We start from the raw sequence: 57,185 nt of genomic DNA, 5'->3' as shown, positions 1-57,185 counted from the left end.
ATTTCCAGAATGGTAACACAATCGAAAAAAATTACCCTGATACAAGGATAACCCTTGTTATCTGAGGAGTTCCTGCGCGATTTCTGCTGCCCGTACACCGGAGAGGAGCATGCCCCCAAATGTCGGTCCCATCCTCGGAAGGCCAAATGTCGATGCAGTAGCCATACCGGCTACGATGAGACCCGGGTAGACTTCGGAGGTGTGGTTAACAACCGCTTCTTCTGAGGTCTCCACCCACATCGGTGAGAACCCTTTCATGGAGACAAGTCCCCGGCTTGCAAGCGAATTCACTACAACAGCGTCGTGACCGGTTGCATCGATGACGATCTTTGATTCGAGCGCAACCGGGTCCACGCAGGTGATCGCACGCGGCAACGCTGCCACGGGCGTCCAGTTGATCACGACTCCTGCAACACGGTCATGTTTAAGGACCACGTCATCAAACCGGTTCATGTTGAAAAGCGTTGCCCCGGCATCACACGCAGCGGCTATCAGCTTTGAGCATGCATGGGGGCCATCGGCGACATAGAGTCCACTTTTTACTTCGCGGCACGGAGCTCCAATCTCATCAAGGATTTTCTGGGCGGGTGCCCTGACGGTCAGTTTGTTCATGAGATATCCCCCAATCCAGAAACCACCCCCGAAATAGTTATTGCTCTCGATCACCAACGTCTTGATTTTCGCCTGTGCAAGGTCCCGGGCAGCCACAAGCCCGCTTGGACCCCCACCAACAATGATCACGTCGGTTTCCACATGGTTGAGAAATTCTCTGGTAAACTCTTCAACAATTGCCGTTGTCACATCTTTTTCTGATGCTGCTGAAAATAATGCCATTATTTATTCTCCTTTTTCTGATTCTGGAACAATATCTCTTCCCGATATGCTCGGGACGTGATAGTCTGGTCCGGTTCTCTTGATCGAGTGAAACCCAGGGAACACGTAACCTCATGTCCGGTTATTTTCACGGGATTTTCCCGTTGAGAGATCAACGAACGGATGCACATTTCTCGGGATTAAAAGCCCCTGTATCTGGAAAAGGCATCCAGCATTCGTGAGATCTCATAACAATTGTGATTGTTAACTATTAATCATGTTGGTTTATTTCCCCGTTTTTAACCAGGATTCACCAATTCATCATCGTGTAAAAATATTTGTGCCGGCACACCGCTATCCGCCTGCAGCCACATCCCCGGTTCATACTTATTAACCGGGCAGGAAAATACACTAAGGGGACGTGAACAAACATGGAACTCGATGAAATTACCATCAGCAGGGCGATTCTTTCAGCACAGATGAATACCCTGATCGATTATATGGAACTGGATGTGGCGGTCGTGGGAGCCGGGCCTGCCGGACTTACCTGTGCAGCACTGATCGCTGAAAAGGGCATCAAGGTCGGCGTCATTGAGAAGAAACTCTCTGTCGGCGGCGGGATGTGGGGCGGTGGGATGATGTTCCCCCGGATTGTCGTGCAGGAAGAGGCTCGCCGCCTGCTTGACCGGTTTCATATCCGCTCCACTGCCTACAAAGAGGGATATTATGTTGCCAAATCGGTTGAAGCGGTCTCCAAGCTTACCGCTGCCGCGTGTGATGCTGGGGCTGAATTTTTCAATCTTACGTCCGTCGAGGATGTCATGATCAAGGCAGACGGACGGATCAGCGGGCTCGTGATCAACTGGACTGCCGTTGAGATGGGAAAACTCCATGTCGATCCCCTTGTCATGCGCTGCCGGTACACGGTCGATGCTACCGGCCACGATGCGGTCGTTGCCCGCCTTGTGGAGAAGAAGGGCGGGAATCTTCACGTTAAAGGCGAGAGTTTCATGTGGGCTGACCGGGCTGAATCGCATATCCTCCAGCATACCAAAGAGGTGTTCCCCGGTCTTGTTGTTGCCGGTATGGCAGCCAATGCTGTCGGGGGCGAGAGCCGCATGGGCGCGGTATTTGGCGGGATGCTCCTCTCCGGTGAGCACGCGGCCAATCTGGTTCTCCAGAAAATGAAGGAATGATGGGGAATCGTAGTACAAGATGGGTTGCTCACCCGTGCTCTCATTTTTTGACATTTCATCCCTCTCCTGATAATAATAGATCTTGTACCTGCCTCCAGGGACCGTTCTTAAAGAGAGTGATTGACACGACAAGGGTGACCTTGCACGTACTCACCAGCATCCTCTGATGTGTGTGGGGATGATCACCCAAACACCTTCCTTTTCCCCCGACCGTGCTATCCATCGCAGGTTCCCGGATAGCCCTGCCAATTGCGGTTATGTGCTGATTTTTGCCGGGTGAGTTGGGTTGAACAGGAAAAATAATGGAAATCTCAATCCGGAAATACGGCCCTTGTTGTTCAGATTTTCGCAACCCGGACTAACGAAATCACGGTAAAAGCAAGCCGGCTTTCCTGTCCTGCGGGATATGAACGTCCTCAGGTACCTGTTCCCCAAAACCGTGTTAATGCTGTCTCTCTATCTTGTCCTGGATATACTGGGAAAAATAGCCTTTATACCGGACCTGCAATTCGGGAAGCATCCAGTCATGTTCGGTGATCGTTTTCCGGCACCGGGGAGAACCGCATGCACAGTCCATCTTAAAGACCATATCACTTCCTTCCGATGCTGAAACGGTCATGCAATAATCAAAGGTGATCTCCTCCCCGATTTTGATATCCCGCATGGCAACCAGGAAAACCTGGCCTTTGAACCCACCGTTGGGGTCACAGCTGTGGTTGAAAAAATCCGTATCTTCCGGGACAGAACTGGCAGGACCTAAGACAAACCGCTCTTCGATTTGCATGGTATAGCTCTGCATATTCACCGGAAGCTGATACATCTCATCGATCAGCATTATTTTTCCCCCTAATATGGCCAGCCGCTCATCTTTCCGGATATCTGCTCTGGCAAATATACCACACCCCTGAGTGGCCGAACAACGTTTCTCAAGATGGGGATGCAGCCAGCTGTGGGAAAGCATGGTGACGCTCTTATTGTATCTCAAGAGTGTACGTGGTCAATATTTTTGTCCGTTGCGGTGAACTGTTTATAAACCTCCGGGAACGAAGCGGGCTTGATGCGAGCGGGGGGGTCGGGCGGTGTACTTTTTAGTGGCAGGCCGGGGCCAGCGAGAAACGAATTGGAATGAACACTTTCACACCCGAATCGAAAGGCGGTTATATTCCGGTAAAGAATAAAACCTGATCAGAAATTTCGGTGCATGAAATGAAGGGAACCGGACGAAGGGAAGAGTTTGTGAATGATGAAGCAGTCCTTATCTCCCAGCATGCCCGCGTGCGCATGTTTGAACGCAATATTCCTACCGATGACCTGCTGGTGGTTGTCGCAACCGGTGAGATTATCGAGGAATACCCGGATGATGATCCCTGTCCTTCCGCTCTCATCCTTGGTTTTATTAACCATACCGCATATCATGTAGTAATAGGACTCTGCACGGATCATCTCCGTGTCATCACCGTATATATTCCGGAAGAAGAGAAATGGAAAGATTACCGCAAGAGGAGAGTTGAATGATTCCTGATCGTTGCACTTTCTGTAAAGGCCGGCTCGAAGAAGGTAAAACCGAGTTCATTGCCCGGGCCGGAGGAGAGGTCGTTGTAATCAAAGATGTGCCTGCCTATGTCTGCGAGCAATGCGGAGAAGCGTATTACACGCCGGAGATTTCCCGGAAGATTGACGGGGTCATGCGGGACGTGCACCGGAAGAAACTCTGCGTCCGGCCGGTTCCTGCCGGTGAAGTGTCGTTGAACGGCTGATTTTTTTTAAAAATGAACTGATAGATGGTTACTATCCGCCACACTACGGGACTTCCCGGTAAGACGGCAAAGAAGCAGGCACAGGTGCTTGATGAGGAAACCCAAAAAAGGAAAACCCCGGCCGTCTGCACAATCAGAAGAACAGATGCTGGACAACAGTCTCACCCTTGTCATTTCCCAATGGGGTGAGGGTTTCTGTACCAGTTCTTATTTCAAGAACCTGTCCGATGAAGAGAGAGAGGAATACGAAGGCATTGCCTTTTTCTTCACCGAGATGATGTTTAACTATCTCGGACTTACCCCGCACCAGTGGGATGAAGGCTCTATGGAGGAGTGTTGCGTTTACTTTTTCCCGGAGAAGATATCCGAAGGTCCTGAATTTTTCCGGTGCATCGTGCCGGTACTCTCTGCGTTTTTCTTGCACCTGGAAGAACAAAATCTTCAGCAGCATGCCGGTGCAATGGCGCGTGACATCAAAAATCTCCACGACAGTATTATGGAGCGGTCGTCCGATTTTGACAACTGGGGAATGGCGAAACGATTTGTGATGACTGCCCGTGCTGACGGTATTGACGTCACAGATGCAAAGGCTGTCCGTACGTATATTGAGGCATACAACCGGAAGGTTCTGAATAACGGGCCCGGTTCCAGCATGTTCAAGGATGCCCCCCATGATTTTGTCATGGGGCGACCTGGTAAAAAACCTGCACGGAAACGATGAACCTGTGTGTAATACCGGTGTTACACAAGTTTTCCCAAGTGCAGTGGGATCTTCCTTTTCCGTGTAGTGCTCCGGATATATCGTTAAAAAAAGAGGGTCTTGTCCCCGGTGGAGGGGGTCGCATGGGTACAAATCGATCCGGTGCGGAAGGGAGGGACCGGGAAGTTCACGTCGTTAATTTAGGCTCATGGCGCTTCATCCATGGCGTCAATTTACATTTTGTACCAACGCGACCCCCTCAAACCCTTTGCCATTTTCGGAAGATTTCTTGTTATATTTTGAGCAGTTTTACGAAGTGAATTTTGTACGTGGGCGGAGCATGAGCGGGCTGAGTGCGAGAGGGGGGGTCGTGTGGGTACAGTGTTGGTGGCAGGCCGGGAACACTCTGTAATTTTGGCGAGTTGGGCCGCTCGCTGATGGGGGTCGCTCGGCCGCGATAGTTCTCATAGGTATAACGGATTCGAATCTCTTATTTTTCATTAACGAAGATTTCTTCAAGGGCCTGACCATCGGTCTTGGGATGCGTGTCCTTGAATATGGATGCAATAGTTGGCGCAATATCCACGGTCCTGAATGTCTTCCATTTCCCGTCCTTGATATTGGGCTTTATCGTGGGCCCCCAGAACAGGAGCGGTACGAGAGAGTCGCTGGAATTGAGGCCGGCATGATCCCCGTGAAGAATTTTCTCTCCTTCATAAGAAGGCCTGAATTCAGAATTCATCGAGTATCCTTCCTTCATGGATATCACGATCTCTCCCCACTTGTCGCCCTTCATCAGTCCTTCCAGTCGTTCCACCGCGTTGGGGTACGACTCTTCTTTTCCCATGAAGAACGTCGTTATATCTTCCGGTCCGGAACAAGACCCGTTTTCGAGAACCTGAATTGCCTGGAACGTACTATTCTCCTTGTAAAAAATGAGATCGACATCGGTGCGTTTCTTCAGGAAATCCAGTATGTCGGTTCCCGCAGCATCTTTTTTCTCCGGTGTGCCGAACGTATAGAAAAAGGCGGCCCGGTCATTGTTGGCCATGATTATGTGAGCCTCTCTCATGAGTTCTGCATTTGCCCGGTCCTCCTGCCCTGCAACCGCATAGGTCTTCCCCAGCGTTCGCTTAAAGTCGTCGGACAGGTTCGAGAACCGGGTCACTTCGCTCTGGCTGTGATCAGCCGAAATTATCACATACACCGGCTGGTTTGAATGCATCTTGTAAAACCTGATGGTATCGGCGAGTTTAATGATCGCTTCATCGATCTGATCGCGTACCTGGAACGACTTCGGTCCATATTCGTGACTCAGTGTGTCCGTGCCCGATTTCCAGTAAACCATGAGGTCAGCAAGCTGCCGGGAACACTCGGACCCCCAGATTAAATCTCCGTATTCGTAACTTGCCTCTTTATAGAAGGCCGTGAGGAGACCGATCATGGTGTTCTTCTCTATGAGTTTCTTGTTTGCAAGATCATCGATCAGATCGGTTACCGATTCGCCGATGAAGCTGTCAGCTCCCCGGTGGATCCATTCCTTGATGGATGCGGTATAGAGTTTGTCACTCCGTACCTCAAAGATTGTGGAGACCATGGGGCTGAGGAATTTTTGGTTTAGGTCAATTGCATCTCCAAGACCCTGGAAAAATTCGTCCCGTGCTTTTTTGTCAGAAGGTAACTCCCGGTAGCGTTTGAAATCCGGCATAACCCGGATGTATTCCTTACTCACCGATCCATCATTACCGGGTTTTACTTCAACCCAGTCAAAAGCAGGGACACGGGTTTTTGCAGGATAACACCCGGTCATAAGAGTGGAGTGGGCAGCGGGAGTTATCGATGGAAAGATAGTTACGCACTCTGCGAAGTATCCTTCCTCGAACAGAGTTCTGAGATACGGATTCCTTTGGGCAACATCAAGAAAGGCAGGAATGTTACAGCCATCGAGGATCCAGAACAGGACCTTTGGCCCCTCATTTGAGGAGACAGATGTTCCGCTTTTCTTAAACAGGATCTTTTGCCGGAATTCTTTGACCCACGAATAAATATAATTCGGTACCGGCGCCAGAATCACAAGGACTGGCGTGACCCCGAAATAGATGATGAAAACCAGAATAACAATTATTGCGAGACCTAATACGAAAATCGCGTAGTTATCGGTAGCAATCTTTCCAAACACCGAGACTAGTTTTTGCCATTTATCTTTGAGCCATTCGCCAATTTTATTCATGGGGGATCAAATTGATGTATATTATTGTGAGTATTAAATATTCCTTTTTTAAATGGGGGATCCCATCCCCGTTATTATTTAAGATTGGGCTATGGGACGAGTGTCTGACTCTGCTCACTGGATAGAGGTGAGAAGACTGCAGTTATATGGTCCGCTTACCTCCGGATTGGAGGGTCGGGCGGTGTACTTTGCATGGCGGGCCGTGAGCATGACTATTATTGGCGAGTTGGCCCGCTCGCTGGTTGGGGGTCGCCCGGCCAACTCGTAATGGCCTCGCAGGGCGAGGGGAAATGTATTTCCTTGGTAAATATCCTTTATTGAAAAGAAAATCTTTAACGTTTGATGGGTGAAAAGTTGTTGGAATAATTCGATTATTCCACGTTGAAAAAAATATTTTTACCTCAAGATCGTGTAAATGAGTGTGTCCGGATCAACCTCACGGCCGATTAAATTTTCAAGAATTTCCGCGATTATTATGTTTATCCGGGGTTCTATACTAAAAAAAGTAAAGTCAGGACTTTGGTAATCTATAATATAATCATCTAATATTAGATAATTTTCTGATCCAATTTCAATCTCTTGTATATCGCCATCTTCAAACGAAATTTCAAATGAATTGATATCATAAAAGTATCCCTCTTCATGAAAATCTAAAAAAACTGTGATTTCAAAGATATTGGGTAATAAAGAATAGTTAAATGTAATTTTACTTGTATCAACTTTGAAATTTAAACTTTTCAATAAATCTATTGTTCTTTTCTCGATTTCTTTTTTCCAATTCTCCTTGTTTAACTGATATGGAATTATTATCGGTGACAGATCAGTGGGAAAAGGATTTGCAATTATTTTTTCAATTTTTACTTTGTCAATCTTTTCGATGTATTCGATAAAAATATTTAAAATCTCAATCCCTTTCGACTCTTGAAGTGTAAATTGCAAGAATTCTTGATTTTCTGATGCACATATTTGAAAGTTTTTCGATTCTCTAGAAATAATTTTTATATCTGTTCCAAATATCGCTTTAAACTCTTTAAGTGTATTATCTGATTTGAAGTCGCGTGAATTATTTGTGAAAAGGAAGATATGATCATTTTTAGAAATATTTTGGGTTTTTAAATAATTTATTAAAGAATACCAGATTAATGCATCTTTAAAACCATCAATTTCTTTATTATCGAATGGCTTTTCTTTTGTGTATGCTTTATTTTTAATTCGCTCAAAAAATTCTGCGGGGCAATCTGATGTAATTAATATTGAATTACTTTTGAGATAGTCATTACCAGCACGTTCAATTTTTTTTTCAAGATTTTTTTGGTTTTTTTCTAATTCTTTAATCGTTATATCCGTTTTAAAAAAATCTTTTTTCTGTAATAACTTTAACTTCTTTATAATTTCATCCATCTCTTTGTAGAGTAGATCATATTTTTGTTTGTATCTTTCACGAACAACCGTATATGGTAAAATGAGAAGAATCTCCGTTGATTCAATCCTTTCTGAGAAAAAATTACGTAAAATTATTATTTGATTGAGGAAGTTCGATCGAAAAATGTTATAATCCATCTCTTTAGAATATACTAAATTTGTGTCGATAAAAACGAATATTCTTTTTTTCGTTTTTTCGTCCATATGGGATATTGTATTTTAAGATATAATTCATTTTACATGCAACTTTGAAAAAAAATTATCTTTAGGATTCGTGTTCTTTTATGATTTTAGATACTCACTGATAACAAACGAAAATTAGACGGAACACTAACAGCAAAAACACAAGATTCTTATCTTTATCTAATTTAATTGGCAGCGTGGAAATCCCTGATGATCGGGCCAAGTTGATAATTGACTCAATAGAAGAGACGAACTCCGCAGGAGATATTTTTTTTTAAAACAGTTATCGATTTTTTAAAGTGGACTACGACTTTTACCTTTGCAGCTATAGTATGGGTCACTACCAACTTCAACAATGTTGGTGCAATGAAATTTTTTTTAGGATTGTCTCTAATTTCCCTAATATTTTCGATAATTGCTTCAATTATCACAATTTATTCTATTGTTTTCCGTTTTGGCAAAACTTGGGATCTCAACCAATTTTTACTCGATGCATTCGTGAATCAATATTCGGACGAAAAGGCCGAAGAGAAGAAAAAAGCAACAATACAAATTAAGCCATCTTGGTATTGGAAGATTCTTCCAATGGGTCCTCATCAATTCAATAATGCAATTTTAATCCATCTGTCGTTGTTACTACTCGGTTTGATTTTGTACGCTATTGCAATAATCTTTTAGATGCCCTCACTATCATAAAAAATTCCCCCTCCACCCAAGATCACCTTTATGTCATTTGCCATCAATATTTACAGACCCAAGCTTGGAGCCCTATATTAGGGACGGCATGGTGCAAAGACTATGGCAGATGTGGTCGAGGTTTTAGTACCCGGCGGAAAGGCAACCGCAGGTCCCCCATTAGGACCTTCGCTCGGACCACTCGGTATCAACGTGAAAGCTGTTGTCGATGAGATCAACGCAAAGACCGCCTCATTCAATGGAATGCAGGTCCCGGTCACCGTTACCGTTGACGACAAAAAGAAATTCACGATCACCGTGGGTATTCCCCCGGTGTCGGCACTCATCAAGAAAGAGGCCAATATCGAGAAAGGATCCGCAGAGCCCAACGTCAAAGTGGTAGGCAATCTACCATTCGAGGCCGCTGTCAGAATTGCCAACATGAAAATTGAAAACATGCTCGCCTACGAGCTGAAGACTGCCGTAAAGGAAGTCATCGGCACGTGTGTCAGCATGGGTGTCAACGTTGACGGCAAGCGCCCGAAAGACGTTCTCGCTGAAATTTCTCAAGGCAAGTATGACAGCGTTCTCGTGAAGTAACATGAGAAAACCATAGGAGATCGAATCAGGTTCGGTCGCAGAACTATGGAGGAATCTGATGGTTGATAGGGCCAAAATTTTGGAAGCCGTAAATGCGGCGATTGAAAAAGCGCCAGAGCGTAAGTTCTCTGAGAGCATCGATATTACCATCAATCTCAAGAATATCGATATGGCGCAGCCGAAAAATCGTATCGACGAGACGATTATGCTCCCCCACGGCACGGGTCAGCAGATAAAAATCTGTGTCATCGGGAAAGGAGACATCGTCACGCAGGCTAAGGAAGCCAAGGTTGATCTGATTATCGGCCCTGAGGAAGTTGAACGGCTCGGCGGTCAGCCCCGCGAAGCACGGAGAGTTGCCAGTACATACCGGTACTTCCTTGCAGAGATGGGTGTCATGGCCGGTGTCGGCCGGTACTTAGGTCCCCGGCTCGGTCCGCGGGGCAGAATGCCGCTGCCGATTCCTGCACAGCAGGATATCCGTCCGATCGTCGAACGTCTCCGGAACTCGGTAAAAATCCGAACCAAGGACAAGACGGTCTTCTCTTCAAAGGTCGGTACAACGGCAATGAAGCCGGAACAGGTCGCCGAGAATATTGAAACGATCGTAAAAAGGATCGAGTCTGTTCTTGAACAGGGTCCGTTAAACGTTCGTTCCATCTTTGTCAAGACCACGATGGGTCCCGCAGTGAGGCTGGAATAATGGCGTTGTATACCCACCACCTGCCCACCTGGAAAAAGGACGAAGTCGCAGAGATTAAGAAGAACGCAAAACAGTTCGCCTTAATCGGGCTCGTGGACATGTACGGTATCCCGGCACAGCAGGTGCAGCAGATCCGCAGGAACCTGCGGGGAAAAGCTGTCATCAAAGTGACGAGGAACACGCTGATCAAGCACGCGTTTGAGGAGATTGGCGGCGACGTCAAGAACCTCTCGAAGTACATCTCCGGTCACTCGGCGATCATCTTCACCAACGACAACCCGTTCAAGCTTTATAAAGCGCTGGAAAAGACCAAGACCAAGATGGCGGCAAAAGCCGGTGAGAAAGCACCGGAGGATATCGTCATCGAGAAGGGTCCGACCAGTTTCAAGCCGGGCCCGATTGTCGGGGAACTCCAGCAGGCAGGCATACCCGCAGCGATTGAAGGCGGCAAAGTCAAGATAAGAGAGACCAAGACCGTTGTCAAGAAAGGCGGAGTCATTTCGCCAAAACTTGCCGTGGTACTGGCCAAGCTTGACATCAAGCCGATGGACGTAGGACTTGCACTGCAGGTCGCGTACCATGAAGGCGGAATCTTTGAGCCGTCCGTCCTTGCAGTGGATGAGACCGTAATTCTCGGACAGATCCAGCTCGCAGCCGCACAGGCGTTCAACCTGTCGGTTAATGCAGCGATCCCAACCAAAGACTCGATGGAAGCCATCCTGACCAAGGCGGTCCGGGAAGCCCGCGGTCTTGCGGTTGAGGCAGCGATCTACGAGAAAGACGTTATCGATGCGATAATTGGTAAAGCGTACAGAGAAAGCCAGGCAGTCAACGGCCTGGTAAAATAATATTTGAGATATTTGAGGTAGTTTAAGATGGAGTATATCTATGCAGCACTTCTCCTGCACAAAGCAGGCAAGAAAGTCGATGAGAATGGCGTAAAGGCAGTCCTTACTGCCGCCGGTGTAGCAGCAAATGAATCACGGATCAAGGCACTCGTTGCAGCGCTCGATGGCGTGAACATTGAAGAGGCAATCTCCAAGGCAGCAGTCGCCCCGGTTGCCGCAGCAGCAGCACCCGCAGCAGCAGGCCACGCAGCACCAGCCAAGGAAGAGCACAAGGAAGAGGACAAGAAGCAGGAAGAAGAGAGCGGTATGGCAGGGCTCGGTGCCCTGTTCGGCTAATCTCTTTTTTTTCTTCTCCCGTTCGTTGATTAGTGTATTGCTGTTTTCATTCTGATTGCATTCAGAATTTCCGGATCAGTGTCTCATCCTATGACTCAGCCCCGCGCTCATTGATAGTATCGTTTAACCTGTTCTGGTGTCATCGCTATCGGGGGAGCCCACGCGGCGGGGGTGGAGCCCCCGGGAGCGACAAACTCACCCCCTCTCCGGGAGTAAGTCCGTAAAGACCCCGCCAAGTTCCGCAGGATTAGTCCCGTTCCGCTCCTCCCAAAGAATCCCCGGTCAGGTTTTTTTATGTAATTGGACGTTCAATCCCTGTATGCTATGCCTGAGCCGGACATCTACCATCTCGTTGCCCAGAAAAAGCAGGAGATCGCCGAGCTTGCGGCACGCTACGGGGCATCGCACATCCGTATTTTCGGATCGGTTGCCCGCCACACTGCGGATGAGAGCAGCGATATTGATTTTCTTGTCGAACTTGAACCGGGACGGACCTTGTTTGATCTGGGCGGCTTATCGTATGATCTTGAGCAGCTTCTTGGAAAACACGTGGATGTCTGCACGGTCAATCTGCTCCGGGATCAGGTACGGAACCGGATTCTTGCGGAGGCGATTCCTCTTTGAGGGACGATACATTGCGTTTTTCTGATATGGCAGAGGCCATCAGCCACATTGAGAAATATGCGGCTCAGGGAAAAGGAGCGTTTGAGAGCAGTGAACTGATTCAGGTGTGGATCGTGCACCCCCTCCAGATTCTTGGAGAAGCAGCCCGCGGGATTTCAGAAGAAACCCGGAAGAATAATCCCCTGATACCCTGAAGCAAGATTATCGGGTTCCGGAATATTCTTGTGCATCACTATTTTGCCATTGATCCCTCAGAAATCTGGCGGATTGTTGTTGTGGATATTCCTCCCCTGAAAAAAGATATCGGGCGGATTTTGGAAAAATAATTTCATTAAGGGTTTATGTGCCCGCTTCCGGGGTTCTTGCTATTCGGGGGCGCCCACCCTTTTGGGGCGGAGCCCCCGGGAGCATCAAATCCGGAGCTCGACGTTGTTAATGCTGTTATAACCGAATGGGATCTGCGAAGAGTGGGATACTGTATGGGATGAGCCATGTCCTTTGTCATCACTGATGTAAATCCCTGCTACATGCCATCAAAAATTATGTTCTCATTTTTTGAGACATAGGCAAATCTTTAAATGATGCTACTGGGTTTTTATGTTTATATATACTGTAACTGCTTTTAGGATGATTTGATGAATCGGCCATCACCTTTCACTACCGCTTTTTTACCTGAAAATGTAGCGGAAGAACATTTATTTAAAAAAATTACCTTCACCTTCGGACTTCTTGCAATCCTTTCCGGTGTAACCGGCATTATGGGGAATATTTCGGGAGTCATTCTTATAAGCAGTGTCTGCCCGGGCTGCAAGACAATGGCCCTGAGTGCAGCTCTCATATGGATTTTTTTTGGAGCTATTCTTGTATACATCTCTTCAGGAAAGGTGCTGGGCCGGACGGTATCTCTGTTTTTAAGAGCTGCACTGGTGGTCATTGCAGGTACAACATTTTTAGAAATTATTTCGGGACTCTACGGGGGACATTTTATTATAGAATCCTGGTTTATTGCGGCCGGGTCGGTAATTTTCGGACCCCTGTCATCACCTTTATCTCCTGTCGCAGCCGGGTTCATCGTTATTGCAGCGGTCGGATTGTTTTTTTATGGCGATCCATTCTTTTTGTCTTCACAAAACCGCAGGGCACGGGAAATTACGGTCGTAGCGGGGATTATTATCACCCTGGTCTCTCTCACCCTGATCCTGAGTTATTTCTATGGAAATCCGTTTTTCTATGGGACGCCGGTAATTCCGATCGCAGCTATTTCTGCGATTGCAGCATTTTGTATCGGGGCCGGGCTGATTGCTGCTGCCGGGCCGGCAACCGTTCCGGTCTGCTATTTCAGGGGAAATTCCACCCAGGCCATGCTGCTCCGGAACTTCGTTACGTTAACCGTCGCTGTCACTCTTTGTGAAAACATATTTTTTTATATCATATCGTCATGGTACCATTTTTCCGATGCGGTTACCCTCTCGGTAAGCATCGTCATTTTTATTATCGCAACTGCTCTCATTGTCGCAAGAATATCCGGACAGATCGGGCACCGGCTTGATACCGCAGAACAGGCACTTGTTCACCAAAATGAAGAGCTCAGCGAACTCAACGAGGAACTCCAGTCCGCAGAAGAAGAATTGCGGCAGAATGTAGATGATCTCACAAAAACAGAACTGGCGCTGCGGGAAAGCGAGGAGCGCCTGATCTGGCATATCGACAATTCACCCCTGGCGGTGATAACGTTCGATTCACAGTTCCGCATTACCGTCTGGTCCGATGAAGCAACCCGCATGTTTGGCTGGACAAAAGAAGAGATCGTGGGAAAAATCCTGGGTGAATTCCGCTGGGTTTACGATGATGACATAGACCGGGTCACGGCCATTTCCTCTGATATGATGAGCGGGAAGAGCCCGCGAAACATGCACAGCAACCGCAATTACCGTAAAGACGGTTCGGTTATTTACTGTGAATGGTACAATTCTGCACTCCGCGATAAAGACGGGAACCTCATCTCCATCCATTCCCAGGTGCTCGATGTAACGGCCCGCAAAAAAACTGAGGATGCGCTCAGGGAGAGAGATTGGTTCCTCAGGGAAACAGAGAAAAATGCGAAGCTTGGCGGGTGGATGGCAAACCCGCATACCGATTACCTCAAGTGGACTGATGGGATTTACGACATCGTAGAAGCTCCTCGCAATTCCTCGCCGGGTTTTTCAGAGGGATTAAAATATTTTGCAGAGGAAGACCGGCTACTCGTCAGGAATAAACTGGAGACGTGCCTTTCCACCGGTGATCCCTTTACCCTTGAGCTTCCCATTACAACCGGGACTGGATTGAAGGTCTGGACGGAATTACGGGGATTAATGCCCGTAACAGAGGGAACCCGTTCCTTTGTTACCGGTACGTTCCAGAATATCACTGAACGCAGGCAGATTGAAGAAAAACTGAAACAAGAGTCCGGCAAATTAAACATTCTTGCAGATGCTGCCCGCAGGCTCCTGGGGGCTGAGAAACCCGAACAGGTAGTCCTGACCGTGGGTGAGCGGGTGATGCAGCACCTCTCCTGCCAGACATTTTTCAATTATATTATCGAGGAGGGAAGACCCCAGCTGCACCTGAATGCATATGCCGGCATTACCCGGGAAGATGCACGCCGGCTTGAATACCTGGATCTCGGTGACGGTGTCTGTGGCCGGGTCGCCCGCGATGGCGAACGAATTGTTTCCTTTGACATCCCCTCTCATGAACCTGAAGGAACTTTTCCGATCCATTCATTTGGTACAACCGGATATGCGTGTTATCCGATCGTCTACCAGGGTCGCACTCTCGGGACACTCCTGTTTGGTACCAGCGAACGGCCGCATTTTACCTATGATGAACTTGAGCTGATGCAGGCAGTCACGGATCTTGTGGCAACCGCAATGGCGCGGAAAAAGATAGAAGAAACCCTGCGTGGCACGAGCCAGTATCTCGAAAACCTGATCGATTATGCCAATGCCCCGATCATTGTCTGGGACCCGGAATTCAGGATCCTGCGGTTCAACCACGCATTTGAATTCCTGACCGGAATGACTGCCGACACCGTGCAAAAAAAACCCCTCGATATCCTCTTTCCTGAAAAAACCCGGCATGAAACAATGGAGCTGATAAAGAAGACAAGCCGCGGTGAACAGTGGGACTCGGTAGAGATCCCCATCCGGCATGTTTCCGGCGCGATAAAAATCGTTCTCTGGAATTCAGCCAATATCTATGATGCGGCTGGTGTCACGATCACCTCTACCATTGCCCAGGGAAATGATATTACGGAGCGCAAACGTGCGGAAGAAACATCCATAAAAACCGCTTCACTCCTTAATGCGGCTCTCGATTCCACTGCTGATGGTATCCTGGTGGTCGATAACAGCGGAAACATTACCAGTTACAACAAGACCTTTTGTGAAATCTGGGGAATCCCGGTACACCGGCTCGATTCCGCCGGAGAGAAGACCGCTCTTGCCTACATGACCCCCCTGATTGCAGACTCACGGGAGTTTGTTGCCCGGTTAAAGGACTTCTATTCTCACCCGGAACGGGAGAGCTACGATATCGTCAGCCTCACCGATGGCCGGATCTTCGAGCGGTATTCCAAACCCCAGAAAATTAACGAAACTATTGTCGGCAGGGTCTGGAGTTACCGCGATATCACCGAGCGCCGGCAGGCAGAAGAAGCCTTACGGGAGAGTCTTGAAAAATTCCGGATTATTGCCACCAATACCCCGGATCATATCCTGGTGCAGGATATGAACCTCCGGTATATCCAGGTAATAAATCCCCAACTTGGCCTGACCGTGCAGGAAATGATCGGAAAAACCGATTACGAGGTATTATCCAAAGAAGATGCGGATGTCCTGACAAAGATCAAGAAACATGTAGTGGAAAGTGGTACAGCAGTGCACCAGGAAATCCCATTGGTCAATGCACGCGGCGAGAAAAACTACTTTGCCGGATCCTATGTGCCGAAACGGAACGCTGCCGGCGAGATTGACGGACTTATCGGTTATTTCAGGAATGTAACCGAGTCAAAACTGGCAAATGAAAAGATCACTGCCGCACTGGCGGAAAAAGAGATCCTGATCCGGGAAATCCACCACCGGGTCAAAAACAATCTCCAGATAATTTCAAGTCTCCTCTATATGACGAGGACGAGGACGCAGGATCCGGCCGTAAACAGCATATTGACTGACATGATGATGAAGATCAAGACCATGGCCCAGATCCATACGCGGTTGTATGAGAGTAAGCAATTCGATAAGATCAATATGAGCAGTCATATCCGGGACCAGGTGACCGATCTCTCAAATATCTACAGGAAGTCCGGCCCGGAGATCACCTGCACCGTGGAAGCAGAGGATCTTTTTCTTCCGGTTGACCAGGCAATTCCCTGCGCACTGGTGATAAACGAAGCCCTGTCGAACGCATTCAAACATGCGTTTAAAGGACGTGAGCGCGGGACTATTCTGATCACTTTATCGCTGGATGGAGAGAATGTCAATATATCCGTTGAGGATGATGGTGTCGGTATTCCCGTCGATGTGGATACCCGGCTGTCTACGAGCCTGGGACTGAAACTGATCAGGAGCCTGGTATTGCAACTGGAGGGGACGGTGAAAATCGAAAGTACCATGCATGGTTCTACCGTGAACGTGTGCTTTCCGATAAGATAGAGGAGAACAAATGTCGAAGATTCTTGTAGTAGACGATGAAGCGATCATTTCCATGCAGCTGGGGGAGCTGCTGGAAACAATGGGATATACGGTCGTGGGATTGGCAGCATCCGGTGAGGATGCGATCGAGAAGGCCCGGCAGCTTACACCTGACCTGATCCTGATGGATATCGTTATGCCTAAAAGACTCAACGGTATCGAAGCGGCACAGGTTATTATCAGCGAACTGGATATTCCGGTAGTTTTTGTCACGTCGTACGCGGATGATGCGATTATCGAGAAAGCCAAGCAGGTCCGGCCGTACGGGTATATTGTTAAACCCTTCAATGAACTGGAAATAAAAGCTGCCATCGAAGTTGCCCTCTTCCGTAAAGACGCAGAACGGGAGATGAACCGGATGGCAGAGGCAGCCAAGGCAAAAACATCTCCCGGTAGTGTGGAAAAGCCGGAAACTGATTTCATTGACCAGCCTGAAGTAAAAATGATTCTCCTGAAAGATATTTTTTCAGATATTGTCCTCTTCCTGTATGTAGATCCGTCTGTAAAAGATCCGATATTCAAATCCGCCCTTGAAGCCGGGATAAAAAAAGGAGGGCGGAATTTCTTTGCATATCACCAGTCCGTCCTGAATAAATTTTTTTTAAAGGAGGTTCAGAATGGTGAGCTGTTCACCCGGCGCATAAAAAAAGGGGAACTGTTTTTCCTCCCTCGTATTCTTGAGAAATGTACATCCACCTTAACCCCCGGGGATCCTTCTGCCAGTCTCCAGATCCTTTTTGATTTTTCTGACATGGAAGAATTTGCCGATATCATCGCCGTAAAAAAACTGATTTGTGTAAAAAAGGAAGCCGGAATTCCCATCACCGGGATTATCGCCCTGAACATTGCAGATCTCGATCACGACCACATCAGGCTTCTGTCAGAAGGCATAACAAAGATCATCATATCTACCGGCAAGGACACGAACCTTTCCTTTGACCACCCCACGTTCCCGGCAGAATCTTTAACCATTGTTCCCCAGGCAACGGTTGAAGATGTGGTGAAAAAACTCCTCGAACCGGTGATACTGTCTATGCTTGAAAAACCGATATCCGGATATGATATCGTTCATGAGATCCATAGCCGGTACAAGGTTCTCATTTCCCAGGCCCGGATATATACGTTCCTTTATGATCTCGAGAATAAGGGATACTTAGAAATTAAGATGTCGGGCAAGTCAAAATTATACAATCCTACTAAAACCGGTAAAAAATATATCCGGCAGCGGATGAACGAATTCAGGATTGTATTCCATCTCATCCTCGGGGATGAATCTGCTGGTCCGGAAAAGAAAGTATGATTTTTAAGGATTCCACCGGTGACGCCCAGCGGGTTTTGGCATTGTCAAAATCCAGCAGTTCACCGCGAATCGCGTATTTTCACGGGGATACCCCGGGTGATCCCCGCCCGCAAAGATAAATCCCTGCTCCTATCTGTCGTCACATCATTTTTTATTGCGGTTTTAAAACAGATCAGAAAAATGGGAATTTCCTTTTCGCATCAGTACCCGCTGCTATAGCCAGTACTCGCGGATTTTGTTGGAACGACTGTTACCGGGACAGTGGTAACCGGGACTGTTGTTACCACCGGTGTGATACCGGATACATTTGCCACATACCACACGTTGTTGAATCCCTGCCCGTTCACATCGCCCGGCTTTGTATCCCCGGCATAGTAATAGAGTGGCATGCCCATCCAGGCTGTCTGGTTCACTCCATCTGCCCGGGATATGGCACTGAAACCTGACGGTTTCAGGACGGACGGGGCAGTCACCGTACTAGTACTGAAGGCCGGCCATTTTGCAAGGCAGCTACCGGTGCAGGTACTGGTACCGGCGGAATCCTTTGTAAAGACGTAGAGCGTCTTTCCTGACGTGCCGGTAAGATACTGGCCGAGTGCAGGACTTTGGGTAATCAGAACACTCTCATCGGGATTCATCACAAACCAGACATTCAAGACATTCTCACCGTTCACATCTCCCGGTTTTGTATCGGCCTGGTAATAATAGAGCGGCCAGCCATAGTAGGTGGTCTGTTTTGTCCCGTCGGCACGCGTGATGGTTCCAAAATCCGCCGGGTCGAGTGGCGATGATACCCGGATGGTATCAGCCGAAAAGATCGGCCAGACGGTTGCACATTTACCCGAACAGGAGCTTGCGCCGCTTGCAGGAATGTCTTTGGCAAAGTAGTAGAGGGTCTGTCCCCTGGCATCCGTGAGGATGGTACCCAGCGGGCTGGTTGAAACCCTGATAGTATCAGTCTGCACCGGAGTCAGTACCGGGGATGACGGAGGAGTCTGTACTTGTTGTTGCGGTTGTGCACATCCGGCAATGAGCAGTGTCACGGTCATTGCAAGCATAAGGAAAAGTAACGTTATATTTTTCATAGTTTCACCTTGGTAAACTGCCTGCACTTCCCCGAGCGGGCATAATAATCCTTTGGACTATTCTCATTTTTGGACACTGGCTGGATGGTATACCCCCAGGACAAATCCGGTGCTCCGGACAAGAACACATAGTCTTTTTTGATTACGATCATGAAATCAGCGAGGGGCGGTTTCATTGCATGCACCGGTTACCGGCCGTGTATCGATCACGGATTGTATTCCAATCCATGAAACAATCCCTGTCAGACGAGAATAACTATATCAGCAGATTCCTGTAATGTAGAATCGGTAGGGGCGCTTGAGCACTTACTTAAGGGGGTGAAATATAAACGTTGGAAGAAATCTGTCAGAATTCCCGTTACTCCGGAGAAAATATCCGATATACGGGTTTTGACAAAAATTCATGTCCCCAAGAGAAAAGCAATGCCTCAACCAGCACAAAATATGATCGAGTCAGTAATGTATGGCCAGGTAAAATATCCTGTAACGGTGGAAGTGTTCACCAGCAAACTTCCAACCCGGGCCCGGGATATCTGGCAATTTTTAAAACTCCGGTGATAACCCGGGCATTTTTCACTCTGTCAGCATGGAGGGAATCATATGGGTGAAAGAACCAAAAAGAAAAACGGGGAAAAAACCATTATCAGCCCGCCAACCGGTATATCTCAAAGCGGAAGATCGATGATAATCATAATCCATCTTCACGGCATTCCCGAAGAGAATATCAGGATTGATCTGGAAAAAAAACAGCTGATAATATCCGCGTCAAAACCAGATGCGATGGTCATGCGGAAAATTTCAGTTCCTGAAGGTTCACGGATCAGTAAAAAAAGATTTCGTGACGGAATCCTGGAAGTTATCCTTGAAAGGCCCCTGTAAAACATCCTTGGATCTTAAAAAAGCGTGGAATTGTTCAATTCCGGTGCAATCCCCCGTATCATCCGGAAATCCTGACGGTCAGGATGACGGCAACTACAGACCTAAAACCCTCGTTCTGGATTTTCTTTATGAAAACAGATCCTTTGACAGATAAGGGAATAAAAAGAAGGAGAGGTCGTTGCCTCATATATTCCTTATAAGTTACGGTACGAACTTTATACCGGTGTAGACTGAGCCCAGGTAATCCTCGCTGACGATTCCTGCACCGAGATGTTCTTCAACAACGATACGGAACTCTTTTTCAAGGACAATCTTCGGAAATTCGTGGGTCTGGCGCAGGAATGCCCGGACCCATTCATTCCATAACAGCATACACTGGACGCTGCAGATCTTGTTCTGGAGCACATGGTGCGACAAAAATTCTTTAAAGATCCTAAGCTCTTGCATCTCTTCGGGACTGATTTCTATCCCGCTGAGCAGGAATTGCTCCCCGAAACCCGTGGTACTTGCTCTGTCCATTAAATCCGGTGAGAGCCCGTCATGTGCATTTACGTGTCTAATCGATGTCTTTGGGTAATTCCTGGTGGTGATACTGTTAACCATGGTTTGTGCAGTTGTAGACATAAAAATTCACCATAATCCCTGTGAAGCGGGGGTTTATAGCAGATGTCCTGAAATCCAGATTCAGAAACTTTTTTTGAAACAACAAGGGAAATTTCAGCGGAAGAAAAACGGCCCCTCATCAATGAGTGGCTGGAGAACACCCCGGAAAAAATTACCTTCCATCCCGGCAGGTAACCTGATCAATCCCGATAATCCTTGCAAGCAGGCTGCAGACCAGGCAGAATTTTTTACGGGCGGGAAATAATCCGGACCCCCTAAACAACACAGGTGCCCGGGTAGGGAAATCTGATAACCAATTGACCGACGAAAAAAGAGTATCGAACCTTACGCGGTCCGGAACAACAACCTGCTCTGGTTAATACAATTTTCCCATGGTGACGGCGGGATCGTGCCTGTTTTTTTATTACCTTTGACCATGTCTCAATTTTAGTCTTACAATTTGACATTGAGGAAAAACCCTATACCTTTCTGTAGTCGATGCCATCCAAAGTGGGGAACTGTCCGAGCCGGCAGCTCCCTCGTTTCCGGAGGATCAGAATCATGGACGAAAACAGGTTTTATTCTCTCCCAAAACTGCCGTACGAATACTCTGCCCTTGCCCCTCATATCTCTGAAGAGCAGCTCAAGCTGCATCACCAGAAACACCACCAGGCGTATGTCAACGGCGCCAACAGCATATTTGAAAAACTGGACAAAGCACGCAGGGAAAATACCGACCCCGACATGAAGGCGACCCTTAAGGAACTGTCGTTTTTCATCGGCGGTTTCAGGCTCCACAACAAGTTCTGGGAAAACCTGGCTCCCGCGGGAAAGGGAGGCGGCGGGATCCCAAAGGGGGATCTGGCAAAAGCTGTCAATAGCGAGTTTTCCACATATGAACGGTTCAAAAAAGAGTTTACCCAGGCAGCAACGAGTGCCGAGGGTTCCGGGTGGGCTGTCCTGACATTCTGCCGGAAAACCGGGCGGCTGCTTATTCTGCAGATAGAAAAACACAACACGAACGTGCCCCCCGGTTTCGATATGTTGATGGTTCTTGACGTCTGGGAGCATGCCTACTATCTTGATTACCGGAACGACCGGGCAAAATTTGTCGATACGTTCTGGAACATCGTGAACTGGGATGTAGTTGAACAACGCTTCAGCTCGCTGAAAAAATAAAGCATTGCCCACCCAGGATCTCCTGAACTAACTAAAAAGGAACGTGAAAAATATGCCGGAATTTGTCAACCCGTTCAGCGGAATGATACCGAAACGCACACTGACTGAGGGAGAACTGGTCCGGGCTCTGCGCCTTGACCTGGCAGCCGAACATGAGGCTGTCCATACGTACCTTGCCCACGCCGATGCTACGGATAACCCCCTTGCAAAAGCGGTACTGATCGATATCGCGAACGAAGAGCGTGTGCATGTCGGGGAATTTGCCCGCCTCATCTCCATCCTTACCGGAGATGAAGACGGGTATCTTAAAAAGGGAACCCTCGAAGTCGATGCCATGGCTGCATCACTGGCCCCCCCGGAACAAAGCCCCCCGCAAACCGTGGGTGAAACTACCATTGGATCCTTAAAAAAATCCTAGGAGATGAAAAAAATGGAAAAAACCTACCTGGGACGTGAAGACGCCCCTCTCAGCGCTGAGACCTGGAAACTGCTCGATACTACCATGGTAGAAGCTGCAAAAAGCCAGCTTTCAGGACGACGCCTGCTCAGTATCGATGGTCCGTTCGGTTTCGGGCTCAAGGTCATACCCCTCAGCGACTACGAGACCCCCGATGGGATCACAACCAGCACATTCATCCCGGTGAACCTGATAACCACCTCATTCTTCTTGAACAAGCGGGATCTTGCCGCGGGCGAACGGGACCGGCTGGCCCTGGATGCAGGCCCGGCTGCCGGTGCCGCGATAACATGTGCGGAAAAAGAAGATGATATTATCTTTAACGGGATCCTGAATACCCCGGGGCTCCTCAATGCTGAAGGTGCTGGTTCGCTTGCCCTGACAAAATGGGACAAGGTTGGTACAGCTGCTGACCAGATCATCAATGCAGTGACCCTGCTGGATGATGCCGGTTTCCACGGTCCCTACTCTATGGCCCTTGCTCCAGCCCAGTACAATCTCCTCCTGCGCCGGTACCCGCAGGGTAATGGCACCGAACTCGATCACATCCGGACAATACTTGCCGGGGATGTCATCAAGGCTGCGGTCCTTAAAAAAGGCGGAGTCCTGCTCGCTTCCGGCCGCCAGTATTGTTCCCTTGTACTCGGGCAGGATATGAGCATCGGTTACAACGGACCGTATGAAGACTCGCTTGAATTCAGTATTTCTGAGAGTCTTGCGCTCATGATTCGCACACCGGAGTCTATCTGCGTACTTACGTGATACAGTAAAAATCGTATTCATTGGTAGAAGGTGAGACCTTTGAGAGAACAAACACAGGAACTGGTAAAAAAATTCGAGCAGGATTATGAAATTTATCTCGATGCAACAGATGCCTTGACATACTGGATCATTCACGCAAGGATTCCAAAACACAAAGAGGAAGGGCTTCATCACTTACACATCGGGAAAAAATATGTGTCCGGGCCCAACCAGGATGGATATGTCCTGATCATGCCTGATGCCGAAAGATCCGATGCTTACCTTGTGGAATCCTGGGGAAAGATGGAATCGGTCGACGATTTTGTGAAAAAAGCGCTCTCCCGTATTCTTTCAGAAAAGGATGCGATTGATCCAGGACAGGAAAGCTGCTGCGGGACCAGCAGCGGCTAAGGTAATCGCGCCAGGAAAATAATTATGGTTTTATTACCCCCGTCTCAAAAAAACGTGCTCGAGATCCTTTGTACAGAAGGTGCAATGACCCATAAGGATCTCGTGAGTAAATCTGCCTCTTCCCCAAGAACCGTACGGTACGCCTTAAAAAAACTCAAGGAAAAACACCTCCTCATCGAGAAGATGAACATGCATGATATGCGCCAGATTATTTACCAGTACCGTTTGATCCCGGAAAAGCACAGCGGGTTGGCAGACTGTTGAACAATACACTTGTGAACTATTGTTTAACCCCGGAAGAATCGTGGCCAGCGGACAACCGGCATACACAACGGTTCAGTCCGCTGCCTTCACGATATTTCCCACCCATCGCCTGAGGAAACATGAAAGTTGTAATTGACAGGAATGGATGCGTAAGCTGTGGAACCTGCTGGGATACCTGCCCGGCATTCTTTGAACAGAACGCGGATGACTCATTCAGCCAGGTTATTGAAAAATTCCGGCTGGGAAATAATCCTGCAGAAGGATCCGCTTCAGCAGATCAGGCTGCATGCGTAACAGAGGCTGCGGATCTCTGTCCTGCGCAGGTTATCACTATTGGAGAATGATGGATGATTTTGCACGGCGGAATATGATCTTCTTGTAATCGGAAGCGGGGCTGCCGGAGCTACCGCTGCAACCACCGCCGTTCACCAGGGGGCATCACGCGTGGCGAATATGGAGCGTGGCCCCCTCTTTGGGCACCTGCGTGAATACCGGATGCATCTCATCATCTGCCTGTTCACAATATGGCGGATATGTACCACCTATTCCCGACCCCCGGAGAGGCAATCCCGGTATGTGCCCGCCAGTTCCGGATTCCCGATCGGTGCTGAGGTAAATTTAATTCATGGTATTTTCTTTTTCCGGAATTTGGCTATACTTTTATTATCTTAGATTCGGATGACTACATCATCGGAGTACCTATGACCAAAGTAACCCCGTACAGTGCGGTAAACCTCTATCCGGAAGTAATCACAGACCCGGATACCTGGAACCGGTTCCCTACGCCGGATATTGTCGAGTTGACTATCAAAGCTGTCGAAAAACGCGGCATAACGGTGATTCCGGCGGCTGACGGCGATGAGGCAATGTCGGTTATCAAACGGCTCATTCCCCGCAATGGCGAAGTGATGGCCGGTTCCTCAACGACCCTCATCGAGATAGGATTTGAGGAGTATATTGCCGGTGGAAAGAGCGGATGGAAACTCATGCATACCGTAATCAATGCGGAGAATGATGCGGCAAAGCGGGCAGATCTGCGCAGAAAATCTGTTACTGCCGATTATTTTATCTCGAGTGCAAATGCCATTGCCCAGACCGGGGAGATTGTCGGATGTGATGCGAGCGGGAGCCGTGTCGGTGCATGGCCGTTTGCGGCCGGGCATCTCATCCTTGTGGTGGGTATAAACAAGATCGTCCCCACGCTTGAAGATGCACTGAACAGGGTAAGAAAGTACGTCTACCCCTTAGAGAATGTCCGGGCACATAAGGTGTACGATACCCCAAGTACGATCGGAAAATGTGTGATTATTTCCCATGAGAAAAATGTTGGACGCATCACCCTGATCCTGGTAAAGGAGTCGCTCGGGTATTAGGGTGGTGTTTTTACCGGAATTCTCCTCCTTTTTTCTGGAGTGATCGGGTACTGAGTTTCAAATTTTGTCTTAAAATCTGTTTTTTAACAAAGTTGTTTTTATATATGCCATATATAGTCCGGACCCGGTGAAGATTATTTTCAGATTTGGGACCCCGGAGCACGTTACTGCAGAAGAAATGAGCATGGATTATGGCACCGGAGGTTATCCCCTGGGAAAATGGAACCGGGATGCCCGGTTCCAGCGGCGCGATGCCCGATTTGGAAAGATATGCCCTGCCCATGCGTGTGGCAGCTGTACGGCAGACGATTGTTTTTACGCGGATTTTATCCGGAATCACTGGAAACATCCCCACGGAGACTAATAAGTGAACGGGAAGATGAAAAACCGGCTTTGGAACAGGAACACGCGAAGATAAAAGATCCGGTCACGGTTGTCGATGAGAGGAAGGAAGAGTTATGGAATCACGTAAGGTAGCATTTTTCTGCTGGGAGTCTATGTATGCTGAACGAGTGGGTGGGCTTGCGGTTGCAGCAACCAATCTTGCAGAGAACCTGGCAAAATCCCATGAAGTTCACTATTTTACCCGGGGTTTTATCCCGGACCAGATCGTGAACCATGTGCAGTATCATTACTGCCAGCCCTCCGGAAATAATCCTGTACAATACTGCGATGATATGAGCACTAAGATGGTTAAGCAATTCCGCACCTGTGATCGCCATGGACGTTTCGATATCCTGCATTTCCATGACTGGCATGCCATACAGGCCCTGCATTCTCTTCAGGAGAGGGACACGATCCTCACCTTCCATTCAACGGAATACGGGAGGAACGGCAACAATGTCGGGGACTGGTGGGAGTACCGGGAAATTTCCGGCAAAGAGTGGTACGGAGGCCTGATCGCAAAGAGAGTGACAACGGTTTCAGATACCTTAAAAAAAGAGGTGATGCAGCTCTACAACATTCCGGACGGTAAGTGCGATGTTGTTCCCAATGGCGTAGTCCCCCAGCAGTACCGGTCCGCTATTGATCCCGGGGAAGTGAAACGATCCTATGGCATCCATCCTTACGCCCCTCTTATCCTGTTCATCGGCCGGCTCGTGTACCAGAAAGGCCCGGATATTCTCATCGAGGCGTTAAAAAAAGTATGCCGGGAGCGATGGGATGCCCGGGTAATTGTGGCCGGGGATGGCGGAATGCGCCAGTCCCTCCAGGAACGGGCTTGGGATCTCCCGGTAAATTTTGTGGGGTACATTCCCGATTCAGAATATATCCGTCTCCTGAATGCCTGCAACCTTGTAGTTATTCCCAGCCGGAACGAACCGTTCGGTCTTGTCCTGTTGGAAGCCTGGAGTGCGGAGAAGCCGGTCGTTGCGTCAAATGTGGGTGGCCTGTCAGAGAATATCGATGCGTTCGTGAACGGAATAAAGGCAGAACCCACGCCGGACTCTCTTGCATGGGGTATAAGCAATGTGATCAACGACCCGTCAAAGGCTGAGATGCTTGGCATGCGGGGAAGAGCCAAAGTCGACCGGATGTTTCAATGGAGCCCCGTTGCTTCACAGATGGAAAAAACCTATGCACGGGCGGTTTATTAGCCGGATGGGATCATGAACCGGCATGCAACGAGTCCCTTACGAAGTAACTGGTATCTAAAAAAAATCGCTCATTCTTTAGCGGCACGAAGCCGGTAGCCAATCCAGTTCCCCTGATCACATGCGGGTTTTGGATTCTCCATATGCTCAAAGACGAACTCGAACGCTTCCTGCTCCATCACGCGCCTCCCGTTCCGGGTGCAGAACTGCACGAACGCCTCATACATCTTTGTGCAGGGAACATGAGCCATAGTATCTGCCATCAGCACTTCTTCGTGGAAACTCCAGATGCTCTCGAACTCGAGTTCATCTTCCATCAGGGGCTTGACGATCGTTTCATCGATCTCTAAAGATGCGACCTGCTGTTTCGAGGTGGATTCGAGCTCTTTATAGAAATCCGAGACTACGGTAAGTCCCTGGCGGAGATCGTTTAAGTCCCGCTCCAGGTTTTTTATCTTCTGCTCTTTATCGGGGACTGGTTCAGGTGGTTCCATTGCACGTACTTCCCTGTTTATGTCTCCCCACGGATAAAATGCTCGAACCTGCAGGCAGAATGGCCCATGGTGACTTACCTTCTCTGCCCTAAAAGTTTTCCGGCGTACACGCACTGCCCAAAGGAAACACCGCCGTCGCCGAGCGGGTAGTCGGCATTGATGATGCAGGTGTAGCCCGCTGCCAGGATCTCGTTCCTGATGGTCTCCCTGATCGCGTGGTTGATCGCAACCCCGCCGCTGATCGCGATGTTCTGCATGCCGTCACGTTCGGCAGCCCGTATCGCAAGCGCTGCAATTCCCCGCGAGAGGTTGTACTGGAACGATGCCGCGATGTCCCGCACGGCCCGGAGATCTCCTTTGGGTGCTGCCTGCATCCGGTCCAGTGCGGTCTCCACCAGGGAACGGGTGGAGAGTATGGCGCAACCGGTATCGGAGCCATACACCAGCTCCCATGGCTCCGCCCGCCCGCCATACGCGGCAGCTTCGAGTTTCATGGCCGGTTCGCCGTCATAGGTTTTTTCCCGGCAGATGCCAAGCAGTGCGGCGGCGGCATCGAGCACCCGGCCGGTACTGCTCGTCTGCGTGACATTGAAGCCCGAGGCCACCTGTTTCCGGATCACACCGGTTTCGATATCCGACCATCCCCGCTCCGCAAGGATGTCAAGGACCCGTTCATCCGGCAGGATGCCGTAGAGCATCCGCTCGGGGAACCGGGTGGCGAGATCCCCGCCGGGCATCGGCACCGGTTCGAGATGGGCCACGCGCCGGAAGTCCGGCACCTGCCCGGAGAAGATCTCCCCGCCCCAGATCGTCGCGTCATCGCCGTACCCGACCCCGTCGATCGCGATCCCGATACAGGGCTCCGTTGTCGTGGCGGCGATATGGGCCCGGTGGTGCTGGACCGGGATCAGTTCCAGCTCGTGTTCCGCTGCCAGCTCCCGGGCAAAGCGCGTCGAGAGGAACTGCGGGTGGAGATCATGGGCGATCACGCCGAACTCTGCGCCGAGCACCCGCTGGAGGTTCCGCACGGTCTCCTGAAGATATTCGAGTGTGGCCGGGTTCCGCACATTGCCCACGTGCGGCGAGGTGACGGCAAACCCGTTCCGGTAGATCGTCGCGTTCGCATTCAGTTCCGGGCCAACCGCAAGAATGCAGCGCCTGCCGAGATCGATGGCCGTCCGCTTCGGGGCAATCCCCCGCGAGATCCGGATGATGTACCCGTCCCTTATTACCGAGTCATCGCACCGGTTCACGATCGTCCGGTTGTGCGTTAAGAAAAAGTCCACATCCCGGTTCAGCTTTGCCATGGCCTGGTCGATGGCCGTGATCATCGGGTAGCCGGGCATGTTGGCGCTCGTCATGATGAGGAGCGGGTTTTTCAGGTACGAGAAGAGGAGATGGTGGAGCCCGGTGTAGGGGAGCATGCAGCCGATCGTATGGATGTTGCTGATCGTTGCGTGGGCCGTGGGATCGCGTTTCGTGAGCACCACGATCGGGTGGACCGGGCTCGTCAGCAGTTCGCGATCCTGTGCCGATACTTCCGCGATGCGATCGATATAGTCCGGGCGCACCATGCACGCAAAAGGCTGCTCGATCCGGCCGAGCCGGTGTTTCAGCTCACCCGCCGAGTTCTCGATGCACGCGAGATGGAACCCGCCGGCTCCCCGCACCGCAAGGATCTTTCCGGCATCGAGCAGCTGTGCTGCTTCCTTCACCGGATCGCAGCAGTCCACCTTACGGCCCTCCGTATCGAAGAGCTCGATCTCCGGCCCGCAGTCGGCGCAGGCGATCGTCTGCGCATGGTGGCGCCGGGAGTGCGGATCGTTGTACTCCCTTGCGCAGGCCGGGCACACCGGGAACTCATCCATCGAGGTGCGTTCGCGGTCGTACGGGATCTCGTTGATGATGCTGTACCGGGGCCCGCAGTTCACGCAGGATGTACCCCAGTAGAGCTCGTACCGCCCGCCCCGCTGGAAAATATCGGCGATGCACTCGTCGCAGCACGCAATGTCGGGCGGGATCATGCCGCTGAAGGACCCGGTGGCGCTCGGCAGAATAAAAAAACCGTCAGGAATTTCTGCGGATGTGTCGGCAACCTTCACTGAATCGATGCGCGAAAGCGGGGGGCCGCGGGCAACTGCTGCCACAAACTCCTCAAACCGCGCTCCCCGCGCAAAAATCTCCACTTCGCTGCCGAGATTTTTTACCGTGCCAGCGATCCCCAGCGTCGTTGCCTGAGCGTACACAAACGGGCGAAACCCCACACCCTGGACAATTCCGCATACTGTGATCCTGCCCGTTTTTCGCATGTATGTCCGGAAAAACTTATTGAATCGCATGACGATATAATAATAGGGATTTTACCGTGCCGGGCCATATTCGAATAGTTAACGATCCAGTGGAACTCGTTCCGCTCCTGATGACGTTCAATGATCCATCTTTTAAAAAGGTCTATGAACTGCTCAATAAATCATGGCTGACTGAAGATGAAATAAAGGCGCAGGTGGGCCCGGAGCACGTGGAGGTGTGTCTCCAGCTCTTAAAGAAAGGCAATATGATCGAAGAGCAGTGGCGCATGCCCAAGCCCGGTGCAAAACCGGAAAAAGAGTTCCGTGCCACGTACAACAAGTTCCGGGCAAACTTCCAGTGCAACCTTTCCGATCTCGCCGATATCATCTACATCTCCCTCTCCAATGACGAGCAACTCCGGGAAGTCGTGGATAATCTTGAAAGCGAGCTGACCAAGGGCAACAGCTCGATCAATGAACTCTCCCGCAAATTCACGGTCAGCCCGGTCTTTGTCAAGGGCATAGCAAAACGGATTCCCCATATGGATGTCAAAGGCCAGGGACTGGTGCTGCTTGACACTGGGCGCTAAGGATCCCCTCTACTCTATTCTGCGCAGCAAACGTGAAGTCTCGCGCCTCCAGATTCTCGTGGAGATCGCCGAGCACCAGCCTGCCGTCCGGCAGCAGGAGATTGCCGAGAAGATGGGCGTAACCCCGCAGGCAATCTCGGAATATATCCGCGAACTGGTTGACGAAGGCATGGTCTCTGCCATCGGCCGGGGCAACTACGAAGTAACCAAGTCCGGTATCGAGTGGGTGCTGGCCAATGCCGAGTCGCTGGAGTCCTATGCCCGGCATATCCGGCGCGATATCATCCAGCAGGTCTCGGTCTGGGCGGCCATTGCCGCAGAGAACCTGACCAAGGGCGACGAAGTCGGCGTATACATGATGGATGGTTTTCTCTATGCCGGCAAATCCCCGCTTGCCGCCACCGGCACTGTTGTGTCGGATGCAAAGAAAGGCCAGGATGTTGGCGTGGCCCGGCTCAACGGGATCATCGAGCACAAGGAGGGCATGATCCATGTCTGCAAGGTGCCCCGGATCCAGCACGGGGGTTCAAGGAAAGTCAAGCGGGCGGAACTGCTGGCTATCACCGGCGAGGCGGGGATGGTTGCCGCAGTCGGGCTCGAAGCGTATATCGCGCTCGAAGCAGCGGGCCGGAAGCCCGACATGTTCTTTGGCGCACGGGAAGGCGTGATCGAGGCGGCCTTCCACGGGATCACCTGTGCGATCGTGATCGTTGATGAGGAGTTCACGGATTTCTTAAAACGGCTGGAGAGCGTGGAACTCGCGTACGTGATCCACGACCTGATTGCGCCATGAAGATCATTGTCCAGCTCCAGCGGAGCGGCAATTACAAGCTCCTCTTTTACGATGGCAAGAGCGTGCGGGGCGCAGCCTACGTCGAGATGATGGATACGCCCCGCGGTCCCCGGCCCACGAAGTACCGGGTGAAGTGGGGCTCGAAGAAAGATTACACGCACACGCCGTCCAAGGAGCTCATCGCGCAACTCCGCGAGTCGGATGTGCGGATGGTGAAGCGGGACCATCTCTTCGAGGAGTTTTTGGAGGCGTTCCAGGTCAAGGCCGGGGCCGTCAATCTCTGCCGGATGTGCCTGCTCGACGAGCGGTACACGCCGATAAATGAAGAGGATGCGATCACGTTTGGCAAGAACGAGAAGATCTGCCTTGACTGCGGGAGAAAGGAGCTGCGCCGCGAGGTTTCCCATATCGGGCGGCTGGGCCGGGACGGGATCGTGCATCTCGAAAAACTCCTCGCCCAGTACCGCAACCTTGACCGGGTGTTAGCCACCCTCTCGCCGGACAAGATCACGATGGAGTCGGCGATCTTCGACAAGCTCGAAGCCCACCCGGTGATGACGACCGCGTCCATCGATGAGCTGCCGCTCCCCCGCATATTTGTGGAAGCGAGCGGGGTCAAGCAGCTCATGCCGGCGCAGCACCTCGCCGTCGAGGCCGGGCTGCTCCGGGGAAAGGACCTGCTGGTGGTGGCGGCAACCGCGAGCGGCAAGACGTTCATCGGCGAGATGGCCGGGATGAAGAACTATATGGAAGGCCGGGGCCGGACGCTCTTTTTAGTCCCGCTCGTGGCGCTCGCGAACCAGAAGTACGAGCGCTTCACCGAACGCTACGCGAAGTTTGCCAAGTCCGGCCTGCTGACGGGCACGAGCCGGCTCAATCTCCCCGAGACCCGCAAAGTAGGGGACCGGAATCCGCAGGCCCCGATCATCATCGGCACGTACGAGGGCGTGGACAACATGATCCGCTGCGGCCAGAAGATGGCGAACATCGGCACCGTGATCATTGACGAGGTCCAGATGCTGGAGGACCGGGACCGGGGCCACCGCCTCGACGGGATGATCGCGAGGCTCAAATATCTCGCGCCGCAGGCGCAGTTCCTGTACCTGTCAGCAACGATCGGCTCACCCAAGATCCTGGCAAAGAAACTGAACTGCACGCTCGTGGTGTACGCGGATCGCCCGGTGGGGCTGGAACGGTACCTCCTCTTTACCGAGCGCAAAATGAAGATCCCGATGATCAAGCAGATGACGACCGAGGAGTACAAGCGCACGTCGTCTAAGGGTTTCCGGGGCCAGACGATCATCTTCACCAACGCCCGGGCCCGGTGCCACACGATCGCCGATGCGCTCGGCATCCGGGCGGCCGCGTACCATGCGGGCTTAAGTTCCGTGGAACGCCGGGACGTGGAGACGAAGTTCTTAACCGGCAAACTCATGGCGGTTGTCACGACCGCAGCGCTCGGGGCCGGGGTGGATTTCCCCGCCTCGCAGGTGATCTTCGATGCGCTGGCGATGGGCCGCGACTGGCTCTCGGTGCAGGAGTTCAACCAGATGGGAGGCCGGGCGGGACGGCCCGACTTCCACGACCTCGGGCGTGTCGTGATCCTCGCAGAGCCCGGCGGCAGTTACTCGCGGGAGAACCCGGGCACGGAAGAGGAGATCGCCATCAAGCTGCTGAAAGGAGAGATGGAGGAGGTTGCGCCGGTGCATGAGTTCGAGGCGAGCTCGGAGGAGTACGTGGCGAACGCGATCGCGTGCAATGGCGAAGAAGCGGACCTCAACCGGATCAACGGCATGATGGTGGGGAGCATGGAGCCCGTGCTGCCGGACCTCATCACGCACAAGCTGGTGGAGAAGCACGGCACGAGGCTCGTGATGACGCCGCTTGCACGCGTGATGGCGGAGCATTTCATCGGCATGGAGCGGCTGCTGGAGATCATCCGGCTGACGAAGTGCGAGACCGAGCCGCTCGATATCATCGGGGAGCTGGAGAGCGAGGATATCCACAAGGACAAGCGGACGGAGAAGAAGAAGGGGCCAACGCGACCGGGTGAGCGGCTGCGGGAGCCGGAGAAGCGGGGCCGGGAGTCAGTGAGGGGACAGTATCAGTCTAACGTGTCTGCGGAGAAGCCGAAGCATGTGCAGTCGGCGGGGACGAAGATGCACGTGGGGCATGAATTGCCGGGGAAGCAGCAGAAGGTCCGGAGGAAGAGGTGAGGGGGATCGAGTACGATCATCTTACCTATACTTCGATTTCTTCATTTTTCAAAACAATAAATGGAATATTTTGTGTTTCCCATTGTCGGATTGATTCATACAACCCAGTTTGTTTAAACAAATGTTCGTTATATGCTATCCGTAACACCTCCTCTAATGATCTGATGTCTTTCCAATTTTTACTCTGATCAGTACCAAATTTTTTGATAAAACCTTGATATAAAATGGCAACAAGATCGTGACCTCTACACATTTGCCAAGGTTCCCCTTTTCCTCGTTTAACAAAATTTTGAGGATCGTCAATTTTTTCATCGAAGATATCAGATAATCTTTGTAATAGTGCATCATTAATGGGTTTTTGAAGATTTATTTTTTGTAATTCATTATGTAGATTTTTTTTGTTTAATTCAAATGTTTCAGTTGAAATTATTTGACTATAAGGTAATGTTTTAAAATCCCAATATTTTTTATGAAATTCGTTATACTGTCGTAAATATCCAAGATATAATGAGCTGTCAAGAAGTATCTGACGAAGGTCTTTTTTATTTTGAGCCTCAAATTCTTCAACTTTTTTTTCATCGGCATATTCAGAAAGAACTGCTTCCAAGGCATTTGAACGAATAATAATCGATTCGATATCATGCAATTCTGTTAAAAAAAGGTTGTTATGTAGATTTTTTTTATCTAAAATATGATCAAAATCTGCATCAGCGATACCAATAATGCCGTTATAATTTCCTGTAAGCAATGAAAAAACTTCAACTATTTTCTCTTTACCACATGCAATAATTGGCGATGATTTTTTTTTATCAAAAAATTTTTTATATAGTCGTGAATCTGGACTCCCCTCTACAAGAATAAACGATCCCTTATACAACTGATCTTCCCTTTGAAGTTGAATTTCAGTTCGGATTTCGTGTGGAGTGGGTTTGAGAGGATTACGATTATCGCAGATATCCACTAAAACCCTCCCCCAACTTTCACCATCAAATCATCTCGATCGGAGATGATAGCCGGGGCATGTGTTGATATTATAATGTCCATTGGATTCACTTTTACAATCTCTGATAGTATTACCACAAATTTTCGTTGCCATCCTATATGTAACGAAATTTCAGGTTCATCAATTAAAACAAGTGCATTTTCAGGAACCTCAAATAAGAATTTAAAAAATAAGATGACAATATGCTGTTCACCGGATGAAAGTTTCTCAGGGGAAATTTCAATATTTGTTTGAGTATCAATGAACCAAAATCCCTTTTCAGGAGAGAAAAAAATTTTTTTCTCTACAAAAAGATCTGATATGATTTGTTGAAAATTTTTCATTTTGCTATCCAATGATTTGTATAGGTCAAGTTTTTCTCGAGTATGTTTAATGTACAAATCTAATGCAATTCTTGCATCCGGTTTTGAATCAATATCATTTATGGAATAATGGCTAGTGATATCTTTCTCTAGTTTATAAAGTCCAAATTCGGCCAAATGTTCTTGTAAGCTACGCAAATCTTCAAAATCCTCTTTTATTGTGTTTGATACTGCTCCATTGCTTAGAATTCCCTTCATTAAAATATTCATGAACGTTTGGTCGCGCTCCTTTGACGCCATATTGTAATCCTTTTCAGCGGCAGCCATTTGGCTTTTTAATTCTTCAGCACAAATATTCACACCTCTGATAACGATATCATTATTAGATCTCAGTCGATTTCTACTGAAAACTTGTAGCCTTTGAGACTCAATTAGCAGAGGACGAATATCTTTCGATAATCTAAAGAGAAAATTTTCGATAGTATATTGAAATTCAGCTAAATTTCTATTATTAAGTGTCGTTTGTCGATGTCGATCTCTAAATATTTGTCTTCGCAATTTATCTTCGATTTCTTCGATTCTCATTCGAACAACTTTTATCTCATGTTGAGATGCAATTCTCATTTCGGGAGTAAGATTTTTAGTATCTTGTAAATTACTCTCTAGTTTCAATTGAAAATCGCGATAACGCATTAATTCATTCTCGAAAATATTGCGATTTTTTTGAGAATCATCATCTTTTTCAAGAAATTTTCTGATAACGAAATTTGAATAATATTGTTTACTCTTTTCGTCAAGTTCTTGGAGGTACTCCATATCCTTTAATTTGATTAGAATTTCGTTCTGTAATTTTACTTGTTCTTCAGATGATAATTGTTCGATATAATTTTCAAAGTTCTCTTGATTATTTTCAAAATTCGAAATAATTTTTTCCGAACCATTTCTCGTAATAAAAAAAAATTTATTATCGATATCCCCTATTTTTTCTAATGATTCAATAATAATTACAAAACGCTCATCACTCAAAATTTTCTTATAATGCATCAATTCATTAAAATTATCACAATTATCTAAACCAATTGCATAAAGAAAATTTTTGTAGATATGAATTGTTTGAGAATTATCAAAACTTAAAGATGCTTTTGCAAAGGGAATTTTCGATAAATCTTTGAAATTTAATTTGAAAAAATTATTCAAAAATTCAAGAATCGTTGTCTTGCCACTACCGTTAGGGCCATGAATAATTGTGATTCTGTCTTCGATATGTAAAGGCAAAACAATATCATATTTATAAAAAAGTTTTTCAATTTTAACTTGAACCAATCTCATAATGGTCTAATTATTCCCGTCATTCATGATATATATGATGATTTCTTTATTCAAATAAACCTGACATATATCCAATTGAAATGATGAAGACGAAAAAGGTTTTCAAATCATTCCGAAAATTGTAACACAACATTTTTAGAGAAATAATGCCCGTCCCGGTGCCCGTTCCTGTTCCGGGCAATTGCCAAACGCCCCACGCTCATCAGTCCACGGCTGCCCAGTCACGAGTACGAGGCCAGCCCCCGGGTTTCGGAGGGGACGGGTGGGGCCCGGGCCTTCCGGTACCGGAGTGGCCTGAGCCCTTTCCGGTACCGCTCACTCTCCCAAAATCTCCGGTACCTGCCCGGTCCGGTGCCCGTTCATGTACCCGCAATTGTCAAACGGCTTACGATGACCGGCTCAAGGCTGGGCTATTACGCGAGAGCCGGCCAGCCCCCGGGTTCCAACAGACCGGAGTCGGGACATTCCTCTCCTCTCACCGAAGGTACTGATGTTATCCCCTTCCCCAATATTCCGGGGCTTTCCCGCAATCGAAAATTACACGTTTTCGTCTTCTAATGCCATTATTACCTTTTTAATTTCGTCAGGAATTGATTTTCCTGTCTCAATCATTTTTTTTGCTGCATATCGAGCGATGAGCGGCTTATTCTTCTTATCGTTGCCGTCACCGAATATTCGTTTACCTTCAATAATGAAATCCCGGTCTAATGAATGTTCGATTTCACCTCGTAACATAAATGATTTCCTTTCAGGATATTGTTTTTTCACTTGAGCCAGGATTGGTAAAATCTCTCCTTTCTTATCCTTATCGGCCATAAGAATCCAAGGAATTTGATAACCCTCAAGAATCTTAGGATAACGTAAAAAATTTGTTTTCCCATTCACAGAAACGATGCTAATCCCATGTTCATCAAGATCAAATCCTTCCGCAGATGAAAAAATTTGCATTACCCATTGATCTGATAATCCCTCAACAAGCAACACCAATCGGGAGAAGAAAAATTCCTTGTTGTCAACGGTAAGGATTTGATCATAAATGTTGAAATCCGAATCTGTGAAATATCCTTCTGAAGGGTAAATTGCTTTTGTATTCCCATCTCTTTGGATGAATCGGATAAGTCTTGAATCTTTTGAGATTGGCAAAAAATATTGTGAGTGAGTGATTAGGATAATTTGAACCTCTTTAGAAGTTTGGAGAAGTTTTCCTAACCGACGTTGAACATGTGGGTGAAGTTGTATTTCCGGCGTATCGATGCAGAGAACTTTATCCGGATGTGTAATCATATGGGTCAATAAAAATAATGTCTGAAGAACACCAGAACCGATGTAATTTGTTGTTGAGAAAATGGGTCCTTTTTGAATCTCAATTTTTTTATTTTCATCAATTCCTAAAAACTCAATTTTGAGATGAGGAAATAGATTTTGGAATTGTCGTTGAATTTCTGCATATTTTTTCCGGAATTCGTCAGGACCATTCTTCAAGCCATCTAAAATATTTGCAAGATCCCTTCCTGTTGGACTAATGAGTGATTTATTTGCCTTAATTTGTGGTTTTTCCCGGAACTCTTCTAAGATAATAGTTTTTGAAGCGATTATCGAGATAACTGATTTAAGAAGATCAGTTGTTTGAAAATTAATTCCGTAGTGAGAACCGGGGTTATTCTTCTTTGGTACCTCGATTAGAGATTCACAAATTGTTTTCAGAGATCTTGATTTATCTCTTTTTAACTCTTCAATTATTTGATGCCACCCAATCACGGCATATCCCTTGTCTCTCTCAAAAGGTTCAATATGTCCTATCCCATTTTCAATTTCTAAAAACCCAATTTTAATTCCTAAATAAACTTGACCTAAAATTCTCGTATATGTGTACTCCAACTCATTTGATAGGTTGGATGTAAATTCTTCCTCATTGTACGGCAATTGATATGTATTTATGATACTCCGAATCTGCTCATTATCAAGAATGCATTCAATAGAAATTTTCATTTCTTTCGTCCCATCTCGGACGAAAAAATCTTCGTTATCCCATCCACTATCTAAAATAAGAATTTTTTTCAAAGCTTCAAAAATTGTTGTTTTACCTACATTATTTTCGCCGATCAAAGTGTTCGTATTTGGGGAAAGAGACAGAGTAAAGGGTTCATTACCATAAGAGCGAAAATTTTTGATTGATATTTTTTTAATAATCATAATTGTCTTGAAAGATCATTCTTTCAGAACCTTATTTATGTTATTCATTTTAATCATCGGCTATCCCCATCCGCTATATCTCGGTGCCCATTCCTGTTCCCGACAATCATCAAACGGTATGCGATGACCGGCTCAAGGCTGGGCCGTTACGCGAGAGCCGGCCAGCCCCCGGGTTTCGGAGGGGTGGGGCCCGGGCCGGGACCTGGAATACCCGGACCCCAAAACAGGCCTTCATTTCATTTTCCACCAACTCCTCTTAATCCGAAAAACGATCGCCCATCCAATTGATGCTATTAGCGGTTTTTTTAGAGCCCGTTAACCCCGCAATCCAGCCAAACGGGGCTCGATATGCGATTTCTTAAAAACAATAGTGTCGTTTTTTCATGAATTACTGTCATTTTGGAGGCCCGGACTCGTGCTCATGAAGCGGGTCTCCGACGGAGAAGTGAGATGAGCGGAGTACAGGTCTCCCTGGGTCTCTTACCGGAATATCCGCTCCCCAAAACGGGGTTCTTTTTCCCGTCCTGCCTCATAATCTCCTGCCCTAGAGGGCTATCGGCTCTCCTCAATCCAAACTGCACAGTACTGGCCGGTTTATCTCCTCTCAAAATGCCCCGTTTCCCCATCAGGAATTAAAATAAGATTTCCTGAAAAGAACTGGCCGGGAAATCACCGGAACTGGCCGGTCGGGTGCCGGAAATGATGCAATCCGGGGCTAATATGGACCCAGATGGGGAGATATGGGAGCAGCCCTTGTCTATCTCTTAAGCTGAGCCCCCTCTGATTTCGGCGGGGATGGGTGGGGCCCGGGCCTTCCGGTTCCGGAGTGGCTGGAGCCCTTTCCGGTACCGCTCACTTTCCTAAAAGGTCCGGTACATGCCCGGTCCGGTGCCCGCTCCTGTTCCGGGCAATTGTCAAACGGCATGCGATGACCGGCTCAAGGCTGAACCGCCATCGCATTCAGACCGGCCAGTAATCGATTCCGGAATTTATTAACTATATTCGGTCCAGGAAATTCTGATCAGACTCTGTTTGAAAATAAAAAAAGACATATCAGATAAGGTATCTTTTTCGTGTTAAAATTGCAAAAATATTTATGGATTTTGATATTTGGCAAAGTAGTGGATATATAATTGGTATTTTAGGATTGATTGGAACTTTATATTTTGGCTACGTCAGTATCAAGAAGAAAAAACCCGTTTTTACAAGAACAAATAATAATATAATTACTAATAATATTCCGTTTTTTCCCGGATTAAATATTCTATACAATGGTGAAACGATACAAAATTTATCATCAACAATAATCCGATTCTGGAATAATGGAAATGACAGAATTGATAAAACCGATATTTCAACAATAGATCCACTTCGTATTCAAGCAAAGGAAAATGTCAAAATCTTCATTGTGGCTGTAAATAAATATTCAAATTTTGCAAACGCATTAGTAGTAAGTCCCGTTTTTGATAATAAATATTCAAACATTTCATTTGATTATCTTTCAAAAGAAGATGGAGCAGAAATAATTGTAATACATTCCGGTAAAATAGCTGAGGATATTGAAATTAAAGGTACTATTAAAGATGCGAATTCTCCAGTTGATTTAGATCTACTCTACTCTAAACCGCTTTACAAATTATTACTTGTTACAATACCTGATATTGTTGCTTTCCCTTTGATAATCATTTTTGCCACTGTTATTATCCGTCCAAATGATTTAGTCTCATTCTTCGTTTACATAATTTGTATATTGATCATAGCATTTTTCAGTGCAGGTGGTTGGTATAAGATTAGAGACCTGAGGAAATCACCAAAATTTTTAAAACAAAAATAACAGTGCTCATGGACTACACTAAAATTCTTTTTTTAAGTTAACTTTGCCTCTCACGGATGGCCCCTTCAAAAAAAACCGGCCAGCCACCCGGGTTCCAGCGGGGATGGGTGGGGCCCACTCTCTCTGTGTCACTTGTGTCACTTTAACCCCCTTTTCCGGAAAGTCTTACGAGAAAATCGTACAGAAAAAAGATCCCGGAAAATGCCATCAATGTGACACAAGTGACACGCTCCGGTACCTGCCCGTCCCGGTGCCCGTTCATGTTCCGGGCAATTGCCAAACGGCATGCGATGACCGGTTCAGGGCTGGGCCGTTACGCGGAGACCGGCCAGTCCCCGGGTTTCGGAGGGGACAGGGGGGGCCGGGCCGGAAATAGACGATAACAGAAAGGTCTGAATACAGCAGCTATGGTCGTGTCAGCCCGAGGTCATTGATCTGAGTAGGGGGAAGGTGGTCTCCATGATTTGTCCAGAGCGTGAGGTTCCCGCTGGTATACCGGTTTGTCACCGGGGTATACTGCTGGTTCCAGATATTCAGGGTATAATTGGTATCCGCCGGCAGGGACACGAGGATATCCGCCACGACATTTTGTGTTGCATCGTGAGGTGATGTAACAAATGCATTGATATACAGTCGTTCTTTGGTTTCCCGGTGTTTTACGGCAGGGTCCGCACAGTAATTCACCGCGATTCTGATCACATCCGAATCCGAGTCCAGCACCGTGATTGGAGCGGGACCGAGAGTGTCGACCCGCAGGTTGATTGTGGTGTTTGGCGATGGGGAGATGGTCTCGTTGGTCCAGTGCCGTGGGCAGGTTCCGGTGAGGTAATCCAGGCAACCGGTCAGGATTACGCATGCAATGAGAAGGAGGCATATCGTCAGGAACCATCGCTTCTGCATAGCACCAGAGTTCAATTATTGCATTATTATCTTTATCGGTTTAACCTGTAGCGTCCAACGGAACTACCTGCGTTATGGATTCAAAGATTCACGTCCCGGCTGATATTATCGTCATGGCCAAACATGTGCTGGCCCGGGTGGCGGACCTGGGGACCGCCCAGCATTATGGGGTCGGGATGATTACAGGGATGGGTGTGGGAAAGAGATCCTGACACCTTGCTTCCGTTATTTTATGGGACATGGGCAATTTTAAGAAAATTTATATAGTCAACATTCATACATTGACCAATGCTTCTGCCAACGAACGACAAACAGTTCGGATTCTGGAAGATGCGGCGCAACGGTTCTCCCAATATTGTTATTGCGAACGTGCTGGGGATCTCCCGGCAAGCCGTGTCCAAGGCCCTTCTTGTCATGGACGGGAAGATAGAATCGGCACTCCTGGAGATGGCACATGCAAATCAGATCGCAATAGAAAAGATCAATGCAGAACGGGGAATCCTGCTCGGCCGGTCGATACCATTCCAGACCGCTGCAATTATCTTCGTCTCCGAAAAGCACGGGGTCCAGGTATGGTACGATCATGAGGGCAATTGCGGCACCTGCCAGCGGTATACTGAATGTATTGAGCTGCTCTGGGATTATGCAACTGAGCTCGGCATACGGATCGAGAAAACAGCCGACCCGACAAAGATGGCCGAGGAACTTTTTACGAAAGTGAAGGCGATGGTATGAACTTTGGATCGCCATTGAAACAGGATCTGTGCTGGTGCCCGGATGTGAAACCGGTCCTGAAAGCGGACAGGCTGTCGTTCCAGGGCCCCTTCCTTCATGTAACTGACTGTTTCGAAAAGACCGGCGACAACCGGAAAAATCGCTGGTGCCTGATGTTCATAACCAGCTCCATGATGATCATCATGCCCGTCCCGCATGCATTCCTCCAGGCAAATCCGGTTGCTGGAGTATTTTTTACGGAATCCAATCAGGCAAAGCCGGCAACGAAACAATCGGGCGCCCGCGATAACGATTCCGTGTTACGGGAACAACAGGAAAATCTCATCCGACAGTATCTTGAGAAGGATCCTGATGAAGTATTTATCGCGGAACCTGATACGAACGCAATTCCTCTGGATACGATCAAAGAGATCACCATTACGTGGGTAAACACCTATGGCCGCTATTCCCGGCCTCAGTTTCTTTTCGGTTTGTATCCTGTCGAACCCGCAAATGCCCGGTATCATGTAACCTTCCAGTTAGTGGTCACAACAGGAAACAAGAGTGTTGTTGTCATTACCCCGTTCTCGCCTGAACTCAGACAGACCCTCCGGGATTTGTTAGGTAAAAGAGTCCATGAAATCCCCGATGAATATGCCCCCCTTCTCTAATCCGAAGAAATAAATTATGCAGATCGCAGAAAGAATTATGTCATATCTCGGTTGGTGCCCGAACGCGGGTACCCTGAGAACAGCACCGTCAGTAGTACCGACAGAACTCCCACACTCCATTCACGACATCCCGCAACCGGGAGCGTCCTCTGGATCCGGGAGGAGAAACCGGGGATTACTGCTGTTCATGGGAAGTTTCCGGATCCTCCGGGAAAATATGAGCCTTGTATGGTACTCGCTGTTTGCTGCGATCCTGGCGCTTTTTTTCTTTGCGCAGTTCACCCTTCAGGATCTCCCCCTCCCCAGCGGTATCCCCGTTGGTGCAGGGATCCTTCCGGCCCAGGGAACATTCCTGTGGCTTCTTTGTGTCATCTCGCTTGGCCTGATCGTTGAATGCTGGGGAGTCATGATCACTATCGGCATTATGTACTCTGTCAGAGAGACGTCCCGTGGAAGGAAGATCGATCTCCGGGAAAGCCTCTCGTTTGCCGCACAGCGGACGGTTCGTGCGTACGGGTACATCCTCATTCTTACAGTCGCGACTATCATTCCCCCGACGTTCCGGGCGTTTTTCCCCGGGTCCATCCCAGCCGGGATCCTGAGCGGGATGGCAGGTGTTTTTGAGCTGGTCTTTGCAATTTCAACCCTCTTTGTTATCCCTATCCTTGCGTTCGAAACTGAGAGTTTTTCCGCGAGTGTGGATAGATCCGTATCCTGGCTGAAACGGTTATGGGTTGAAATTATCACCGGGGCACTTCTCTATCTTCTGGTATCCATCCTGATCTTTTTCGCACTCGTGCTCGTCTGGGTTGTACCTTCAGCGGCGGGCGGTTCGCCATTCACTCCACCCGAACGCGTCGATGCGTATTTCATCTTCGGTGCGATAATGGTCATCGAAATGGCAGTTCTCACACTGCTGGGGAGTATCTTCCTTTTCGGACTCTATGCGTACGCACAAGAGGGCACAATCCCTCCGTCGTTTGACAAATCTCCGAAAACCGGTACAAATGCCCACGCGCCCGGCCGGTTCGGCCGGGGATTCGATCTTGCGAAGGAGAGCGTGGGCCTTATCCGGAAGAACACTGCCATCCTTATTTTTTCCCTTCTGACCGGTCTGACGATCGAGATGGAGATTGGAACGCAGTATCTTATCGATCTCATGACCGGGAGTGGTGCGATGGTTAATTCAGCTTCTGTCATTGTTGCGAAGGGATCCTTATCGTGGCTATCTCTCATCTTCACAACGAGTTTTGCCGGCCACCTGCTCGGAACATTTGTGGTCGCCAGCCTGTTCACCGTTGTATCGGTTACTCTCGCGGGCCGGATCCCGACTGTCCATGAGGGTCTGGCAAATGCCTGGCTGCACCTGCGGACCATTGCCGCATGGGCACTCCTCATCACCACTGTTCAGACCGCTATTGAATCTGCACGTGTCTGGTACCCCGGGGGAATCCTGGAGATCGGGGGATCGATCCTTCTCGTTTCCGTGTACATGCTGACCCTGTTTGTAGTTCCAGTCTTTCTGTTCGAGGAGAAGAGTCTCCGTGAGGCAATAGTCGGTTCTGCGGGGATCGTCCGGACGTACTGGCGGGAGATCTCCGGCGGACTCACAACCATTATCCTGGCGTTCTTCATCATGGGATTTATTGGCCTCATCCCGGCGATAATTACAAACCCGGTGGCTCCCGGTCGTAGTCTTTCCGGGGATATCGCACTCAACCTCATCTTTACAGCGGCCATGATTTTAGCAGAAATCCTCATCGTATGCCTCTACCTGTACACAAAAACCGGCCAGCTGCCTGAAGGGCTGAAAAAAGACAGAATATTGCAGAGCCTTCAGCATGACCCGCATGTCTGAAGTTGTGAAGGAGTGGCTCGGCTGGTGCCTGCAGGTCCCTGCATTACCGCGACAACAGCCGGTGCTGAATGCTGATCCTGCTGACGGCGCACCTGCACAGGGGGCCGGGTGGGGCCCGGGCCTTCCGGTTCCGGAGTGGCCGGAGCCCATTCCGGTACCGCTCAATAGTCAAACGGCGTGTGATGACCGGTTCAAGGCTGGGCCGTTACAAAGAGACTCGGCCAGCCCCCGGGTTACGGAGGGGACGGGTGGGGCCCGGGCTGGATGACAGACCACTGCATCCGGAGAGAGAGAAGCAGATATACCAGAGCAGTAATATATGAAATACCAAAGGAGCGAACATGCCGGTTACTGTCGAAGGAAAAATGGTTGACGGGCGCACGATCATCCTCGATCACCCGCTGGCAAACGGTCAGAACGAAGTCCTTGTACGGTTGAAAAAGAAAACCGGCCGGACCAAGATCCCCGTCCCGGAACAATTCGCCATGATGATCGCAGAAACCGATATCGAAGAGCTCTATTGATGAAGATCTCCGGCCTTCAGGATTGTTCCGTATTTCTTGACACCAATATTCTCATCTACGCTTTTACTACTACCCGGTTCACTCCTGCCTGTGAAGAGCTGCTCGAAAAGGTGCGGAATGGTGTGGTGAAGGGCCATGTCAACAGCACCGTCATCGATGAGTTCTTCCACAAAGTCCTGCTCATGCAGGTGTACACCGAAAAAGGCATGCAGCCGAAAGAAGCGGTTACATTCCTGAAACAGAATCCGGAACGGATTGCGGATTTTTCTCTCCCGTTCGATGTAACCCGGGAAGTGCTCCACGATTATGGGATTATCATTCTTGATACTGCTCCACTTCTGGATGAAACTCTTGCATTCTCACAAAAGTACGGTCTCCTCTTCTCCGATGCTCTCCATGCAGCGAGCTGCACGCATTATGCCCTTGATCATCTCGTAACCAATGATCGTGATTTTTCCCGGGTCGATTGTATCTCGGTGATCGCACCGTAACCTATGGCAATCGTTCCGGTTCCGGAGTAACTGAACCCTTTCCGGTACCGCCCATTCCCCCAAACTCTCCGGTACCTGCCCGGTCCGGTGCCCGTTCCTGTTCCGGTCGATTGCCAAACGGCATGCGATCACCGGCTCCCGGCTGGGCCGTTACGCGAAACCGGCCAGCCCCCGGGTTCCGGAGGGGTGGGGCCCGGGCCGGAATTGCCGGAATATTTTTCCAGGCACTCCGGGCAGATATACCCTTATTTCCGGAAAGTCTTACGAGAAAACTGTACATAAAAATGATCCCGGAAATCGTGACAATTTCATCTTTCTGCCCGGATTTCAAAAATTGATCTACACGCCCTATCTCATTCCTGATATATGAGTGAATTAAATTTGTATTTTCTTTGCTGATGAACACGATCTGAATTATGAGAAAAAATGCCTCCCCTCGTTGTATTCATAAGGATGCCAAGTAAATCCCGATAGGAAAATATTTAGAAGGGGCTGCAGAAGAACGTACGAAGATCGTATATAATCAAACCCGGGTATTACTCATCTTTGCAATCAATGACCTATTCATCATTCATCTAAAGAAGATTTATACCCGGCTCGCGTGGGTTACACGCAATTTGTATTATATTTTTTCTGAATATTAATTTTCCGTCATAGGTATGGATATGAATTTTTATTGTTGTCTCATGTCATCCAATCTGGTTGTTTACCCCCTACCGAATTATAGAAACCTGTATAGAATATTAGTTATATCTATTTTAATGAATCATTAATTGGTGAGATAATGAACAATGAAAAATGGACTTTTTGGCATACCATTGCAATGGTTATCTTGGTTATTAGTCTGGTGGTAGTTGGATTATTTGTAACCCCGGTTAATCGTTTTGCGTCTTGGATTGTTGTCTTATTGCTTATCAGTCTCTCGATTATTGCAATCGGTCATGGTGTTACCGGGCGATTATTTGGATTCATCATTGATGGACGAAATAAAATGAGTTTGTCCCGATTACAATTAACATTGTGGACCATTGTTGTTCTCTCCAGCATTTTTACCATCGCCTTTTCAAATGTTATCAATAATAACCCCAGTCCTCTTTTAATCACTATCCCCCCGGAGTTATGGATACTGATTGGAATCAGCACCACATCATTCGTGGGATCCTCGCTGATTTTAAATGGAAAAAAGGAGACGCGAGGAGATCCCAGTGAAAAGCAAACTACTCTTTCGCGTTTGGGCAACCAAGGGTATTCAACGGGAAAGATTATCTCAAAAGGGGTAATCCTCTCTTACAAAACACCCGCGTATGCCCGGGTTTCTGATTTATTTAAGGGGGATGAAACCGGTAATGGTGCGATATTGGATCTGAGTAAAATCCAGATGTTTTTCTTCACAATCATTATCGTTCTGATTTATGCATTTGCTATCAGTACACTTCTCCTGGCAAAGACCACGATGATCGTGACAATGCCTCCATTCGATGAAGGATTTTTATTCCTCATTGGTATCAGTCATTCTGGATATCTGACCTATAAGGCAGTTCCCCATACATCCTCTCAAAATTCACCAACAAAATAATTTTTTTAATCTCATTAAGGGATCAGGCAATCTTTCACCGGTGCCAATGATCCTACAGTCAACCAGTTAGCTAGCCCCCCAGTTTCAGCGGGGACGGGTGGGGCCTGCCTTCCGGTACCAGAGTAGCTGAGCCCTTTTCGGTACCGCAGACTCTCCCAAAATCTCCGGTACCCACACACCCCGGTACCCGATCCTGTTCCGGGCAATTGTCAAACGGCATGCGATGACCGGCTCAAGGCTGGGCCGTTACGCGGAGACCGGCCAGCCCCCGGGTTTCGGAGGGGTGGGTGGGGCCCGCCCTCTCTCATTGGGGGCACATGGGGCACTTAGACCCTATTTTCCGGAAAGTCTTACGAGAAAATCGTACAGAAAAAAGATCCCGGAAATGACCCTCAATGTGCCCCATGTGCCCCCCGGTACCGCTCACTCTCTCAAAATCTCCGGCACATGCCCGGTCCGGTGCCCGTTCCTGTTCCGGACAATAGTCAAACGGCATGCGATGACCGGTTCAGGGCTGGGCTGTTACGCGAGACCCGGCCAGCCCCCGGGTTTCGGGGGGGACGGGTGGGGCCATGTTTCGGAAAAAAGTAAGAAGCCCTTTATGAGAACTAAAAAAAACGGTCAGGTGCCCGGTTGTTTCACCGGGCTTTGAGAGTGAACGTATCCCCGGTTTCCCACAAACCGGTCAACGGGTTCAACTGTTTCTCAACACCATCAAACGTCCCAGTACTTTCATGGACCGTGAAGACAAGATAGCCGACTCTCTGGTCATCCTTGGCGATTGTCTTTAACGGGTTTTCCAGGGTAAGTGCAGGATCCACATTTGCAGGATCGAATGCTATCGCGTGTGCCCCGGCGTTCCCGCTGACTATTTGCCTGACACCCTGAGATTCGCTCCTGACATACAGGTGGGCATGCCCGCATAAATAGGCAGATACGTTGTTGTCAACCATGCTCTTCCAGAAGATATCACGCTCTGTTCTATGCGTGTCGATGGAGTAATCATTCTCTTTAGTATCGTTAACCACAGCATATGCGGGAGAATGCCCGAAGACAAACGTGAACGGCCGGGTATCCTGCGTGAGCTGCTCGTTGACCCAGCTCTGGTTCACCGTCTCCTTCTTACCATTGTGTGCAATATAATTGTCATTCAGGAGAAATTTTGCACCCTTGTGCGTGACTGAATATGTCAGCTTCTCTTCACCGGGCGGGCCGTTTGACGGCATACCGGCAGCTGCAGTGGCGCGATAGGCCTCGAGGAGGGGCATAACAGTCTGGTTCGGGCCGTCCTCGTGGTTACCCCGGATTACATACAGCGGGATTCCGGTACCGTCAGTGTAATTGTGGATAGGAGCAACGTATTTCATCCAGTTTTCGAACTGACCCGTGTAATTGCCCGCCATCGGGGACGCCTTTGTTAATTCCCACCCGTTGACCAGGTCACCCATGTACAGGGCAAGGTCCGGCTTCTCCGCGGCGATTGCTTTAGCAATCGGGATGAGGGCCGGACTGACACCGGTTGTCGTGTTCCCCGCCGGGTCGGGGGAATCTGCGAATACAACAAATTTCCAGTCCCCGGACCCTGTGGGTGTTGTGGGGACAGCAGCTGCCGGTGTCGTGTGGACCGGCGCAGGTGACTGGGTCGTGCACCCGCAGACACTTACAGCAAGTATCAGGAAGATGAATACAAGTAACTGAAACAATCGCATGGGTTTGTATTCCTATCCGAATATCATAAAGACTGTGTTTATCTCCAAAAATCTCCGGTACGTGCCCGTCCCGGTGCCCGTTCCTGTTCCGGACAATAGTCAAACGGCATGCGATCGCCGGCTCCCGGCTGGGCCGTTACGCGGAGACTGGCCAGCCCCCGGGTTTAGGAGGGGACGGGTGGGGGCCGGGCCGGAAATATTAAGCAGACCCTGCCGGAAAATTTTCAACCGGACCTTGATAGAAAAATTCCGGGCAGACTTTGGTTGAAAAAAATAAATCAAACCTTGACCGGAAAATTTCAATCGACCCCTCAGCCTCCGCTTGAAAGTCGCGTATCGATCAATCAAATCTTTCCTGAAAATTTTCAACCGGACTTTGATTGAAAACTTTTGAGCAGACCTTGTCTGAAAAAAATGAACCAGACCTTGATTGAAATGTGCGTCCATAGGTCCCTCTGCGACGTGCGGACGTGCGGGAAAAATGCATCAGACCCTGCCGGAAAATTTTCAACCGGACCTTGATTGAAAAATTCCAGGCAGACTCTGGTTGAAAAAAATAAATCGAACCTTGCCCGGAAAATTTCAATCGACCCATCAGCCCCTGCTTGAAAGACGCGTGTCGATCAATCAAACCTTGCCTGAAAATTTTCAACCGGACTTTGATTGAACACTTTTGAGCAGACTTTGCCGGGAAAATTTCAAGCGGATCATGAAATAAAAATTTCACACGATCCCATCAGAACAAACCCCCCCTGCCTCTCCTGAAACCCCCCGTTTTTTAGACTTAACAACCTCTCCAATCGGGCACTTAAACGGCCTCCGTTCCCCCAAAACTCCCAAACAACGCCCAAATTGAGCCCCGTTTTGGTCAAGATCACCCCCTGTTCGATCGAAAACTCCTGGAAGAATTGCATGAACAGGGGGTCCGGAATGTATCGTGAAATTAACGTCGGTGTTCGACGTGAGGTGACTTTGTTCCGGGCCTCAAAAAGGGGGTTTTTTGCCTTGAGTGCCTACTTCAGGGCATCTCAAGGGAGATTTGCCATCCAAAAGGATCTATTAGGGATATTTTTCAGGCTAGTATATGCCGTATTTTTGTCTGAATCCCTCAAAATGGGCTTTTTCTGGAAAAGGGGATCTATAATTCTCAATTTTGTGCAATTAAATCAGGTCCTGCCAACAGAATTATCCACGCGATCATGATCCTCTACGACGGAGATATTTTTACCAGGTAACAAGGCTGATCACCTCTCTCGCAGACAATGAATGGCACTATCGCGCCCATAGTTGTTCACGGATCACAAACATTTTGTTCATGAAACGTGAACCTATTGTTCAGGAACTATGAACGAACTGCATGATCTCTCAGCGCTCTTCCGGACAGCAGAACGCGTAACCCTGCTCCATGCTGCTCTCAACGTACCTTCCTGCACCGTGCAGCAGCTCGCATCAAAGACCGGGCTGTCAAAAGGACTCGTGTCCCCGTATCTTGCCCAGCTCGCACGCGACGGACTCCTGGAGAAGAACGACCGCACGTACCAGTTGAAGTTTTCCCCGCTGACCGTTGCGATAAAACGTCTCCTGAATATTGATCGGATCACCGCGGTGGGCAAAAAACCGGCATGGGCTTCCGGCATCGGCCTGTACGGGAGCTGGGCTGAAGGGACAAACACGGAAGAAAGCGATATCGATATCTGGGTTTATACAAAAAATCTGCCAACAGGAATTATGGTTGCAGAGCTGGAGCGGGATATCTCGCGTGCACTTTCCGCTGAAGTCCATGTCCTGGTTCTCACCCGGGAGAAGATTGCCGGCATGAAAGATTCTGATGAACCATTTTACCGGTCGTTTGTGAAACAAGCGATCACGCTCGAAGGTGATTCACCTGACACGACTTGATGAATGTTACGAACGCGGACTCCTGCGAAAGGTTGCTGCCTCACATGATAAGGCGATGCAGTCACTTGCACAGGCCCGGGAGTGGGTAACCGAAGCCGGGTATGACTGTGATGCAGATGCGCTCCGGTCAGCACTTATGGCAGCCTATATGGGATATTTCCATGCGGCCCGGGCGGTTTTATACCGTGACGGGGTCCGGGAAAAAAGTCATTATTGTATCGGGGTGTATCTCGAATCCTACCGGGAACGGGGATTATTGGAAGATGAGTGGGTACTGCAATTCGATCACATGAGGGGACTGCGGCATGATGATCAGTACAGCTTGGATGCCCGCCCGACCGTTCAGGAAGTCCGGCAATCTGTGGCAGAGGCCGGAAAATTTATCGAACGGATGGAACTGCTGGTGAAGGGTCTGCGATAATTCTTCCCGGTTGTTTTTGTTTTTTTCACGAAAAACCCTCGCTCTCCAGACAATAGATCGCTCTCCCAAAATCTCCGGTACCTGCCCGGTCCCGGTGCCCGTTCCTGTTCCGGGCAATAGTCAAACGGCATGCGATCGCCGGCTCCCGGCTGGGTCCGGTACGCGAGAGTGGCTAGCCCCCGGGTTTCGGAGGGGTGGGGCCCGGCTTCTACTATCATGGGGGGCACATGGGGCACTTAGACCCCATTTTCCGGAAAGTCTTACGAGAAAATTGTACAGAAAAAAGATCCCGGAAATGACCCTCAATGTGCCCCATGTGCCCCCGCGATTGTTTCCGGAACTGGCTCAAACCCTTCCGCAATCAGTCTTGTGTCACTTGTGTCACATTAACCCCCTTTTCTGGAAAGTCTTACGAGAAAATCGTACAGAAAAAAGATCCCGGAAAATGCCTTCAAAGTGACACAAGTGACACGCTTTTGATGGACATCCATGCCGGTGCCCGTTCCTGTACCGGGCAATTGCCAAACGGCATGCGATGACCGGTTCAAGGCTGGTCCGGTACGCGAGAGCCGGCCAGCCCCCGGGTTTCAGCGGGGACGGGTGGGGCCCGGCCTTCCGGTTCTGGAGTAGCTGAGCCCTTTCCGGAATCGTTCACTTTCCCAAAAGGTCCGGTAAGTGAATTTAACCGAGTCTAAAAAAGCGCCGGCACTTACATTTCTTCGCAGTTTTCTAAAAAAAAAGTTACCAGATGACCGGCCGATCGGTCACGTTCCAGTATAATGCATCCCCGGGCAGGATCTCCGGGAATGCTTCGTAGAACTCAGGAATATTGAAGACAACACCATTCACCCGGTACTTGGGTGCGCTGTGGGGATCGGTCAGGGTCCAGAGGCGTATTGTATCGTCACGGTCATTCTCTCTCCAGGTGGTCGCCGCACTAATGAAAAACTGCCGATCTGATGTACTGACAGCTGCCGTTCCTGATGACGGGTTCTTGTTCTCCTTCCAGGCATGGTATGCCAGGGTCAGGCCCCCGAAGTCTGCGATATTCTCGCCGAGCGTCAGGTTCCCGTTCAGGTTGAGCCCGGGAAGAACTTCGAATCCGTTGTACTCGGTAACGAGCATGGCCGTCCGGTTGTTGAAATTCTTCGCGTCCTCCTGCGTCCACCAGTCATTTAAGGTCCCGTCCTTGTCGTACTGCCGTCCCTGGTCATCAAAGCCGTGCGTCATCTCGTGGCCGATAAGCCAGCCGATAGTTCCGTAGTTCTGCGAGGGATCTGCGTTCGGGTCAAAGAACGGGGGCTGAAGGATCGCAGCAGGAAATACCATCTCGTTTTTTGTCGGGTCGTAAAATGCGTTCACGACCTGGGGTGCTACAAACCAGTTGTCCGGGTTCACCGGCTGTCCGATCTTATCGAGTCCATCGGGCCCGTGAATAAAGGAATATGCTGATGCAGAACGGACATTATTGACATACGAGTCCGAAAGCTCAAGACCCGAGTAATCCATCCACTGGTCGGGATACCCGATCTTCTCGCCCATGGCGGCAAGTTTCTCCCGGGCCTTTGCCTTTGTTTCGCTTCCCATCCAGGTCAGGTTTTCGATCCGGCCGTCAAAAGTTTTCCTGATAGTGGAGAACATCCCGGTCACCATGCCGCGTGTCCGGGGATCGATATAGGTTGCAACATATTCCCGGCCCACGAGATCACCCAGAGAATTGCTCTCCGTAGAAATGACGCGTTTCCACCGGGGTTTCATCTCTTCGGTTCCGTAGAGCGTCTTTGAATAGAATGCAAAACTCTCGTTCTCGAACGGTGCGCTGAGATACCGGGATGAACCATCGACGAGGTGGTACCGCAGGTACACTTTCCAGTCCTCAAGCGGTGCGGTCTGGAGCTGCGTGTTCAATCCCTCGACGTACCGCGGCTGGTAGACCTCTACGATACTGACCGGTCCCGAACCCGGGATAGTGCTTAAGGAATCCCACCCGATGGCCGGATATTTTTCTTCCAGCTCCTTGAGCGGATAGATGTTGGAGGTCTTTGCAGGAACCCGGTTCTCTTCGGACGTAAAATGACTCCGGGCAAGGGTCTCTTCCATAGCGTAGACGGTCTTTGCATCCGTTGTTGCCTGCTGGTCCGGCTCGCCCATCAGGACAAATACTTTGGCGATATGAGCCCGGTATTTATCCTGGAGTCCCCTGCTCTCTGTGTCGTTTCTCAGGTAATAGTCCCGGTCCGGAAGCCCGAGTCCGCCCTGGTAGAACCAGGGAACTATCTCGGTACTGTTCCGGGGATTTGAATCGGCGAAATAATAATACAATGGCCCGGATCCCTTTGCCAGGAGAGTGACGGTTGCATTCGTCAGGTCCTTACGGGAACTGATGGCGTCGATCATCGCGAGATCGCTTTTGAGGGGATGGGTTCCCGCGCTCTCGATCGCAGCGGTATCCATCCCGGACCGGTAGAACTGCCCGATGAGGGTGAGGTTCCGGTCCCCGTTCTTTGATGAAACATTCTCCGCTTTGAGGGAGAGATCAAGGAGATCACGGTCAACCTTGTCCATCAGTTCGTAAAAGGATCCATAGGCACTCTTGTCTGCCGGGATGGGATGGCTTCTGAGCCATGCATCGTTCACGTGCGTGTAGAAATCGTCACCCGGCCGGATGGACTCGTTCACGACAATTGCCTGCGTGGTTTTCGTGTCGGGAGAGTTCGTGCCGGTTGGGGTTGTGCTGGTGCATCCGGCCATGAGGATGCACGTGATAATAATGAGAATGAGAAACGCTTTTTTCACAATAGGTACTGGTTCGTTTTTTGGGAGAATAAGGGTTAGGGCGAAGGCGGGATGATCGGACCTGCCTTCCGGTTCAGGAGAAGCTGATCCCCTTCCGGTACCGCTCACTCTCCCAAAATCTCCGGTTCCTTCCCGTCCCGGTGCCCGTTCCTGTTCCGGACAATTGTCAAACGGCATGCGATGACCGGCTCAAGGCTGGGCCGTTACGCGGAGACCGGCCAGCCCCCGGGTTTCGGAGGGGTGGGGCCCGGGCCTTCTGGTTCCGGAGTAGCATTCGCAGCTGCCTTGAGTGGATGAGAATGGTCTTGATGACTGCAACAAAAAGCGATTATATCATCAGGTGAATACAACGTACAATCAGGAATTCCTATGAGTGCTGTTGAACAGTATGTTGTCGATGAGAACGGCAATAAGGTCGCAGTCATCCTCCCGCTCGCCGAATACCAGCACCTCAAGGAAGATCTTCATGATCTTGCCATGGTTGCCGAGCGGCGTGACGAAGGTACGATAAGCCTTGCCGAGTTGAAGAAACGCGTAATGTGAGCAGGGTTCATGGAACCGTATTCACTCTCTTTTAAAAAGAGCGCAGAAAAAGATCTCCGGAAAATCCCCAAAGAAATCGTCCTGCATATTTTTGATCATATTGAGAATCTGGTGAACGAACCGGTTCCCCACGATGCTTACAAACTTGCCGGTGCAGAAAATCTTTACCGGATTCGCGTTGGCGATTATCGTGTGATCTATCAGGTACTTCACGTGGATCGCGAAGTTACGGTGATCTATATCCGGCACCGGAGTGTGGCATACCGGGGATTGTAGATCGGCAATATCCTTTCTTCCGCGGTTCGCCCTCCCAAAATCTCCGGTACATTCACGTCCCGGTGCCCGTTCCTGTTCCGGGCAATCGCCAAACGGCCTGCGATGACCGGTTCAAGGCTGGGTCCGTTACGCGGAGACCCGGCCAGCCCCCGGGTTCCGGAGGGGGTGGGGCCCGGGCCTTCCGGTACCGGAGTAGCGGAGCCCTTTCCGGTACTGCTCACTTTTCCAAAAGTTCCGGTAAGTGAAATTCTCCGAGCCCCAAAAACGCCGGCACCGGCCAAACTCTTTAGTGCGTCACTTTGTACCCTTTTTTTTGGGAATTGTGGGGGTCCGGAGGTTCGCTGAACCAGAACAATGGTCAGGCACCGGTTACAAATCCTAAAAAAAAAGGTTGTTGTTGATTTTTTTATCCTGTCACACGTCTCATTTCGGGGATGTTCGTCCCGGAGGGTGTCCGGGCCCCCTCCCCACAAGAGGGCAGGGAAGACCCCAAATTTTTTTAGTCGGGATGCGGGGACTTCATCCTTCGTCGCCTATCACGGCACCGCTGTGATGGCCGGCGGCTGCCAGCCCGTGCCGTCGAGGATGCCGGGAATTGCGGACGGGTTCGGGCCCAGGAGCCGCCACATGACCTCGAATCCCTGCCCGGCGGGAGGAGTCGGGAGCCAGTTGGCGATCTTTGCCGGGTCTGTGGGCTGCGTGGCCTGGAGATAGAAGTCCACCGAACCGTCCGGGTTGACATTCGGAGCCGAGGTGTCGCTGAACTGGTACCGGTTGATCGGGTTTGGGACCATCTGCCCCTGAAGGGTGTAGACGGTCAGCGTCCAGCTCTCGCCCCCGGTCGGAGCAGTGGCCATGTGCAGGACATAGTTTTTCGATCCGTCGAGCGGCATCTTGTCATGGTCCGCCCAGCTGAGGGCATAGATTGCCTGGTCGGGGGTGAAGGCACCAAGACCGATCTGGCTGATGACTGCACGCAGCTTGTAATTGGTCCCGTACTGTCCGAAGCCTCCCAGCAGGTAGCCGTTGTGCTTGTCAAAACTTTCGAGGAAGAGGGAGACGGTGTCGTTTTTGATCTGCCCGGGACCGGCGGCCACGGCGTCTTCCATGCCCCGGATGGTGTCTTTGCTCAGGTGCGTGTTCTGCGAGGGATGCATCCCGGGTCCGATCCCGATCTCCGCGAACCGGGCCAGCGCGGGCTGGTCAGCAGCCGGCGGGGGGAACATCACGAGCTGCTGCCCGAGCATGTCGTAGAACGCGAGCCCGCCCGGCATCGTGGCGACCTGGACGGTGGTATTGGGATTGGTTGCGTTTATGGGCCGGTAGTCCGTGCCGTACTTACTGAGGGGCGTTAAGGTGTAACCGTCCTGGATACGGGTGACATTCGGGATATCGCCGCTCCCTTTGAGCTGGGTGGACCCGATGATCCAGATCCGGCTGTAGTTGACATCGACCCGGTGGGTCCCTGCCGGGATCGGCACCGCATGCTGGCCGGGGCCGGCGATGACGTAATCGCCCGGCACGGTATGGCTCGCGCTGCCGAAGTTTGCGACATTCGTGGTGTAGGGGTCGATCAGGGCGAGGACAAAGAAGTGGTCCGGTACCTCCGGCACGTGGAGGACCTGCGGTTCCCTGCTCAGGTCAAGCCACGCGATCGACGAGAGCGAACTCGCTCCCGGCGCCACGACCACCGTGCTTCCCGGGTTGTTCAGGGTGCGTACGTTATTGAACTGGTTGACCGGACCGAACGCACCGTTCGAGACATCGATGCTGGTCATGGTTGCAAACGTGGTGTTGGTCACGAGCAGGGGCAGGCCGTAGGTGTAGGCTTCGAGCCCGATTGCGTAGCCTTTGTTGTAGTCGGATGGTGAAACGGATGACGTGCAGGCCGCTGCCAGCAATGCAGCCGTTACCAGTACCGCACAAATACCCATGAACACTCGTCTTTGCGTAATCGCTCCGCCGATCATACCCGGACAGTGAAATTTTGCTTATTTTAAAGGTTTTGTTTTGGAGATATCCTCCCGGAATAAGAACGATGATTTTCGACCCCATATCAGGTAGGGGCCGGTATTCTCCCTGACTGCTGTGCGGTCACTGCCGGCAGGGCCGTTGGTCACGGAACCGATGAGTTCACCGGTTGGATCGATAAGGAAGAAATCGACTTTGTTCAGGATTATGACTGACTTTTAAAGGAAATCGGTTGGATTTTTTTTAACTAAAATTTTTTCAAAAGCACTAGTGGTCAATGACATTTAAAATTGTGAGGCATTCCTTCAGAACAGTATTTACAAGTTTAGTTGTCCCTCTCCACTAGTGCCCTACATTCATCCGGTATCCACGAGTTGGACACTATGGACACCATTTCCGGTTATTCTGGAAAGTCTTACGAGAAAATTGTACATAAAAAAGATCCCGGAAATCGTGAAAATGGTGTCCATGGTGCCCGGAACGGTACCGCTCACTCTTCCAAAATCTCCGGTACCTGCCCGGCCCGGTGCCCGTTCCTGTTCCGGACAATTGCCAAACGGCATGCGATGACCGGCTCAAGGCTGGGCCGTTATGCGAGGGAGGCCAGCCCCCGAGTTTCGGAGGGGACGGGTGGGGCCCGGGCCGTCCGGTTCCGGAGTGGCCGGAGCCCTTTCCGGTACCGTTCACTTTTCCAAAAGGTCCGGTAAGTACATTTCTCCGAGCCCCAAAACGCCGGCACCGGCCAGATCCGATGCTGTATGGGGAATAATGCAAATTGTTCCGGGTTTTTCCTCAGGGCACTAAGGGCACATGTACCCCTTTTTCGGGAAAGTCTTACGAGAATATTGTACAGAAAAAAGATTACCGAAAATGCCCTCTATGTGCCCTAAGTGCCCTGAGGTTCCGGGCCACAGGTCTCCCTTTGCCCCTTCCGGTACTGCACACTCTCCCAAACGCTCCAGTACCTGCCCGGTCCGGTGCCCATTCCTGTTCCGGTCAATTGTCAAACGGCATGCAATGACCGGCTCAAGGCTGGACCGTTACGCGGAGACCGGCCAGCCCCCGGGTTTCAGCGGGGACGGGTGGG

At 49.6% G+C, this 57,185-nt stretch carries 57 protein-coding genes and 1 pseudogene; 38 read left to right on the top strand and 20 right to left on the bottom strand.

All coding sequences use genetic code 11. The annotated features are described in order from the left end of the window. Window positions 1–57 precede the first annotated feature (57 nt). Window positions 58–834 (bottom strand): sulfide-dependent adenosine diphosphate thiazole synthase, encoded by a 777-nt coding sequence (locus tag WC593_07560; GenBank protein ID MFA4825002.1) that lies wholly within the window; start codon window positions 832–834, stop codon window positions 58–60. Window positions 835–1,244: 410 nt separating this feature from the next. Between WC593_07560 and WC593_07555 the strand changes: the two genes are divergently transcribed. Further along, a complete protein-coding gene (locus WC593_07555; GenBank protein MFA4825001.1) occupies window positions 1,245–2,009 on the top strand; it encodes a sulfide-dependent adenosine diphosphate thiazole synthase in 765 nt (254 codons plus the stop codon). A 442-nt stretch (window positions 2,010–2,451) separates the two neighbouring features. On the opposite strand, the gene WC593_07550 is transcribed toward WC593_07555, so the two are convergent. Then, window positions 2,452–2,970, bottom strand: a complete 519-nt coding sequence (locus WC593_07550) for an SET domain-containing protein (GenBank protein MFA4825000.1) — start codon at window positions 2,968–2,970, stop codon at window positions 2,452–2,454. Between the two features lie 245 nt (window positions 2,971–3,215). Between WC593_07550 and WC593_07545 the strand changes: the two genes are divergently transcribed. The 3 genes from WC593_07545 to WC593_07535 all read left to right on the top strand — a co-directional run bounded on the left by WC593_07545 (window position 3,216) and on the right by WC593_07535 (window position 4,487). Continuing rightward, window positions 3,216–3,524, top strand: coding sequence for a DUF4258 domain-containing protein (locus WC593_07545; protein MFA4824999.1), 309 nt, complete (start codon window positions 3,216–3,218; stop codon window positions 3,522–3,524). Beyond that, window positions 3,521–3,766: a type II toxin-antitoxin system MqsA family antitoxin gene (locus WC593_07540; GenBank protein ID MFA4824998.1), complete on the top strand. Its 246-nt coding sequence runs from the start codon at window positions 3,521–3,523 to the stop codon at window positions 3,764–3,766. The genes WC593_07545 and WC593_07540 overlap by 4 nt, the downstream gene beginning before the upstream one ends. Window positions 3,767–3,857: 91 nt before the next feature. Then, a complete protein-coding gene (locus WC593_07535; protein MFA4824997.1) occupies window positions 3,858–4,487 on the top strand; it encodes a hypothetical protein in 630 nt (209 codons plus the stop codon). Window positions 4,488–4,956: 469 nt separating this feature from the next. Here WC593_07535 and WC593_07530 read toward each other — a convergent pair whose 3' ends face one another. From WC593_07530 to WC593_07520, 3 genes are all read right to left on the bottom strand, one after another. Continuing rightward, entirely contained in the window at window positions 4,957–6,696 is a 1,740-nt protein-coding gene (locus WC593_07530) for an alkaline phosphatase family protein (GenBank protein MFA4824996.1), read from the bottom strand. 396 nt (window positions 6,697–7,092) lie between these two features. Next, window positions 7,093–8,322, bottom strand: coding sequence for a PIN domain-containing protein (locus tag WC593_07525; GenBank protein ID MFA4824995.1), 1,230 nt, complete (start codon window positions 8,320–8,322; stop codon window positions 7,093–7,095). 215 nt (window positions 8,323–8,537) lie between these two features. Then, window positions 8,538–8,732 carry a hypothetical protein gene (locus tag WC593_07520; protein ID MFA4824994.1) on the bottom strand — a complete coding sequence of 65 codons (195 nt, stop codon included), beginning with the start codon at window positions 8,730–8,732 and terminating at the stop codon, window positions 8,538–8,540. Window positions 8,733–9,099: 367 nt separating this feature from the next. Here WC593_07520 and WC593_07515 point away from each other — a divergent pair, with 367 nt between their 5' ends. From WC593_07515 to WC593_07480, 8 genes and pseudogenes are all read left to right on the top strand, one after another. Continuing rightward, window positions 9,100–9,576: a 50S ribosomal protein L11 gene (locus tag WC593_07515; protein ID MFA4824993.1), complete on the top strand. Its 477-nt coding sequence runs from the start codon at window positions 9,100–9,102 to the stop codon at window positions 9,574–9,576. 58 nt (window positions 9,577–9,634) lie between these two features. Then, entirely contained in the window at window positions 9,635–10,279 is a 645-nt protein-coding gene (locus tag WC593_07510) for a 50S ribosomal protein L1 (protein MFA4824992.1), read from the top strand. Beyond that, window positions 10,279–11,127, top strand: coding sequence for a 50S ribosomal protein L10 (locus WC593_07505; GenBank protein MFA4824991.1), 849 nt, complete (start codon window positions 10,279–10,281; stop codon window positions 11,125–11,127). The genes WC593_07510 and WC593_07505 overlap by 1 nt, the downstream gene beginning before the upstream one ends. Window positions 11,128–11,154: 27 nt before the next feature. Continuing rightward, on the top strand, window positions 11,155–11,463 hold the full coding sequence (gene rpl12p / locus WC593_07500) for a 50S ribosomal protein P1 (GenBank protein MFA4824990.1): 309 nt from the start codon (window positions 11,155–11,157) through the stop codon (window positions 11,461–11,463). Window positions 11,464–11,787: 324 nt separating this feature from the next. Next, window positions 11,788–12,087, top strand: coding sequence for a nucleotidyltransferase family protein (locus WC593_07495; GenBank protein ID MFA4824989.1), 300 nt, complete (start codon window positions 11,788–11,790; stop codon window positions 12,085–12,087). A 26-nt stretch (window positions 12,088–12,113) separates the two neighbouring features. Then, window positions 12,114–12,413 (top strand): annotated as a pseudogene (locus tag WC593_07490) (HepT-like ribonuclease domain-containing protein). Between the two features lie 309 nt (window positions 12,414–12,722). Further along, window positions 12,723–16,781 carry a PAS domain S-box protein gene (locus WC593_07485; GenBank protein ID MFA4824988.1) on the top strand — a complete coding sequence of 1,353 codons (4,059 nt, stop codon included), beginning with the start codon at window positions 12,723–12,725 and terminating at the stop codon, window positions 16,779–16,781. Window positions 16,782–16,791: 10 nt separating this feature from the next. Continuing rightward, a complete protein-coding gene (locus WC593_07480; protein ID MFA4824987.1) occupies window positions 16,792–18,120 on the top strand; it encodes a response regulator in 1,329 nt (442 codons plus the stop codon). Between the two features lie 200 nt (window positions 18,121–18,320). Here the strand turns inward: WC593_07480 and WC593_07475 are convergent, their stop codons facing one another. Both WC593_07475 and WC593_07470 read right to left on the bottom strand, forming a co-directional pair. Then, a complete protein-coding gene (locus tag WC593_07475; GenBank protein ID MFA4824986.1) occupies window positions 18,321–19,205 on the bottom strand; it encodes a hypothetical protein in 885 nt (294 codons plus the stop codon). Beyond that, window positions 19,202–19,381: a hypothetical protein gene (locus WC593_07470; protein ID MFA4824985.1), complete on the bottom strand. Its 180-nt coding sequence runs from the start codon at window positions 19,379–19,381 to the stop codon at window positions 19,202–19,204. Before WC593_07470 ends, WC593_07475 begins: the two co-directional genes overlap by 4 nt. 424 nt (window positions 19,382–19,805) lie before the next feature. Here WC593_07470 and WC593_07465 point away from each other — a divergent pair, with 424 nt between their 5' ends. Further along, the gene (locus WC593_07465; GenBank protein ID MFA4824984.1) at window positions 19,806–20,084 is read left to right on the top strand and encodes an Hsp20/alpha crystallin family protein; all 279 of its coding nucleotides are present in this window, start codon (window positions 19,806–19,808) and stop codon (window positions 20,082–20,084) included. Between the two features lie 201 nt (window positions 20,085–20,285). Here WC593_07465 and WC593_07460 read toward each other — a convergent pair whose 3' ends face one another. Next, the gene (locus WC593_07460) at window positions 20,286–20,603 is read right to left on the bottom strand and encodes a hypothetical protein (protein ID MFA4824983.1); all 318 of its coding nucleotides are present in this window, start codon (window positions 20,601–20,603) and stop codon (window positions 20,286–20,288) included. 645 nt (window positions 20,604–21,248) lie between these two features. Between WC593_07460 and WC593_07455 the strand changes: the two genes are divergently transcribed. The 9 genes from WC593_07455 (at window position 21,249) to WC593_07415 (ending at window position 26,710) form a co-directional block, all read left to right on the top strand. Next, the gene (locus tag WC593_07455; protein ID MFA4824982.1) at window positions 21,249–21,866 is read left to right on the top strand and encodes a superoxide dismutase; all 618 of its coding nucleotides are present in this window, start codon (window positions 21,249–21,251) and stop codon (window positions 21,864–21,866) included. 52 nt (window positions 21,867–21,918) lie between these two features. Continuing rightward, window positions 21,919–22,284: a Rubrerythrin gene (locus WC593_07450; protein ID MFA4824981.1), complete on the top strand. Its 366-nt coding sequence runs from the start codon at window positions 21,919–21,921 to the stop codon at window positions 22,282–22,284. A gap of 12 nt (window positions 22,285–22,296) precedes the next feature. Beyond that, complete coding sequence (locus WC593_07445) at window positions 22,297–23,085, top strand: family 1 encapsulin nanocompartment shell protein (protein ID MFA4824980.1); 789 nt, start codon at window positions 22,297–22,299, stop codon at window positions 23,083–23,085. A 39-nt stretch (window positions 23,086–23,124) separates the two neighbouring features. Then, entirely contained in the window at window positions 23,125–23,475 is a 351-nt protein-coding gene (locus WC593_07440; GenBank protein MFA4824979.1) for a hypothetical protein, read from the top strand. 24 nt (window positions 23,476–23,499) lie between these two features. Then, a complete protein-coding gene (locus WC593_07435) occupies window positions 23,500–23,739 on the top strand; it encodes a winged helix-turn-helix transcriptional regulator (protein ID MFA4824978.1) in 240 nt (79 codons plus the stop codon). 119 nt (window positions 23,740–23,858) lie between these two features. Then, the gene (locus WC593_07430; protein MFA4824977.1) at window positions 23,859–24,083 is read left to right on the top strand and encodes a ferredoxin; all 225 of its coding nucleotides are present in this window, start codon (window positions 23,859–23,861) and stop codon (window positions 24,081–24,083) included. A gap of 357 nt (window positions 24,084–24,440) precedes the next feature. After that, on the top strand, window positions 24,441–25,112 hold the full coding sequence (locus WC593_07425; GenBank protein ID MFA4824976.1) for a lactate utilization protein: 672 nt from the start codon (window positions 24,441–24,443) through the stop codon (window positions 25,110–25,112). Window positions 25,113–25,239: 127 nt separating this feature from the next. Beyond that, window positions 25,240–25,476 carry a hypothetical protein gene (locus WC593_07420; protein MFA4824975.1) on the top strand — a complete coding sequence of 79 codons (237 nt, stop codon included), beginning with the start codon at window positions 25,240–25,242 and terminating at the stop codon, window positions 25,474–25,476. A 94-nt stretch (window positions 25,477–25,570) separates the two neighbouring features. Then, window positions 25,571–26,710 (top strand): glycosyltransferase family 4 protein, encoded by a 1,140-nt coding sequence (locus WC593_07415; GenBank protein MFA4824974.1) that lies wholly within the window; start codon window positions 25,571–25,573, stop codon window positions 26,708–26,710. Window positions 26,711–26,778: 68 nt separating this feature from the next. Here WC593_07415 and WC593_07410 read toward each other — a convergent pair whose 3' ends face one another. Next, a complete protein-coding gene (locus WC593_07410) occupies window positions 26,779–27,201 on the bottom strand; it encodes a hypothetical protein (GenBank protein ID MFA4824973.1) in 423 nt (140 codons plus the stop codon). Between the two features lie 74 nt (window positions 27,202–27,275). Then, the gene (hypF, locus tag WC593_07405; GenBank protein ID MFA4824972.1) at window positions 27,276–29,510 is read right to left on the bottom strand and encodes a carbamoyltransferase HypF; all 2,235 of its coding nucleotides are present in this window, start codon (window positions 29,508–29,510) and stop codon (window positions 27,276–27,278) included. 56 nt (window positions 29,511–29,566) lie between these two features. Here hypF and WC593_07400 point away from each other — a divergent pair, with 56 nt between their 5' ends. The 3 genes from WC593_07400 to WC593_07390 are packed head-to-tail and all read left to right on the top strand — an operon-like array spanning window position 29,567 to window position 33,088. Next, window positions 29,567–30,079: an ArsR family transcriptional regulator gene (locus tag WC593_07400; GenBank protein MFA4824971.1), complete on the top strand. Its 513-nt coding sequence runs from the start codon at window positions 29,567–29,569 to the stop codon at window positions 30,077–30,079. Continuing rightward, window positions 30,063–30,872: a MarR family transcriptional regulator gene (locus tag WC593_07395; protein ID MFA4824970.1), complete on the top strand. Its 810-nt coding sequence runs from the start codon at window positions 30,063–30,065 to the stop codon at window positions 30,870–30,872. Before WC593_07400 ends, WC593_07395 begins: the two co-directional genes overlap by 17 nt. Further along, complete coding sequence (locus WC593_07390) at window positions 30,869–33,088, top strand: DEAD/DEAH box helicase (GenBank protein ID MFA4824969.1); 2,220 nt, start codon at window positions 30,869–30,871, stop codon at window positions 33,086–33,088. Before WC593_07395 ends, WC593_07390 begins: the two co-directional genes overlap by 4 nt. Window positions 33,089–33,113: 25 nt before the next feature. On the opposite strand, the gene WC593_07385 is transcribed toward WC593_07390, so the two are convergent. The 3 genes from WC593_07385 to WC593_07375 form a co-directional block, all read right to left on the bottom strand. Further along, on the bottom strand, window positions 33,114–34,049 hold the full coding sequence (locus WC593_07385; protein MFA4824968.1) for a DUF4435 domain-containing protein: 936 nt from the start codon (window positions 34,047–34,049) through the stop codon (window positions 33,114–33,116). Beyond that, window positions 34,049–35,722: an AAA family ATPase gene (locus tag WC593_07380; protein ID MFA4824967.1), complete on the bottom strand. Its 1,674-nt coding sequence runs from the start codon at window positions 35,720–35,722 to the stop codon at window positions 34,049–34,051. The genes WC593_07385 and WC593_07380 overlap by 1 nt, the downstream gene beginning before the upstream one ends. Before the next feature lie 537 nt (window positions 35,723–36,259). Beyond that, the gene (locus WC593_07375; protein ID MFA4824966.1) at window positions 36,260–37,915 is read right to left on the bottom strand and encodes an AAA family ATPase; all 1,656 of its coding nucleotides are present in this window, start codon (window positions 37,913–37,915) and stop codon (window positions 36,260–36,262) included. Window positions 37,916–39,011: 1,096 nt separating this feature from the next. Between WC593_07375 and WC593_07370 the strand changes: the two genes are divergently transcribed. Further along, window positions 39,012–39,749 carry a hypothetical protein gene (locus WC593_07370; GenBank protein MFA4824965.1) on the top strand — a complete coding sequence of 246 codons (738 nt, stop codon included), beginning with the start codon at window positions 39,012–39,014 and terminating at the stop codon, window positions 39,747–39,749. A 405-nt stretch (window positions 39,750–40,154) separates the two neighbouring features. Here the strand turns inward: WC593_07370 and WC593_07365 are convergent, their stop codons facing one another. Beyond that, window positions 40,155–40,649 carry a hypothetical protein gene (locus WC593_07365; protein ID MFA4824964.1) on the bottom strand — a complete coding sequence of 165 codons (495 nt, stop codon included), beginning with the start codon at window positions 40,647–40,649 and terminating at the stop codon, window positions 40,155–40,157. A gap of 74 nt (window positions 40,650–40,723) precedes the next feature. Between WC593_07365 and WC593_07360 the strand changes: the two genes are divergently transcribed. The 7 genes from WC593_07360 (at window position 40,724) to WC593_07330 (ending at window position 44,907) form a co-directional block, all read left to right on the top strand. After that, window positions 40,724–40,861, top strand: a complete 138-nt coding sequence (locus WC593_07360; GenBank protein ID MFA4824963.1) for a hypothetical protein — start codon at window positions 40,724–40,726, stop codon at window positions 40,859–40,861. A 76-nt stretch (window positions 40,862–40,937) separates the two neighbouring features. Beyond that, window positions 40,938–41,384, top strand: a complete 447-nt coding sequence (locus WC593_07355; GenBank protein MFA4824962.1) for a hypothetical protein — start codon at window positions 40,938–40,940, stop codon at window positions 41,382–41,384. Then, on the top strand, window positions 41,381–42,034 hold the full coding sequence (locus WC593_07350) for a hypothetical protein (GenBank protein MFA4824961.1): 654 nt from the start codon (window positions 41,381–41,383) through the stop codon (window positions 42,032–42,034). The genes WC593_07355 and WC593_07350 overlap by 4 nt, the downstream gene beginning before the upstream one ends. 217 nt (window positions 42,035–42,251) lie before the next feature. Continuing rightward, window positions 42,252–43,892, top strand: a complete 1,641-nt coding sequence (locus WC593_07345; GenBank protein MFA4824960.1) for a DUF6159 family protein — start codon at window positions 42,252–42,254, stop codon at window positions 43,890–43,892. Then, window positions 43,885–44,160 carry a hypothetical protein gene (locus WC593_07340; GenBank protein ID MFA4824959.1) on the top strand — a complete coding sequence of 92 codons (276 nt, stop codon included), beginning with the start codon at window positions 43,885–43,887 and terminating at the stop codon, window positions 44,158–44,160. The genes WC593_07345 and WC593_07340 overlap by 8 nt, the downstream gene beginning before the upstream one ends. A 73-nt stretch (window positions 44,161–44,233) precedes the next feature. Continuing rightward, on the top strand, window positions 44,234–44,416 hold the full coding sequence (locus WC593_07335; protein MFA4824958.1) for a hypothetical protein: 183 nt from the start codon (window positions 44,234–44,236) through the stop codon (window positions 44,414–44,416). Beyond that, on the top strand, window positions 44,416–44,907 hold the full coding sequence (locus WC593_07330; protein MFA4824957.1) for a PIN domain-containing protein: 492 nt from the start codon (window positions 44,416–44,418) through the stop codon (window positions 44,905–44,907). The genes WC593_07335 and WC593_07330 overlap by 1 nt, the downstream gene beginning before the upstream one ends. Window position 44,908: 1 nt before the next feature. Here the strand turns inward: WC593_07330 and WC593_07325 are convergent, their stop codons facing one another. Continuing rightward, window positions 44,909–45,187, bottom strand: coding sequence for a hypothetical protein (locus WC593_07325; protein ID MFA4824956.1), 279 nt, complete (start codon window positions 45,185–45,187; stop codon window positions 44,909–44,911). A 504-nt stretch (window positions 45,188–45,691) separates the two neighbouring features. Between WC593_07325 and WC593_07320 the strand changes: the two genes are divergently transcribed. Then, on the top strand, window positions 45,692–46,483 hold the full coding sequence (locus tag WC593_07320; protein ID MFA4824955.1) for a hypothetical protein: 792 nt from the start codon (window positions 45,692–45,694) through the stop codon (window positions 46,481–46,483). Window positions 46,484–47,121: 638 nt separating this feature from the next. Here the strand turns inward: WC593_07320 and WC593_07315 are convergent. Then, entirely contained in the window at window positions 47,122–48,192 is a 1,071-nt protein-coding gene (locus WC593_07315) for a metallophosphoesterase (GenBank protein ID MFA4824954.1), read from the bottom strand. 340 nt (window positions 48,193–48,532) lie between these two features. After that, on the bottom strand, window positions 48,533–48,919 hold the full coding sequence (locus WC593_07310; protein ID MFA4824953.1) for a hypothetical protein: 387 nt from the start codon (window positions 48,917–48,919) through the stop codon (window positions 48,533–48,535). A 617-nt stretch (window positions 48,920–49,536) separates the two neighbouring features. On the opposite strand from WC593_07310, the gene WC593_07305 reads away from it, so the two are divergent. Then, complete coding sequence (locus WC593_07305; GenBank protein ID MFA4824952.1) at window positions 49,537–50,091, top strand: nucleotidyltransferase domain-containing protein; 555 nt, start codon at window positions 49,537–49,539, stop codon at window positions 50,089–50,091. Then, the gene (locus WC593_07300) at window positions 50,069–50,512 is read left to right on the top strand and encodes a HEPN domain-containing protein (GenBank protein ID MFA4824951.1); all 444 of its coding nucleotides are present in this window, start codon (window positions 50,069–50,071) and stop codon (window positions 50,510–50,512) included. Before WC593_07305 ends, WC593_07300 begins: the two co-directional genes overlap by 23 nt. A gap of 741 nt (window positions 50,513–51,253) precedes the next feature. Here WC593_07300 and WC593_07295 read toward each other — a convergent pair. After that, window positions 51,254–53,485, bottom strand: a complete 2,232-nt coding sequence (locus WC593_07295) for a M13 family metallopeptidase (protein MFA4824950.1) — start codon at window positions 53,483–53,485, stop codon at window positions 51,254–51,256. A 192-nt stretch (window positions 53,486–53,677) separates the two neighbouring features. On the opposite strand from WC593_07295, the gene WC593_07290 reads away from it, so the two are divergent. Together WC593_07290 and WC593_07285 are read left to right on the top strand one after the other, a co-directional pair. Then, entirely contained in the window at window positions 53,678–53,851 is a 174-nt protein-coding gene (locus WC593_07290) for a type II toxin-antitoxin system Phd/YefM family antitoxin (GenBank protein ID MFA4824949.1), read from the top strand. A gap of 9 nt (window positions 53,852–53,860) precedes the next feature. Beyond that, window positions 53,861–54,127 (top strand): type II toxin-antitoxin system RelE/ParE family toxin, encoded by a 267-nt coding sequence (locus tag WC593_07285; protein ID MFA4824948.1) that lies wholly within the window; start codon window positions 53,861–53,863, stop codon window positions 54,125–54,127. Between the two features lie 536 nt (window positions 54,128–54,663). On the opposite strand, the gene WC593_07280 is transcribed toward WC593_07285, so the two are convergent. Both WC593_07280 and WC593_07275 read right to left on the bottom strand, forming a co-directional pair. Beyond that, the gene (locus tag WC593_07280; protein MFA4824947.1) at window positions 54,664–56,097 is read right to left on the bottom strand and encodes a DUF1254 domain-containing protein; all 1,434 of its coding nucleotides are present in this window, start codon (window positions 56,095–56,097) and stop codon (window positions 54,664–54,666) included. Window positions 56,098–56,454: 357 nt separating this feature from the next. Then, on the bottom strand, window positions 56,455–56,661 hold the full coding sequence (locus WC593_07275; protein MFA4824946.1) for a hypothetical protein: 207 nt from the start codon (window positions 56,659–56,661) through the stop codon (window positions 56,455–56,457). Window positions 56,662–57,185: the final 524 nt, after the last annotated feature.

Source organism: Methanoregula sp. (assembly GCA_041645435.1).
In the GTDB taxonomy this organism is placed as follows: Archaea; Halobacteriota; Methanomicrobia; order Methanomicrobiales; family Methanospirillaceae; genus Methanoregula.
This window is presented reverse-complemented; position numbering and strand designations above follow the sequence as displayed.

What these genes read in the sequence shown, in the direction of transcription:
- WC593_07560 (MFA4825002.1), bottom strand. Translation starts at nt 834, where the DNA reads ATGGCATTATTTTCAGCAGCATCAGAAAAAGATGTGACAACGGCAATT.
- WC593_07555 (MFA4825001.1), top strand. Translation starts at nt 1,245, where the DNA reads ATGGAACTCGATGAAATTACCATCAGCAGGGCGATTCTTTCAGCACAG.
- WC593_07550 (MFA4825000.1), bottom strand. Translation starts at nt 2,970, where the DNA reads ATGCTTTCCCACAGCTGGCTGCATCCCCATCTTGAGAAACGTTGTTCG.
- WC593_07545 (MFA4824999.1), top strand. Translation starts at nt 3,216, where the DNA reads ATGAAGGGAACCGGACGAAGGGAAGAGTTTGTGAATGATGAAGCAGTC.
- WC593_07540 (MFA4824998.1), top strand. Translation starts at nt 3,521, where the DNA reads ATGATTCCTGATCGTTGCACTTTCTGTAAAGGCCGGCTCGAAGAAGGT.
- WC593_07535 (MFA4824997.1), top strand. Translation starts at nt 3,858, where the DNA reads ATGAGGAAACCCAAAAAAGGAAAACCCCGGCCGTCTGCACAATCAGAA.
- WC593_07530 (MFA4824996.1), bottom strand. Translation starts at nt 6,696, where the DNA reads ATGAATAAAATTGGCGAATGGCTCAAAGATAAATGGCAAAAACTAGTC.
- WC593_07525 (MFA4824995.1), bottom strand. Translation starts at nt 8,322, where the DNA reads ATGGACGAAAAAACGAAAAAAAGAATATTCGTTTTTATCGACACAAAT.
- WC593_07515 (MFA4824993.1), top strand. Translation starts at nt 9,100, where the DNA reads ATGGCAGATGTGGTCGAGGTTTTAGTACCCGGCGGAAAGGCAACCGCA.
- WC593_07510 (MFA4824992.1), top strand. Translation starts at nt 9,635, where the DNA reads ATGGTTGATAGGGCCAAAATTTTGGAAGCCGTAAATGCGGCGATTGAA.
- WC593_07505 (MFA4824991.1), top strand. Translation starts at nt 10,279, where the DNA reads ATGGCGTTGTATACCCACCACCTGCCCACCTGGAAAAAGGACGAAGTC.
- rpl12p (MFA4824990.1), top strand. Translation starts at nt 11,155, where the DNA reads ATGGAGTATATCTATGCAGCACTTCTCCTGCACAAAGCAGGCAAGAAA.
- WC593_07495 (MFA4824989.1), top strand. Translation starts at nt 11,788, where the DNA reads ATGCCTGAGCCGGACATCTACCATCTCGTTGCCCAGAAAAAGCAGGAG.
- WC593_07485 (MFA4824988.1), top strand. Translation starts at nt 12,723, where the DNA reads ATGAATCGGCCATCACCTTTCACTACCGCTTTTTTACCTGAAAATGTA.
- WC593_07480 (MFA4824987.1), top strand. Translation starts at nt 16,792, where the DNA reads ATGTCGAAGATTCTTGTAGTAGACGATGAAGCGATCATTTCCATGCAG.
- WC593_07475 (MFA4824986.1), bottom strand. Translation starts at nt 19,205, where the DNA reads ATGAAAAATATAACGTTACTTTTCCTTATGCTTGCAATGACCGTGACA.
- WC593_07470 (MFA4824985.1), bottom strand. Translation starts at nt 19,381, where the DNA reads ATGAAACCGCCCCTCGCTGATTTCATGATCGTAATCAAAAAAGACTAT.
- WC593_07465 (MFA4824984.1), top strand. Translation starts at nt 19,806, where the DNA reads ATGGGTGAAAGAACCAAAAAGAAAAACGGGGAAAAAACCATTATCAGC.
- WC593_07460 (MFA4824983.1), bottom strand. Translation starts at nt 20,603, where the DNA reads ATGGACAGAGCAAGTACCACGGGTTTCGGGGAGCAATTCCTGCTCAGC.
- WC593_07455 (MFA4824982.1), top strand. Translation starts at nt 21,249, where the DNA reads ATGGACGAAAACAGGTTTTATTCTCTCCCAAAACTGCCGTACGAATAC.
- WC593_07450 (MFA4824981.1), top strand. Translation starts at nt 21,919, where the DNA reads ATGCCGGAATTTGTCAACCCGTTCAGCGGAATGATACCGAAACGCACA.
- WC593_07445 (MFA4824980.1), top strand. Translation starts at nt 22,297, where the DNA reads ATGGAAAAAACCTACCTGGGACGTGAAGACGCCCCTCTCAGCGCTGAG.
- WC593_07435 (MFA4824978.1), top strand. Translation starts at nt 23,500, where the DNA reads ATGGTTTTATTACCCCCGTCTCAAAAAAACGTGCTCGAGATCCTTTGT.
- WC593_07430 (MFA4824977.1), top strand. Translation starts at nt 23,859, where the DNA reads ATGAAAGTTGTAATTGACAGGAATGGATGCGTAAGCTGTGGAACCTGC.
- WC593_07425 (MFA4824976.1), top strand. Translation starts at nt 24,441, where the DNA reads ATGACCAAAGTAACCCCGTACAGTGCGGTAAACCTCTATCCGGAAGTA.
- WC593_07415 (MFA4824974.1), top strand. Translation starts at nt 25,571, where the DNA reads ATGGAATCACGTAAGGTAGCATTTTTCTGCTGGGAGTCTATGTATGCT.
- WC593_07410 (MFA4824973.1), bottom strand. Translation starts at nt 27,201, where the DNA reads ATGGAACCACCTGAACCAGTCCCCGATAAAGAGCAGAAGATAAAAAAC.
- hypF (MFA4824972.1), bottom strand. Translation starts at nt 29,510, where the DNA reads ATGCGAAAAACGGGCAGGATCACAGTATGCGGAATTGTCCAGGGTGTG.
- WC593_07390 (MFA4824969.1), top strand. Translation starts at nt 30,869, where the DNA reads ATGAAGATCATTGTCCAGCTCCAGCGGAGCGGCAATTACAAGCTCCTC.
- WC593_07380 (MFA4824967.1), bottom strand. Translation starts at nt 35,722, where the DNA reads ATGAGATTGGTTCAAGTTAAAATTGAAAAACTTTTTTATAAATATGAT.
- WC593_07375 (MFA4824966.1), bottom strand. Translation starts at nt 37,915, where the DNA reads ATGATTATTAAAAAAATATCAATCAAAAATTTTCGCTCTTATGGTAAT.
- WC593_07370 (MFA4824965.1), top strand. Translation starts at nt 39,012, where the DNA reads ATGGATTTTGATATTTGGCAAAGTAGTGGATATATAATTGGTATTTTA.
- WC593_07365 (MFA4824964.1), bottom strand. Translation starts at nt 40,649, where the DNA reads ATGCAGAAGCGATGGTTCCTGACGATATGCCTCCTTCTCATTGCATGC.
- WC593_07360 (MFA4824963.1), top strand. Translation starts at nt 40,724, where the DNA reads ATGGATTCAAAGATTCACGTCCCGGCTGATATTATCGTCATGGCCAAA.
- WC593_07355 (MFA4824962.1), top strand. Translation starts at nt 40,938, where the DNA reads ATGCTTCTGCCAACGAACGACAAACAGTTCGGATTCTGGAAGATGCGG.
- WC593_07350 (MFA4824961.1), top strand. Translation starts at nt 41,381, where the DNA reads ATGAACTTTGGATCGCCATTGAAACAGGATCTGTGCTGGTGCCCGGAT.
- WC593_07345 (MFA4824960.1), top strand. Translation starts at nt 42,252, where the DNA reads ATGAGCCTTGTATGGTACTCGCTGTTTGCTGCGATCCTGGCGCTTTTT.
- WC593_07340 (MFA4824959.1), top strand. Translation starts at nt 43,885, where the DNA reads ATGTCTGAAGTTGTGAAGGAGTGGCTCGGCTGGTGCCTGCAGGTCCCT.
- WC593_07335 (MFA4824958.1), top strand. Translation starts at nt 44,234, where the DNA reads ATGCCGGTTACTGTCGAAGGAAAAATGGTTGACGGGCGCACGATCATC.
- WC593_07330 (MFA4824957.1), top strand. Translation starts at nt 44,416, where the DNA reads ATGAAGATCTCCGGCCTTCAGGATTGTTCCGTATTTCTTGACACCAAT.
- WC593_07325 (MFA4824956.1), bottom strand. Translation starts at nt 45,187, where the DNA reads ATGTACAGTTTTCTCGTAAGACTTTCCGGAAATAAGGGTATATCTGCC.
- WC593_07320 (MFA4824955.1), top strand. Translation starts at nt 45,692, where the DNA reads ATGAACAATGAAAAATGGACTTTTTGGCATACCATTGCAATGGTTATC.
- WC593_07315 (MFA4824954.1), bottom strand. Translation starts at nt 48,192, where the DNA reads ATGCGATTGTTTCAGTTACTTGTATTCATCTTCCTGATACTTGCTGTA.
- WC593_07305 (MFA4824952.1), top strand. Translation starts at nt 49,537, where the DNA reads ATGAACGAACTGCATGATCTCTCAGCGCTCTTCCGGACAGCAGAACGC.
- WC593_07295 (MFA4824950.1), bottom strand. Translation starts at nt 53,485, where the DNA reads ATGCCGTTTGACAATTGTCCGGAACAGGAACGGGCACCGGGACGGGAA.
- WC593_07290 (MFA4824949.1), top strand. Translation starts at nt 53,678, where the DNA reads ATGAGTGCTGTTGAACAGTATGTTGTCGATGAGAACGGCAATAAGGTC.
- WC593_07285 (MFA4824948.1), top strand. Translation starts at nt 53,861, where the DNA reads ATGGAACCGTATTCACTCTCTTTTAAAAAGAGCGCAGAAAAAGATCTC.
- WC593_07280 (MFA4824947.1), bottom strand. Translation starts at nt 56,097, where the DNA reads ATGATCGGCGGAGCGATTACGCAAAGACGAGTGTTCATGGGTATTTGT.
- WC593_07275 (MFA4824946.1), bottom strand. Translation starts at nt 56,661, where the DNA reads ATGCCGTTTGGCAATTGTCCGGAACAGGAACGGGCACCGGGCCGGGCA.